The following is a 55,284-nucleotide window of genomic DNA, read 5'->3' on the forward strand; positions in this document are numbered from 1 at the left end:
ATGCTCACGCTATCACCTCGGATTGGCTGGTGGCGATGTTGGAACGGCAGCCGCAGGGACGGCCCCAGGCTGTTTTAAATCGTCCAGTGACTCATTCTGACTTTCGGCGTTTTCGTGCAGGATGGCCTGCTCCGCCTGCTGGTTCAGCACTAAAAGACTGATACGACGGTTGATGGCGTCATCCGGCCCGCGGTCGGAGACCCGCATGGTTGCTGCCATGCCGACTACGCGCAGTACCTTGCCATCATCAAGCCCACCTGCCACCAGCTCGCGACGCGAGGCGTTGGCACGATCGGCAGAAAGCTCCCAGTTGCTGTATCCCTTCTCCCCACTGGCGTACGGGAAGTCATCCGTGTGGCCCGACAGGCTGATTCGGTTAGGAATGCCGTTCAGCACCGGCGCAATGGCGCGTAAAATATCGCGCATGTACGGCTCAACTTCCGCACTCCCGGTTTTAAACATCGGGCGGTTCTGGCTGTCGATAATCTGAATACGCAGCCCTTCCTGGACCAGATCGATTTTCAGGTGCGGCCGCAGCGCGCGTAGTTTAGGATCTGCTTCAATCAGCTGGTCGAGATCGCCACGCAGTTTTTTCAGACGCGCCTGCTCCATCTTGCGTTTCAGCTCGTCGATGTTCGGCTCTTTTTTCACCTCACCCTTCTGCTGGGTGTAATCATCGCCGCCGCCAGGGATCGGGCTTTCGCTGTTAGAGATACGCGGCCCACCGGTCACCGCCGTCGCCAGCGGGGTACGGAAATATTCGGCAATCTGGATAAGCTCCTTCGGGCTGGAGATGGAGATCAGCCACATCACCAGAAAGAACGCCATCATTGCGGTCATAAAGTCGGCGTACGCGATTTTCCAGGAGCCGTGGGAACCGTGCCCGCCGCCCTTGTGCTTGCGTTTTTTAACGATGACGATCGGATGGGACTGGTTTTTCATGCGTCCTCAGTTGTCGTCTGTTGGTTTGGGTTTTTCACCGCGCGCACGTGTTCTTCAAGCTCGATAAACGACGGACGCTCGCTGGAGTAAAGCGTTTTACGGCCAAATTCAACCGCGATCGGTGGCGCGTAACCGTTGAGGTTAGAGAGCAGCGTGATCTTCACGCACTGCATCATTTTGGTGGTTTCCGCGCTTTTCTGGCGCAGCACGCTTGCCAGCGGAGAGATAAAACCATAAGCCAGCAAAATACCGAGGAAGGTGCCCACCATCGCATGGGCAATCAGCGCGCCCAGTTCAGCCGCCGGACGGTCCGCCGAGGCCAGGGCGTGTACCACCCCCATGACCGCCGCCACGATACCAAACGCCGGAAGGGAGTCGCCCACCAGCGCCAGGCTGTTGGCCGGCACTTCAGATTCGCTTTCGTGGGTTTCGATCTCTTCGTCCATCAGCGCTTCAATTTCGAAGGTATTCATATTGCCGCTGATGATGAGACGCAGGTAATCGACGATGAAATCCAGCATCATGGCGTCCGCCAGAATGCGCGGATAGCTGGCAAAAATTTCGCTCTCTTTCGGGTTTTCGATATCCCGTTCAAGCGAGAACATCCCCTGCTGACGCGACTTCGCCATCAGGCGATAGAGCAGCGCCAGCAGATCCATATACATGCTTTTGGTGTATTTTGAGCGACGGAACAGCAATGGAATTGCTTTCAACGTGCCCTTGATCGATTTACCGTTGTTGCCAACGATAAAAGCCCCTACCCCTGCGCCGCCGATGATAATAAGTTCAGCCGGTTGATAGAGTGCTCCAAGGTGCCCGCCGGTCATCATGTAACCGCCGAAAACTGTACCGAGAACTACCAGGTAACCTAATAAGATAAGCACGACATCATCCTTCCGCTAGTGACTATGGCAAGGACGTCCAGCTCGCAGCGTTTACCGTTTGCGGGGTAAAAAAAAGCAGCGGTAATGACTTACCGCTGCTGGAATCTTGCCCACACGTTCGGGTTAAACAGCTTGTTCGATCTGTTCATCCAGCAGTTGTGGAATAATATCGGCAGCATCCCGGGAAAGTTTACGTCTTTTTACTGCGCGGGACGGCGGCTGACATAAACTACAGGCGAAGCTGCCTGCAGGCTGATGAGCATGGGTAATAAAATTGCCGTCGCAGCAATTGCAGCGCGACAGTTCAAGCATTCCGCTCTCAACAAAACGCACCAGCGTCCATGCGCGGGTCAGCGCCAGCAGAGGGCCTTCTTCCTGCTGTGGGCATTGTTCAAGGTAAAGTTTGTACGCTTTGATCACGGCGTCTACGCCGCTACACAAACCGGTTTTGAGAAGATACTGCCAGGCATTACAGAACATGGAAGCGTGGATGTTCTGCTCCCAGGTCATAAACCAGTCCGTAGAAAACGGCAGCATGCCTTTCGGCGGGGGACTACCGCGTAACTCTTTATACAGTTTGATGAGGCGACCACGGCTCAGCTGAGTCTCGCTTTCCAGCATTTGTAAACGAGCACCCAGCGTAATCAGCTCCATGGCCAGCTGTATGTCACGCGCTTCCTGAACAATGCTTTTTTCGCTCATTGCTAGGCCCTTTTCTTACGGGCTGCGTCATCAGGCTGACTGATGTCGCTAAGCAAGCGAGTGGAGAGCAGGATACCGGTATGGATCTGTTGCAGATCGTCCACGCGGGATTCCTGCGTCAGACGCGTTATCGTCTGCGGATTATCAAAACGGAACTGGCACACCAGTTGATTCGTTTCCGCCAGTTTTACCATCTGCGGGAGGGTTAATCCACCCAGCATGGTTGCCATTTCTTCGTTAATACCCAGACGAAACATCGCGGACGCTTTGTCCTGACTAATTAAACGCTGCGCGAGCAGTAAATATGACAAATTGATGTCATAGATATGTTTTAGCAACTCGGATGTATGCATTGTTCCCATCCCGAATAACCAACTATTATTTTTATGCGGAAAGACCGCACCCCGTGATGTCGCCGGGAAATCACCCGGTATAAAAAAGAAAAGGCTAAATGCATAGTTGAATCTAGGTTTGTATTCATCCAAACGCGCAAGGGATGCAACGCGGTTACATCTCTTACAGGTTTTATCATTTCTTACAAATAACTAAGATTTTTCCTAATTCGACGCAAACTCTACTCGCCAGATTTGACACATACAATGCAGCCACCCTCAAATTTAAAAAAAATGTGATCCACGTCACACAATTTAAGTGAATGTTACCCATAAATCCATCAGTATGACTTCTAATTTGCTTATTTTTTAAGCAATCGGCACTGTTTTGTATTCTTAATCGACGAATACTCATGCATAAGCTTGAGAATAAGTGGCACGCAATGTGCTTTTACCCGTGCGTGCAGAATCAGCAATCGTTTACATCGCGTATGCGTCAGGGACACATTTTGATTACTTCGATAAAACATAGAGTTATGCATTTCTGGCAAAAAAATTGTTTCATTGCGTGATCATTCGAAATGCGTTTATAACTTGTTAGAACGATTTAATAGTGAAAGCGAGGATTTGTGTGACTTACGTTAAGTTGTTAATTTTTTTCATTTAGGCGCATTTATCAGTTATTCTTCTTATAAGAATAATTAATGAATAATTATGATAAGCTTCACACTAATGTCGTATTCAAGTCTTGCGAAACCAGGAAATTCGCGGTAATGGTGATGAAACGCTGTCTGTTAGACATCTAAGGAGTGCGCCATGAGTTACTCCCATCTTCTTGTTTCTGTTGCCGTTTCCCCCGAAAGCCACCAGCTTGTCGCCCGGGCCGTTTCCATCGCCCGGCCGCATAATGCGCGCATCAGCCTCATTACCCTCGCGGCCGAGCCCGAGATGTACAATCAACTGGCGGCCCCGATGCTGGAAGATATTCGTGAGGTTTTGCAGGAGGAAACGCAGCAGTTTCTGCGAGAGCTTGTCGAAAAAGCAGAGTACCCCATTGATGAAACCGTTATTGCGACGGGGGAACTGAATGCCCATATTCTTAATATGTGCCGCAAGCAGAATATTGATTTAGTGATTTGCGGGAACCATAACCACAGCTTTATATCAAGGGCTACCTGCGCGGCAAAATCTATTATCGCCTCAAGCCAGGTTGACGTGCTGTTAGTCCCGCTTGGGGGGGCTTAACCCCCCCAGAGGAATATCAGGCGAGTTTAGGGAAGGTCGCGATCTTTTTTTGCAGATCGCCTTCGTGACTTTGCGGGGCTATTTCGCGTAGATCCTGAATAAAACGCGCCTGCCAGTGATTTATATCGTTATTCCGGATCGTCTCCATCATTTCGGCATGGCGGGAAATTCGCTCCGTCAGCGGCATGGTCAGCGCGCGGTTGAGGGCATTTGCCACATCATCCCGATCGTAAGGGTTAACGAGCAGCGCTGAGGTCAGTTCGTTCGCTGCCCCTGCAAACTGGGAAAGCACCAGCACGCCCGGATCCGCCGGGTCCTGAGCCGCCACGTACTCTTTTGCCACCAGGTTCATCCCGTCACGCAGCGGCGTAACCAGGCCAACGTCGGCGTAGCGGAAGACCTTCATCAGGATCTTACGGTCAAAATGCTGATTCAGATAAAAGAGCGGCGTCCAGCCCAGTTGGCCGTAGCGCCCGTTGATGCGCCCTGCTTCGGTCTCCAGCTGATGACGAATATCCTGATAGGCCTGCACTTCCCCGCGCGACGTTGGCGCGATCTGGGTATAGCGGATTTTACCGTGGTGCTGAGGATATTTATCCAGCAGCGTTTCATACGCCAGGAAGCGTTCCGGCAACCCTTTGGAATAATCCAGACGCTCTACCGAGAAGATATTCTTCACGTGCTTGAGTTCATTCTTAAGCTGGGCCAGCTTCGGCGGCAGCGGGCCCGAGGCCTGTTCCGCAATTTCGTCGGGTTCAATACCAATCGGATAGACCTCGGTGTGGAAGGTTTTTCCCCACGCCGTATGGGTTTTGCCGCCGTTGGTTACCAGGCGCGTTTTGCCTGACACGGAGTCCAGGAACGCGAGACGGTCATTTTCGGTCTGGAAGCCCAGCAGGTCATAATCACACAGCGCCTCCAGGAGTTCTTCATGCGGCGGCAGCGCGGTGAAAATTTCCGGCGTCGGGAACGGAATGTGCAGGAAGAAGCCAATTCGGTTATTGACTCCCCTTTTACGCAGCTCTCTGGCGAAGGGGAGCAGATGATAATCGTGGATCCATAAAATATCGTCTTCCTCTATTAAAGGCAGCAGTTTATCCGCCAGCAGCGCGTTCACCCGCGAGTAGCCCTCGAAGGATTCACGCTGGAATTTCACCAGGTCAAGACGATAGTGAAACGCAGGCCACAGGACCGCGTTGGAGAACTGCGAGTAATACTCGTCATAGTCTTTCTCTTTGAGCGCAAATGATGCCCACGTAATGTTCCCGCGCGTCACCTTTTTAAGCGGTTTCTCTTGTTCATTGATTTCACCGCTCCAGCCAAACCACAGCCCGCCAGCAGCTTTTAAGGCACCTAATACCCCTACCGCCAGGCCACCTGCACTGGCTTTTTTATCATCAGGCGGTGCAATTCGGTTAGAGACGACGACTAAGCGACCCATAATGGTTTCCCCCTTTGTTTTGCGCTATTTGTTGTTGTTGCTGGTTAGCGATATCAGAAATCCACTGCCAGACGGCCTCGACATTCGCCAGACGCCATTCAGCGACAGTGTCACCAGGCCCTACCTTGACGGCGATCCCTCCGGCCTGTTTCACCACGCGAAAACCGGCCTCATCGGTCAGGTCATCGCCAAAAAATACCGGTGTACGTCCCTTAAATGGCGGTTCCGCCATAAACGCCGCAATAGCGGCCCCCTTATTGATGCCCTCAGGTTTTATCTCAACGACGCACTTCCCCGGCTGCAGCGCGAGCTGCGGATGTGCATCGGCCACGCTGCGGGCAATCGCAAAAATCGCCGCTTCGTGATGCGGAGCCTGCCGATAATGCAAGGCGAACGCCATGCCTTTCGCTTCCAGTTCCGTGCCCGGGAGCGACGCCAGCGCCGAGGAGAGTTCAGTATGTAACGCCTGAATTAAGGTATCGGGGAGTGATACAACATGCAGTTGATCATGGATATCGCGGCGCTCCGCTCCGTGTACACCGGCCAGCGGAAAGTGGTAAGGACTGGCGAGCACATCCAGCTCGGCCATTGAGCGCCCTGAAATCAATGCCAATGCGCCCTCGTTCAGTCGAGAGAGCTGCTGCAAATTCTCTAGCACCGTATCCGGTACGACCACGTCGTCAGGATGCGGCTGGATCCCGGCGAGCGTCCCGTCGAGGTCAAAAAAGAAAGCATATTTTCCGGGCAGTACAGGCGGTGCGGTTAACAAGTCAGCCACCCTAATCCTCCTTACGGTTTACGAGAGGTAAACGCCTTTACCTCTTTCATAGCCATGTAAGTATAGACAGTGTGATGGGCCTCGCCATTTGACAACCGCCCCGCCAGCAAAACTGGCGAGGCGGTTCAGGGGTCAACTATGGTTATTAGTTGAGCAATAAAAAGTCAGCGCTGGGGTTACACGGTACGCTTCGCTTTTTGCTTGTAACGGTCGAAAATCACGGCTGCCAGCAGGATCAGGCCGCGCACGACGTACTGAGAGAACGGCGAAATATTCAACAGGTTCATGGCATTTTCCACCGTGCCCAAAATCAGGATACCGGCCACCACATATGAGATTTTTCCGATGCCTCCCTTGAGGGAAACGCCCCCTAAAACGCACGCCGAGATGACGATCAGCTCATAACCGATAGAAGTCATTGGCTGGCCGCTGGTCATACGCGACGCCAGAATAATCCCCGCCGCGGCGGAGACCAGCCCGGAGAGCACGAAGATAATAATCTTGGTGCGTACAACCGGCACCCCTGCCAGACGAGCCGCTTCTTCATTGCCGCCGATCGCCAGCGTATTACGGCCAAAGGTGGTGCGGTTCAGCAGGAAGCCGAACAGGATCAGGCAGGCCACGGTGAGCCAGATAGGCGCAGGCAGGCCCAGCCAGTTGGCGTAGCCCAGCGTAAAGAAGCGCTCGTCTTCAATCCCTACCGCTTTACCGTCGGAGATGATATAGGCCAGACCGCGGACTATCTGCATCGTTGCAAGCGTGGTAATCAGGGCATTAATCTTCAGGCGTGCGATAACAAAACCGTTCACCAGACCGCTGATCATGCCGAGCAACAGACCGGCAAAAACGCCAATCCACAGGCTTTCCGTCATGTTGATCACCACCGCCGTGGTGACGCCCGCGCAGGCGATAACCGAGGCCACCGACAGGTCGAAATCACCGGAGGCCAGACAGAAGAGCATGCCGCAGGCCACCATGCCGGACATGGAAATCGCCAGTCCCAGCCCTTTCATATTAATGAAGGTGGCAAAATTAGGGACGAAGATTGCACAGGCGATGAAGAGTGCGGCAAAGACCACCAGCATGCCGTACTGATCCCAGATGCGTCCAAAACTAAAAGCCGACTTCGGCGCTCCGGATGTAGTAACAGAGGACATCATTAACTCCTTACTCAGGCGACAGCCTGGCTGACTTTAGGCATGGCGAGGTTCAACGCCTGTTGTTCATTCGCCTGTTCATGAAGTAATTCACCGGCGATTTCGCCTTCGCGCATCACTACAATGCGGTCAGCAACGCCAAGCACCTCAGGCAGATCGCTGGAGGCGAACAGCACCGCCACGCCGCGTTTTGCCAGTTCATATATCACGTTGTAAATCTCGTGTTTTGCGCCCACGTCGATACCGCGCGTCGGCTCGTCCAGCAGAATGACCTTCATGTCCTCCGACAGCCAGCGGCCTAAAATGGCCTTCTGCTGGTTTCCTCCTGACAGATTCATAATCAGCTGTTCCGGTCCCGGCGTTTTGATATTCAGCGAGCGAATATGATGGTCGGCGTTGCTCGACTCCCAGCCGTCGTTAATCAGGCAACCCGCGCGGATAAATTTACGCCGGGCGGAAATGTTGATGTTGTCGCGCACCGAATGCACCGGAATGATCCCCTCCGCCTTGCGGTCTTCCGGGCAGAGCATCATCCCGGCCCTGATTGCGTGGGCGGGTTTCTGGATATCCACCTGCTCGCCGTCAATGGAGACCTGCCCTGCGGTAATACGTGTACCGCCGAACAGCCCTTTCATCAGCTCGCTGCGCCCCGCCCCAACAAGGCCAAACAGACCGACGATCTCACCGCTGCGTACGGATAACGAAACCGGCGTTCGCACGCCCGGCGCTTTGACGTTGTCCAGACGCAGACGCTCGGGGCCGTACTCGCGCGGTTTCCAGTGATAGATATCGCCCAGATCGCGCCCGACCATCGCCTGAACAAGCTGATCATGGTTAACCTGCTGCATATCGGTAAAGGTGCGCACATAGCGCCCATCCTTAAATACGGTGATGGCATCGCTCAGGGCAAATATCTCCTCCATGCGGTGCGAGACGTACAAAATGGTGCGGCCTTCCTGCCGCAACTCGCGGATCACGCGGAACAGGTTTTCGATTTCACGCGCGGAAAGCGAACTGGTGGGTTCATCAAAGGCAATAACCCTGGCGTTACGCGCCAGCGCCTTGGCAATTTCAACCATCTGCCACTGGCCGATGGAGAGGTATTTCAGCGGGGTCTGGGGATCGACGTCCAGACCAAGATGCTTAAGCTGCAGCCCCGCTTCATAATTAAGTAGCGAACGATTCACCACGCCGCTTTTGTGCGGAAGCTGGCCTAAATAGATATTTTCGGCCACGGTCATCTCAGGGATGAGGTGCAGTTCCTGATAGATAATGGCGACACCGGCGTTGAGCGCCGCCGTGGTATCGGCAAAGGCCACCTCTTCACCGCGAATGGCCAGCGTGCCGGTTGTTGGCGCGTAGTTGCCGCTGAGGATTTTTAGCAGCGTGGATTTCCCCGCTCCGTTTTCCCCCATCAGGGCATGAACCTGGCCGGCATAGCAGTCGAAGCTGATATCGGTCAGCGCGTTAACACCGGGAAACGTTTTCCCGATGCCGCGAAAAGAGAGATACGGATTAGACTGTTGCATAACGACTCCGTGATTCCTGTAGTGTGTACGTCTGGCCCCTTACGGCGAGTAAGGGGCACAATCACAGCGTATTACTTACCGCCCAGTCCCTTTTTCGCCAGTTCCTCTTTGAAGTTGTCGCGGGTAATCAGCACCACGTCAGTCACTTCGGTAAATTTCGGCGGTTCAGCCCCTTTGGTTACCCAGTTGTAGAGCATTTCGCTGGATTTGTAGCCGTGAACGTCCGGGCTTGGCAGCAGAGAGCCGTAGAAGCCGGTGGCCTGAGCTTTGGACAGCTCGCTCACCGCATCCACGCCGTTGATGCCGATCCCGATAACGTCAGGCGCCTTGAAGCCCTGACCTTCCGTCGCGCGCACGCCGCCCAGCACGGTGTTGTCGTTCATGCCGACCACCAGCCAGTGCTTCACTTCCGGGTGCTGGACCAGCATAGAGTTCGCCGCGTCAAAGGCGCCCGGGATGTCGTTAGATTTGGTTGGCACTTTATAGATCTGTTTTTCAGGGAAGCCGGCCGCTTTCAGCGCGTCCATTGATCCGGTCGTACGACGACGCGCCGTGTCCAGCTCGTCTGCGGTGATGGCCATGACGGCGGTCTCTTTCACATCCCAGCCGCGTTTCTGCATCTCTTTATAAAGCTCCTGCCCCTGACGTTCACCAATTTTGGTCGCCGCCATCATGACCAGCGGAACGCTGTCCATCGGTTTGCCTTTGGCGTTAACGAACTGATCGTCAACCGCAATAACCTTCATGTCGTAACCGCGGGCTTTCGCCGCAATTGCCGATCCGAGTTTTGGATCCGGAGTGCAGATAACAAAGCCTTTCGCGCCGCTGGCCGCCAGGCTGTCGATGGCGTTCAGGGTTTTTTCACCGTCCGGCACGGCGATTTTAATCACTTCAAAACCTAAATCTTTTCCGGCTTTATCAGCGAATTTCCATTCGGTCTGGAACCAGGGTTCTTCCGGCTGTTTTACCAAAAAACCGAGTTTTAAATTCTCAGCGATAGCGGATTGTGACATAACGGCAGCCAGACCGATGGCCGCCAGCGCTTTAGTAAATTTGTGCATGGTAAACTCCAGCTTTAGCATTCTTTTCTGTAGGGAAGATTTGCGTGCTTCTTATTTAATCGGACTTAAAACAAGGCATTAGCGCTTACCTCGTCATAAGCGTTATTGCTGGTGATAGTTTTAGCGGGAAATTAATCATCCATAAGAGAGCCCCATCACACCGCAGAATTACAGTAATTGCGTACATAAATTCAGCGAAAAATGACATAAAAAAGGCAGAAATTGTCTGACAAATGAAAGCGGGGTAAGCAGAATTATCCATAAGATTAGCTAAGAAATCCCTGATGCCTTACGGCGGATGTCGCTGCGGCTCTCCCCTGACGAGGATTCATGCTTTTCATCAAAAAAACGAACGCGTCATGAAAAGGCGTTATTCCGTTAAAATTGACTTAGCGCAAATTCAGCAACGCATCATATATTTGAAATGAATAATCTGTATTTATTTTTCTTACAGAGCATTATTCCGGCTAAATGTTCACGAAAGTAAATCAGTATCCCTATAAAGACACTTAGCCTTTAATATCAACAACTTAATAAAATTTCATTTGGTGGCTATATATTTGTATTTTTGTACTATATTAAACTTTGTAATGTATGGTAAACACAGCATAATTAAGAGTTTTCTTAATCATAAGACAAAGGTATGCTTATTTATATCGAACACAGGAAGTGAATTTTCGATCGATTTTAGTCACTGCAAAAATTGCAATTCTGTTTTTCTTCGTATTTGCCTGGCTGTCAGGTTAAGCAGCGGACATCACGTCCCACAGTCTATAAGGATATGAGTATGGCTACCCAAACGATGATGCAAAAACTTAACGCGCAGATGAACCTTGAGTTCTACGCCTCGAACCTGCACCTTCACCTAAGTGCATGGTGTTCTGAAAAAAGTCTCACGGGCTCTGCCACGTTCTTTCGTTCACAGGCACAAAGCAACGTCACCCATATGATGCGCGTCTTTAACTTCCTGAAGGCCGCGGGGGCTAACCCGGTTGTTAAAGCCCTTGATGGGATCAACGAAAATTACTCTTCTCTGGAAGAACTGTTCCAGAAAACGCTGGAAGAGCATGAGCAGCGCTGTACGACGCTCAACAAGCTGGCCGATGAAGCCAGAGCACAGCATGACATCATCACTCTTAAATTTTTACGCGATATGGATAAAGAACAGCAGCAGGACGGTATGCTGCTGAAAACGCTGGCGGATGAGATCCACAATGCGCGCCAGGCCGGTTTACGCCCGGAGCAAGCCGACCGCCACCTGCTCGATCTTGTGACGGTGCAGCACCACTAAGCGTTTAACCTGCCTTGGCCCTGGTTCAGGGAGGCAGGTTCCTTCTTATCTCCCCAACCCTCTGCTTTTGCTGAAATTTAACAAATCAGATCTCGCTCTCAATGATTAACCTTACAAAATGTAATGATTTATTTAATTACATAATCATTGACGAGGGAAAAGCATGATCACCATTGAGTTTGTTGTCATTCTCCTCTGCCTGCTGACGGGAACACGTTTCGGCGGCATGGGGCTTGGGTTAATCAGCGGTATTGGCCTTTTTATTTTGTGTTTTGTCTTTGGGCTCCAGCCCGGCAAGCCTCCGGTTGACGTCATGTTAACCATTCTCGCGGTGATAGGCTGTGCCGCTACCCTGCAGACCGCGGGTGGCCTCAACGTCATGATGCAGTTTGCTGAACGCCTGCTGCGCAAACACCCGCAGCACATTACGCTTCTCGCCCCTTTTACCACCTGGATGCTGACCTTTCTGTGCGGCACCGGGCACGTGGTCTACACCATGTTCCCCATCATTGCGGATATCGCCCTGAAAAAAGGGATCCGCCCGGAACGCCCAATGGCGGTGGCATCGGTGGCATCCCAGATGGCGATCACCGCGTCTCCGGTTTCCGTCGCCGTTGTGTCGCTGGTCTCCATCCTGGCCGCACAGCATGGGATTGGGCACGCCTGGGGGATCCTGGAAATCCTCGCCGTATCGGTTCCCGCTTCGCTTTTCGGCGTCGCGATCGCGGCCCTGTGGAGTTTACGTCGGGGGAAAGATTTAGCTGATGACGGGGAGTTTCAGGAGAAACTGAAAGATCCCAAACAGCGCGAGTTTATCTATGGCGGCACGGAGACGTTAATGAACCAGCGTTTTCCGAAGCAGGCCTACTGGTCGACATGGATTTTCTTTGCCGGTATTGCGGTGGTAGTCCTGCTCGGGGCTTTCCCCGAACTGCGCCCGGCCTTCGAGCTGAAAGGTAAAATGACGGCCCTGTCGATGAACCTCGTCATTCAGATGATGATGCTCATTGCCGGTGCCGTGATGCTGATGGCCTGCAAGGTCAATGCCTCAGCCATCTCAAACGGTGCGGTATTCAAGGCCGGTATGGTGGCGATCTTCTCGGTGTTCGGGGTGGCGTGGATGAGCGATACCTTTTTCCAGGCGCATCTCGATGAGTTAAAGCTGGCGCTGGAAGGGGTGGTGAAAAGCCATCCGTGGACGTATGCCATCGTGCTTTTCCTGGTGTCGAAGCTGGTAAACAGCCAGGCGGCGGCCCTGACGGCCGTGGCGCCGATGGGATTGATGTTGGGCATCGATCCAAAAATGCTGATCGCCTTCTTCCCGGCGTCCTACGGCTATTTTGTTCTGCCGACCTACCCGAGTGATTTAGCCTGCATCGGCTTTGACCGCTCGGGAACAACCCGCATCGGCAAATTCATCATTAACCACAGCTTTATTCTGCCGGGGCTAATTGGCGTGAGCTGCGCCTGCGCGGCGAGCTACCTGCTGGTCCAGACCTTCTTTTAACGTTTTCAACGGGCGACACACGCGGTCGCCCGTTCGCGTTTTAATGAGACTCGCCCTGCGGCGTAAAGCGCAGTTCAATCAGCGCGATGGCTTTCTGGATCGCGCGAAGCGTCACCGGGTCGGCAGCCGCGGGATGGCTGGCAAAATCGATGTTTTTCAGCTGCGTGGACATCTTCTCGCGCACTTCAACCGGTGCAATAACGTCCAGAACATCAAGAATTTGCTTGATAACCAGCTGACAGGCGACAACGTCAGAGACCAGTTCCTGATCGGCGCTCAGGTTTTGTGACATGGGGGTTTCTCCTTATTCAAAGGCCGCCATAGTATCAAAACGTGGCCCGTGACATCTGCCCTTCATTGCCGCAGGACACAAAAAAACCCGCCGAAGCAGGTTTTTTTTATCAGAACATGGCGCCAGGCGGCACGTCTTTAAAAGTGCGGCAGTAATTGGCCCACATACTTTTCAGGATTTTGCGCAGTTTCATTGTGATGCTCCATTAACTTGTTATACAACTTTATAGTCAATGTGCCTATAATATGACCATCGTCACAAAAATCAATATTTTTGTGACGCATATCACAATTTAAACTGCACAGTGCGCATTAACCCACGATACTGCGAACAAAATCCTCGATCGCCTTATCCTGGCAATTTTCAAAGAAGCACTGCTGGAAACGCGGGCCGGAAACAGCGGTCTTCACAAGCTCAGGATCGATGGCGCGCAGCGAGTCAAGATAGTTATCTTTTACCACGGCCGCTTTTACCTGGTTCAGAATACCGGCATTACGCACCTGCGGCTCTTTACGCTCTGGAGGATAACCCTCCCCTTTTCGGCCGGTAAACGCCTTTTCAAAGATAAAGCGAACGTTTAGCTCCGCTCCCCAGCCAAACCCTTTGGCAAAAGGCAGAGAGAGCGCATTGCCGTTATTGATTTGCGCGAAGAGAAACGCGTCTGCGGGATCGATGCAGTAGCCGCATATCACGCCAGGGTGGATGTTTAACGACATCAGCGCCCCCTGCCCGGTGCCGCAGCCGGTGACCACAAAATCCACCGCTTTCGCATTCAGCAAAATGCTCGCCATAATGCCCAGGTGGATGTAGGTCAGGTGATGATCGTTTTCGTCGCTCATACCCACGTTGTAAACCGGAAACCCTTTTTCATCGGCTACCGTTTTCAGCTCTTTTAATATGACTGGGTTTTTAGCCGCCTGGCTGTTTTCCATCATCAGTGCAATTTTCATCGTGTCTCTCCAGAATGCGCTGCGGGCGCTCCCCGCCATGGATACCTGTTCTCGTTCATTCTGGCATCAAATAAACAGACTTTCAAAGTAAATGAAATGGAGTTTTAAAAACTAAATGCACGCTCACAATTTTGTGAAGGGGAGGATCTACGCCGTCCGTTGCAAAGAGTGAGGGTAGATCGTCCGGCTATTCCTGGCATTGCAGCGGGCATCTGCGGGTACGATAACGTATTTCCTTCCACTCAGAGCGAACCATGAAAAGAGCCATCGTAGTCGCTACAGTCCTGCTGCTCGCGGGATGCAGCGTTAAACGCCAGGCGGAAATCAGCAGCCTCGACGCGCCGAACGGCATTGTCCGCCTCGACTATGGCCAGGCCGTGCTGCAAAACGCCTGGTCCGATGAATATGTTAATAACGGTACCGCGGTAAAAGCCTGTCAGAACATGGGCTATGCCACCGCCTCTGCCTACGGGCAACCGGTCAAAACCTGTACCCTGACAAGCGGCTCTTTGTGCCTGAACGAGAGCGTTACTATCCAGTATAAGTGCATGGGGTATGCCGTTAACCCTAAGGCAAATAATCCCTGGTATTAATCAAAGCTGCCAGCGTTTGCTGGCGCTTTATTTAACTAAGAACAAAAATAATTCGCATTAATAAAAATAAATATCGCCAATGCGTTTTATTCCCATTCGTATTTTAAACGAACAAATATTTAATTTTACGTTTTGCAAATAATTAAATAACAAATTATAGTGTCGCTCATTATGAACCCGTAATAATAATCCGGAGCGCCACCATGCTGAAAACTGAAATGATCGACAAGCTCAATGCACAAATGAACCTTGAGCTCTATTCATCCCTTCTCTACCAGCAGATGAGCGCCTGGTGCAGCTATCACAGCTTTGAAGGTGCGGCCGCGTTTCTGCGTCGTCACGCCCAGGAAGAGATGACCCACATGCAGCGCCTGTTTGATTATCTGACCGATACGGGCAGTCTGCCGCGCATTGAGAACGTGGCATCGCCTTTTGCTGAATATAATTCTCTCGACGAACTGTTCCGCGCCACCTACGAGCACGAACAGCTGATCACCCAGAAAATTAACGAACTGGTTCATGCGGCAATGATCGGCCAGGATTATCCAACCTTTAATTTCCTGCAGTGGTACGTCGCGGAACAACACGAAGAAGAGAAGCTGTTTAAATCCGTGCTGGATAAATTATCCCTGGTGGGTAAATCCGGCGAAGGACTTTACTTTATTGATAAAGAACTGTCGACTCTCGATACGCAGAATTAATATCAGCGCGGTGCCGGGTTCCGGCGCCGCGTTAATTTACCTTTCCCCTGCATTAAAACACGCATTTTATTCCCCGTACGCCTTATTTACGTCACGGCTGACCGTCGCCCCACTCAGTATGGGCAGTAGCGCGGTACGTAAACCTTTCATTACACGCCTTGTAACGGTGGTTTGACGAACTACCGCTTTTGCCTTACTCTGCGCCGCAGATTTTGTTGCGGTTAAGCGTCGTTGTAGAGGAAAGCGTGAAGAACAGAACCCTGGGAAGTATTTTTATCGTCGCCGGAACGACGATTGGCGCAGGAATGCTGGCAATGCCTCTGGCTGCCGCGGGAGTGGGATTTGGGATGACCCTGCTGCTGCTTGGCACGCTCTGGGCATTAATGTGCTATACCGCACTGCTGCTGCTTGAGGTTTACCAGCATGTGCCCGCCGATACCGGGCTGGGTTCGCTGGCGGCGCGCTATCTGGGACGCTACGGCCAGTGGATCACCGGCTTTAGCATGATGTTCCTGATGTACGCCCTCACGGCCGCGTATATCAGCGGTGCCGGGGAGTTAATCGCCTCCAGCGTCAACGACTGGTTTGGCTCTGACATTACCCCTGCAACGGGGGCTATCTTCTTTGCGCTTATTGGCGGCGGCGTGGTCTGCGTGGGCACATCGCTGGTCGATCTCTTTAACCGTTTTCTCTTCAGCGCCAAAATTCTGTTTCTGGTTGTCATGCTGGCACTGCTGGCACCGCACGTGCACAAGGTGAACCTGCTGACGCTGCCGCTGGAGCAAGGGCTGGCGCTTTCCGCCATCCCGGTCATTTTCACCTCGTTTGGCTTCCACGGCAGCGTGCCGAGCATCGTCAGCTATATGAACGGCGATATCCGCAAGCTGCGTCGTGTGTTTGTTATCGGCAGCGCCATTCCGCTGATCGCCTACATTTTCTGGCAGCTGGTGACGCTGGGTAGCATTGACTCTTCAACCTTCGTCGGGCTGATGGCGCAGCACGCTGGCCTGAACGGTTTTCTGTTGTCTCTGCGCGAGGTGGTCACCTCGCCGCACGTGGAGCTGGCGGTTCACCTGTTTGCCGACCTGGCGCTCGCGACCTCGTTCCTGGGCGTAGCGCTCGGCCTGTTCGATTACCTGGCCGACCTGTTCCAGCGTCGCAATACTGCCGCCGGGCGGTTACAGACGGGAGCCATTACCTTCCTGCCGCCGCTGGCGTTTGCGCTGTTTTACCCTCGCGGGTTTGTGATGGCGCTGGGCTACGCGGGGGTGGCGCTCTCTGTCCTGGCCCTGCTGCTCCCTTCCCTGCTGGCGTGGAAAAGCCGTCAGCAGCATCCTCAGCAAGGATATCGCGTCGCGGGGGGAAAACCGCTGCTGTGCGTTGTGTTTGGCTGCGGGGTAATGATTATTCTGGTGCAGGTGTTGATTGCCGCCGGGATGCTGCCGGAAGTGGGTTAAAGATAAAAGGGGCTATCATCAGCCCCTTTTTTTATCAGTGCAGGCAGCAGCTCTTAAACTTCTTCCCGCTGCCGCAAGGACACGGATCGTTACGCCCCACTTTCGTGCCGTTCACGACAGGCTTCTTCGCTTCCGGCTGCTGCGGGTTCTCCACCCAGTAGTTGTATAAGCGCAGGGCCGCAGGCTGGATGCTCTCGATGCTGGCGATATACTCCTCTTCGGACAGTTCATCCAGCTTCTCGCTGTTCTCTTCCGTTCCGTGCAGGGCAATCACGTCGAGCTCGGCCTTCAGGGCTTCCGGCAAGGCTGACCAGTCCGTCAGCGCCACGCCACGCATATAGCCATAGCACCACTCTTCGACCACGGTGTAACTCTCACCGTCAACGTCGTTATAGCCGAACAGCGGCTCAAACTGATCCGGGTATTCACTCAGGCGCTCGGCAATGTCGTTCATATGCTTAAAGCAGAGATCGATAAAACGGTTCATCTCGCGATCGTTTTTCCAGCGGGGGATGTACTTCTCCCCGCCCCACACCGCCACCAGCCAGGCATCTGGCTCAACGACAACAGGGCCGGAAAGCACTGCAGTAAGCATGCCGTCCAGTTCGGACACGTCAATCACGGACGCATCGTCATTACCGTAAGACATTAATGTCTCTTCCAGCCACGCCATTTCGCTTTCATTTAATGGACCTTCCGTCATCGCGGACACTCCTGATAAAAAAGGAAAGGATCCTACCACAGATCGCACGCCTGCCCTGGCTGAAGTTTAGGTCTTTATTGCTGCAAAAGTGTGCAAATCGTGACCGTTGCACAACTTATGGGCTTTATTGTTAACGATGTGTGATCTCCGCTGTAAATTCTTCTCCTGGCGCAGGGCGGGATAACGCGGCGCTCTATACTCAAACATGTCATAACCCCGTCAAGGGGTTAACCATTCTGGCAACGTTTTTGCTTGCTGTTCTTCGCGCGACGCTGCGCATGGAAACCTCGCCGTATCACGCAGGATGCCGTTCGTTTAGTGCATTTTGTTCTTGCTCGTGTTTTTGGATTGGCTGCGCCCTGGGCGTTCAGGCTTACGCCGTGGTGCAAAAACCTCTTTGCTAAGGAACATAATAATGTCGCTGAAATTTATCAAAACGCCTGTTTCTCTTGTGCTGGCCGGTTGTCTGGTAACGGCATTTTCCGCCCGGGCAGATATCGTGATCGGTGTCGCCGGACCGTTCACGGGCCCTAATGCCACCTACGGCGATCAGTACTGGCACGGCGCAACGCAGGCCGCCGAAGACATTAACGCCGCAGGCGGTATTAACGGTGAGAAGATCAAACTGGTTCAGGGGGATGACGCCTGCGAGCCTAAGCAGGCGGTGGCAGTCGCCAACCGCTTAGTCGACCAGGATAAGGTCAACGCCGTGGTCGGCCATTTCTGCTCCTCTTCCACCATGCCCGCCTCCGAGGTGTATAGCGACGCTGGCATCATCGCGATTACTCCCGGCTCAACTAACCCGCAGATCACCGAACGCGGCATGAGCGACATGTTCCGCATGTGTGGCCGCGACGACCAGCAGGGTCAGGTCGCCAGCGACTTCATTATCGACAAGCTGAAAGCCAAACGCGTGGTCATCATTCACGATAAAGACACCTATGGACAGGGGCTGGCAGACGCCACCAAAGCGGCGCTGGCGAAGCGCGGGGTGAAGGATGTGATGTATGAAGGTTTATCCCGCGGTGAAAAAGACTTTAACGCGCTGGTGACGAAGATCGGCGCGCAAAAACCGGACGTGGTGTTCTTCGGCGGCTGTCACCCGGAAGCTGGCCCGCTGGTTCGCCAGATGCGTGAACAGGGGGTGCAGGCGAAATTCTTCTCCGGCGACTGCATTGTCAACGAAGAGATGGTGACGGCAGCGGGCGGCCCGCAATATACCAACGGCATTTACATGACCTTTGGTAAAGATCCGCGCCTGATCCCGGACGGTAAAGCGGTTATCGACAAATTCCGCGCCGGTAAATTCGAGCCGGAAGGTTATACCCTCTACTCCTATGCCTCCGTACAGGCCATTGCCGCAGCCTTCAAGGCCACCGGCGGCAAGGATTCCGCGAAAGCCAGCGAGTGGCTGAAAGCCAATTCCGTCGACACGGTGATGGGCAAAAAAGCCTGGGACAGCAAAGGCGACCTGAAAGTGTCTGACTACGTGGTTTACCAGTGGGACGACAAGGGAAAATATAAGGAAGTGCAGTAACGGGACGGAGTCACGCTCAACGTCGGCGGGCTTGCCCGTCGGCGCGTAATAAACATCAGGCTGCGCGCCTCGCGCAGCCTATAAAACGAGCGCGCTAAGATGAGTACATTCTTCCTGCAGCAGTTAGTCAATGGCTTAACGCTGGGCTCCGTCTACGGCCTGATCGCCATCGGCTACACCATGGTGTACGGCATTATCGGGATGATCAATTTCGCCCACGGCGAAGTGTATATGATTTCCGCCTATCTCTGCGCCATTGGTCTGGCGCTGCTCTCTTTCTTCGGGCTTGAGTCCTTCCCCCTGCTGATTCTGGGTACGCTGGTGTTCACCATCGCGGTAACTGGCGTGTACGGCTGGACTATCGAGCGTATCGCCTACAGGCCGCTGCGCAACTCCACGCGCCTGGCGCCGCTTATCTCCGCCATCGGGATGTCGCTTATCCTGCAAAACTACGCCCAGCTAAGCCAGGGCCCGCGCCAGCAAGGGGTGCCGACCATGCTCGACGGCGTGATTCGACTGCATCTTGGCGACGGGTTCGTGCAGATAACCTACACCAAAGTGTTTATTCTGCTCGCCTCGTTTGCCGGCATGCTGGTGCTTACGTGGATAATCAACCATACCCGGCTGGGGCGGATGTGCCGCGCGGTACAGCAGGATCGCAAAATGGCCTCTATTCTGGGGATCAACACCGACCGGATTATCTCCCTGGTCTTTGTTATCGGCGCGGCGATGGCCGGCCTGGCGGGCGTACTCATCACCATGAATTACGGCACCTTTGATTTCTACGTCGGGTTTGTGATTGGCATTAAGGCCTTTACGGCGGCGGTGCTCGGCGGTATCGGTTCCCTGCCCGGCGCCATGCTCGGTGGCCTAATCCTTGGCGTCGCAGAAGCCCAGTTCTCGGGCATGGTGAACTCGGACTATAAAGATGTCTTCTCGTTTGGCCTGCTGGTCATGATCCTGATTTTCCGGCCCCAGGGTCTGCTCGGGCGTCCGGTTGTGGCCAAAGTGTGAGGAAGAGAATGATGACATCGCACGGTTTTTCTCTCAAGCGCTGCGTTCTGGACGCGATTTTTTCCGGGCTGATTGCGCTGATTATCTTCGGCCCGATTGCTGGCGTGGTGCTGGACGGGTACAGCTTTAACTTTGCCGGACAACGGCTGGCCTGGATGGTCGGCATTGTAATGCTGGGGCGTTTTCTCTTGAGCGCTTTTTTGGGTACCGCCGCGGGCGCTCGTTTCCAGGCGCGCTTCGAAGCCGATAACGCGGGCGTCTATGTTAGGTCTCCGGACTACAAAAGCCGCATGCGCTGGATTATTCCTCTGGTGATTGCGCTTGCGGTTTGCTTCCCGTTTGTCGCCACCAAGTATGTGCTGACCGTCGCCATTCTCGGGCTGATCTACGTGCTTCTCGGTCTGGGGCTGAACATCGTCGTGGGGCTGGCCGGCCTGCTGGACCTGGGGTACGTCGCCTTCTACGCGATTGGCGCGTACGGTCTGGCGCTGGGGTATCAGTATCTGGGGTTAGGCTTCTGGAGCATGCTGCCGCTGGCGGCAATCATGGCCGCCGCCGCCGGTGCCCTGCTCGGCTTTCCGGTACTGCGCATGCACGGCGACTATCTGGCGATCGTCACCCTCGGGTTCGGGGAGATCATTCGCCTGATCCTGAACAACTGGCTGACCTTCACGGGGGGGCCAAACGGCGTGTCAGCCCCTCCCCCCACCTTTTTCGGTCTGGAATTTGGACGACGCGCGAAAGAAGGCGGCGTGCCTTTTCACGAGTTTTTCCACCTGACCTACAACCCGAACATGAAGTTTATTTTTATCTATACCGTACTGTTTCTGGTGGTGATGCTGGTGCTCTACATCAAGCACCGCCTGACGCGGATGCCGATTGGCCGGGCGTGGGAAGCCCTGCGAGAAGACGAAATTGCCTGCCGCTCGATGGGGTTGAATCACGTCCTGGTGAAGCTCTCCGCCTTTACGCTGGGCGCGTCGACCGCGGGGATTGCCGGGGTGTTCTTCGCAACCTATCAGGGGTTTGTGAATCCGACCTCTTTTACCTTCTTTGAATCCGCGCTGATCCTCGCCATCGTGGTGCTGGGCGGCATGGGCTCTACCCTTGGCGTGGTGCTGGCCGCCTTCGTGCTGACGGTAACGCCGGAGCTGCTGCGCAGTTTTGCGGAGTACCGCGTCCTGCTGTTTGGCATGCTGATGGTGGTGATGATGATCTGGCGTCCACGCGGCCTGATCCGCATTAACCGCAGCGGGTTTGCCGTGCGTAAGGGCGTGGCGCCATGAACGGGACGATATTGCGCGTGGAACATTTGATGATGCACTTCGGTGGGATTAAGGCGCTTAACGACGTTAATCTGGACGTGCAGCGCGGCTCCATTACCGCCCTTATCGGGCCAAACGGAGCGGGAAAAACAACCGTGTTTAACTGCCTGACGGGTTTCTATAAGGCTTCCGGCGGCAATATTTTATTTTCTACCCGCACTAAAACGACCAACGTTATTCAGGTCCTCGGACAAAAATTCCAGCCGGGCGACTGGATTAACCCCGCGCAGTTCGGGCAGCGCCTGTTCTACAAAATGTTTGGCGGAACGCACCTGGTGAACCGCGCCGGGCTGGCGCGCACCTTTCAGAACATCCGCCTTTTTCGCGAGATGTCTGTCGTGGAAAACCTGCTGGTCGCGCAGCATATGCGCGTTAACCGCAATCTGCTCGCCGGGATCTTAAACACGCCGGCATATCGGCAGGCGGGAGAGATGTCGTACGGGCAGCAGCGGCGTCTGGAGATCGCGCGGGCAATGTGTACCGGGCCCGAGATGATCTGTCTGGATGAGCCCGCCGCCGGGCTTAACCCGGTCGAAACGCATAAGCTGAGCAGCATTATTCGTTTCCTGCGCGATCGTCATGACATCACGGTCTTACTGATTGAACATGATATGGGGATGGTGATGGAGATTTCGGACGACATTATCGTGCTCGACCACGGCGATGTTATTGCCAGAGGGAAACCCGAACAGATTCAGCATGATGAAAAGGTGATTGCTGCCTACCTGGGTACGGACGAAAGCGAGGTGACCCTATGACCGAACCGCTGCTGGCATTTCGCGAGGTGGATGTGTTCTACGGCGCCATTCAGGCGCTGAAGCAGGTCTCCCTTGAGGTCAATGAAGGTGAGACCGTGGCGCTGATTGGCGCGAACGGCGCGGGTAAATCCACATTGCTGATGTCTATCTTTGGCCAGCCGCGCATCCGGAGCGGGCAGATTCTGTTCAATGGTGACGACATCAGCCATCAATCCACCCACTACGTCGCCTCCGGCGGCATTGCGCAGGCGCCTGAAGGCCGGCGTGTCTTCCCGGATATGACCGTCGAAGAGAACCTGCTGATGGGAACCATCCCCATCGGCAACCGGTTTGCGGCTGAAGATATGCAAACCATGTTCGACCTGTTCCCTCGCCTCAAGGAGAGGCGCAAGCAGCGCGCGATGACCATGTCAGGCGGGGAACAGCAGATGCTGGCGATCGCCCGGGCGCTGATGAGCCGTCCCAGGCTGCTGTTGCTGGATGAACCGAGCCTGGGCTTAGCGCCGATAGTTGTGAAACAGATCTTCCAGACGCTGCGCGAGCTGGCCCGCAACGGCATGACCATTTTTCTGGTGGAGCAGAATGCGCACCATGCGTTGAAGCTTTCCGACCGCGGATATGTGATGGTTAACGGGCAGATCCGGTTGAGCGGCAGCGGCGAGGAGCTGCTGGGAAATCAGGAGGTGAGGAAGGCGTATTTGGGTGGATATTAAAACGCCCGCGATAGCGGGCATAAAGATGCCGTATGGATTAACCAAACATTATTATCCAAACAGATAGTGGTTTAATTCCGATCACCCTTATTTACAAAAAACTGCAACTTCCAGGCGTAATGTTTCCCTTGTTAACCATTAAGTCTATAAGGGATTAAATTATGTGGAGTGCCCATAAAGCCGCAGTTTATGCCCGCCAGCATGCGGGCGAGCATAGCCAGAAAAGATGTACAGAATTTGTTTCAAAAGCCATTCGCGCTGGCGGTGATAAACTGCAGAACACAAATTATGCTAAGGATATGAAAAGCAATTTGATTTTGGCTGGCTTCCATCAGATTTACGGCGAGCCTGTTGAGGGTGACGTGGCAGTGATCCAGCCTACAGCCCATCACCCCTATGGCCATGCATGCATCTATGGCGGGAACGGCGTCTGGTACTCTGATTTTGTTCAGCGAACAATGTATCCGGGAAAAGAATACCGGGAAGTAAAGCCAGCGTATGCAATATACAGGCATGACTAACATGAAAAAAATAATTCTTGCTGCCCTGCTTCTGCCCACTCTCGTATCAGCTGCACAGAAGCTACCCCCTGAGGCATCCGCCGCCCTTCAGTTTAATAAGTGGTACATCTCGCAGATTCTTAGCGGGAAAGAGCCAATTAAAAACTATGAAGCGCTGAGCCGATACGTTACCCGCGAAACAATCAGCAAACTCAAAGCCATGGATAAGCTGGATCCGGATGAATATGACGTGCCTGACGTCGATATGTTCATAAAGGCCCAGGGATATGATGATGACTGGGGCATCGTCAGTGCGCGGGCATTAGATTACGATGCCGCATGCATGCAGGTGTATATATCATTCGGCAAAAAGCGGGATCACACCGTGATTGACTGCATGGTCAAAGAAAATGGCGCATGGAAAGTTCAGTCCGTGGCAAGCGTGAATATTTCTGACAACCTGAGCGCAGAATGATATCGGCGATATGACAGGGGTACTGATGCAATGCATCTTCGCGAATCCCTGTCGTATCGCCGACAAATACACCTTCGCTCTGGATAACTGAATAACTGAATAACTGAATAATAACAATGATGCAAGAAAGTGGATTTCAGGCACAAAAAAACCACCTTTCGGTGGTTTCACGACACTGCTTATTGCTTTGATTATTCTTTGTTTCCCATGGTACCCGGAGTGGGACTTGAACCCACACAGCGCGAACGCCGAGGGATTTTAAATCCCTTGTGTCTACCGATTCCACCATCCGGGCTCGGGAAGAAAGTGGAGGCGCGTTCCGGAGTCGAACCGGACTAGACGGATTTGCAATCCGCTACATAACCGCTTTGCTAACGCGCCGTAAAACTTTTCTAACTGACACCCGCAATTGCGCATGTCTTTAATCTGGAGCGGGAAACGAGACTCGAACTCGCGACCCCGACCTTGGCAAGGTCGTGCTCTACCAACTGAGCTATTCCCGCATGTTATCAAGTTAACTGCTAACCACTTGATTTCATTATCGTCCGGCTTGCTGTGCCGCCGTTCGATGCGTTGCATTCTACTGATATGACGTGATGAGTCAACGTTATTTTTTGCTTGTCTGGATTGTTTGCTGAAAATTACGGCGAAACGATCACTGATCAAGCAAATCCCCGCGCGCAGCGTTCAAATATTGCAGCATTGACCACAGCGTCAGCACTGCCGCCACCCACAGGAGGCCAATCCCCGCCCACTCAACCCAGGCGTTTGGACGCCAGAGCATCCACACCAGCGAGGCCATCTGCGCGGTGGTTTTCACTTTACCAATCCAGGATACCGCGACGCTGCTGCGTTTCCCCAGCTCCGCCATCCACTCACGCAGCGCAGAGATGATGATCTCACGGCCAATCATAGTTGCGGCGGGCAGTGTCACCCACCAGGTATGATAGTGCTCAGCCACCAGCACCATCGCGATCGCGACCATCACTTTATCCGCTACCGGATCGAGAAAGGCGCCGAAACGGGTGCTCTGGTTCCAGCGGCGCGCCAGATAGCCATCAAACCAGTCAGTTACCGCTGCAATAAGGAAGATCAATGCGCAGGCGAACGGTGCCCAGACGACCGGCAGGTAAAACGCCAGCACAAAGAACGGAATGAGTACAACACGAAAGAGAGTGAGCAACGTAGGGATATTATATTGCATAGTGACGGTAACTATTTGTTGTCAGTAAAATTTAGCTCTATGTTGCTACAGAGCCCTCAATGTTTCAACGAGTAGTAGATCTTTTCTGCCAGCCCTTGCGAAATACCCGGCACTTTTGCAATTTCCTCCATACTGGCGTTGAGTAATCCTTGCAATCCGCCCATATACTTCAGCAGCATCTGGCGGCGTTTTGGCCCAACGCCCTCAATAGTCTCAAGCGTGCTCGTGTTTTTGACCTTCGCCCGTTTTTTGCGGTGGCCGCTGATGGCATGGTCGTGCGACTCATCGCGAATATGCTGGATGACGTGCAGTGCCGGGGAGTCCGGCGGCAGGCTGAAGCCCTCACCTTCCGGCTCAAAAAACAGCGTTTCCAGACCGGCCTTACGATCGGCCCCTTTTGCCACGCCTAACAGCAGCGGATGGTTTTTGTCCCACTCAACGTCGAGCGACTCGAATACCGCTTTCGCCTGACCTAGCTGCCCTTTCCCACCGTCGATAAGAATCACGTCCGGGATCTTGCTCTCTTCAATCGCTTTACCGTAGCGACGGCGCAGCACCTGATTCATGGCAGCATAGTCGTCACCCGGAGTGATGCCGGTGATGTTATAGCGGCGATACTCGGCGCGCAGCGGGCCGTTGGCGTCAAATACCACGCAGGACGCCACCGTCTGCTCACCCATCGTATGGCTGATATCGAAACATTCCATTCGCTTCACTTCCGGCAACTTCAGGAGCGTCGCCAGCGCGGTTAAACGCTGGCTCACCGTCGATTGCTGGGACAGTTTAGTGGTGAGCGCCGTCGCCGCGTTGGTCCGCGCCAGCTTCAGATAGCGTGCACGGTCGCCGCGCGGTTTGGTTTGAACATTGACCCGACGCCCGGCCAGTTCGGAAAGCGAATCGGCCAGCAGGGTTTTATCATCGAGGCTAAAATCGAGCAGGATCTCCGAGGGCAGTGTACGCATCTGGCTGCCCTGAAGATAAAACTGGCCAACAAAGGTTTCCACCACTTCACCCAGCTCAGTGCCGCCAGGCACCTTCGGGAAATAGCTGCGGCTGCCGAGCACTTTGCCCTGGCGAATAAACAGCACATGCACGCAGGCCATGCCGGCGTCGAAGGCCACGCCAATAACGTCGAGATCGTCGCCGGTATTTGAGACAAACTGTTTCTCAGTGACTCTGCGCACCGCCTGGATCTGGTCGCGGATCCGCGCAGCCTCTTCAAACTCAAGCGCGGCGCTGGCTTTTTCCATTCTGCCGATCAGCTGGGTTAAAACCTGATCGTCTTTGCCAGCTAAGAACAGGCGTACGTATTCCACCTGCTGCGCATACTCGTCTTCACTGACCAGCCCGGCAACACAGGGGCCAAGGCAACGCCCAATCTGGTATTGTAAACACGGGCGCGAGCGGTTGCGGTAGACGCTGTTTTCACACTGGCGGATCGGGAAGATTTTTTGCAGCAGCGCCAGCGTCTCTCGCACGGCATAGCCATTCGGGAAGGGGCCGAAATATTCCCCTTTCGCGTGTTTTGCGCCGCGGTGCATCGCCAGGCGCGGATGGGTGTCACCACTCAGAAAGATAAACGGATAGGATTTGTCGTCCCGCAGCAGCACGTTATAGCGCGGCTGGTAGAGCTTAATATAGTTGTGCTCAAGCAGCAGCGCTTCCGTCTCGGTATGCGTCACGGTGACATCAATATTCTGAATGAGTGAGACCAGCGCTTCGGTCTTACGGGAGGCAAGGTTACTGCGGAAATAGCTGGAAAGACGCTTTTTAAGATCTTTGGCCTTCCCCACATAGATAACCGTACCGCCAGCGTCATACATCCGATAGACGCCTGGCTGGCTGGTTACGGTTTTCAGAAATGCTTTTGAATCGAATACATCACTCACTGACTTAACAACGTCTCCGCGTTACATAAACCGTGCCGGATGGCCAGATGAGTCAGTTCAACATCACCATGAATGTTCAGTTTACTGAACATACGATAACGATAGCTGTTGACCGTTTTCGGGCTGAGATTCAGCTGCTCTGAGATCTCATTCACTTTCTGACCCTTGGTGATCATCAGCATAATCTGCAATTCACGCTCAGACAAACTGGCAAACGGTGATTCCGTTTTCTCGGGTTCGATCTGGCTCAGCGCCATCTGCTGCGCAATGTCGGAGGCAATGTAACGCTGCCCGGCAAATACAGAACGGATAGCATTGACGACTTCCTGCGGTGCGGCGCCTTTGCTCAGGTAACCGGCTGCCCCCGCCTGCATCACCTTCGCGGGAAGCGGATTTTCAGTATGCACGGTCAGCATGATGACTTTTGTATCAACAAAGGTACGCGCGATTTTGCGTGTTGCCTCAAGGCCACCGATACCGGGCATATTCATATCCATCAGCACCACATCGGCCGAGTTTGTGCGGCACCATTTTACGGCATCTTCCCCACAGCACGCCTCACCGGCAACTTTAATACCTTTAATATCTTCAAGAATGCGTCGTATCCCTGCGCGCACCAGTTCGTGGTCATCAACAAGAAGGACGTTGATCAAAGGAAATGTCTCCAGAATAGGGATAACGCTACTGAGTGATAATTTGGCTTATATTAACGGTTTTCATCACAAGATTAAAACGTTAAAAAATCGGCTATTCGATTTTGCTCTCGTTTTTGGAAATTAGCCTGTACAGTCCATGGAAAGAGAGCCCTTGCCATCAGAGCTTTTGCGGCTATTTTTAAGCATCTGTATTCAAAAAGTTACAAAAAGCTTGCACGCTTTCCTCGCGGAAAAACTGTTCTCAATTTTTGTAACAATAATTAACGGCAAGTAAACCAGGCGCAAACAATTAATAGCCGTACCAGAGCATCAGTTTACCGGCTGGCTCTGTTTACGCAAATAAACACTGGCGTAAAAGTACGAAAAACAACCGCTGCATTTTTTGCTGCATCTTGTGGTATACTCCGCCGCCTTGACTTTCGTCGTCGCGCTTTAGCGCCGTTTAATAATGAGGAAAATAAATGAGCACACCTGAATTTGCCACTGCGGAGAATAACCAGGAACTGGCACAGGAAGTAAACTGCCTGAAAGCGCTGCTAACGCTGATGCTGCAGGCGATGGGCCAGGCTGATGCTGGTCGTGTGATCATTAAAATGGAAAAACAAATCGCGCAGATGGAAGACCAGGCGGAATCGGCCGTATTTGCTAACACCGTTAAGCAAATCAAACAAGCGTACCGCCAGTAACAAAAAACGGCTGGATGCAGTGCATTCAGCCGTCCACTCGTCTGTCACGCAGAACGTACTCTCTAATCAGATCAGTCCCGTAGCCGCCGCATAACAGGCAATCTGCGTCTTGTTTGGCGCGTTAAATTTTTTCTGCATATTCTTCTGATGGAAGTTAACCGTATTCTCTGAAATAGAGAGAATGATCGCTATTTCCGCCGACGTCTTCCCTTCCGCGGTCCATTTCAGAATTTCTCGTTCGCGTTTGCTGAATTTCATCTCAGGCGGCATAACCATCTTATCTTCAAAACGCAGCAGCGCGGTTAATGCCATTTGCACCAGCATCTGCAGCCGCAGCTCTATTTCCTCGCCGGCAAACGGTCCTTCCTGTGCGCGAGTACGGGAAACTGAGAGGAAGCCGAGCGCATGATTAGGCAGCATCAAACACTGAGTTATTCCCGAACGTAGACCGAAGTCCTGCGCCCTATGCCATAATTCCTGAGCATCCGCAAATAATTCGTCCGTCCAGGGTAAATGCCCCTGAATGAAATTCTCCGGCTTTAGCACCGGATCGATGGTGAAATAGTTCTCTGATTGATATTGCGCCAGCCACTGTTGCGGATAAGTGGCATGCACAGCAATTTTAGGCCGCGTAAACGGCACCGGATGGCGCACACAGAGTGAGTAATAATCGAATTCCAGCGCCTGAGTTTGTCGCTGAAGTTCATGATATACCTCGGCGGCACAGGTCAATTCCTGAAACCGCAGGGAGCAATCCCGTCGCCAGGTGAAAAAGTCTGAATCCTTCATACTTACTAAAAGAAGCCTCTGAAAAGATAATCATTATTATGGTGAATATAACCTAACACATAAAACTTATTTCTAACTACAAAATATCGGCACTAGCACAATTAACTGTGCTATGGATAAGGATTATTCTGTTCGAGTAGAATAAAAGAACACCATTTAAGGCGATGAGCGAGAATAATTTGCTCCAGAAGAACTTTCTGGAGCAAATGAGTACATAAATGCTACTGCATAAGGAATTTTTCCAGGAACTGACGGGTTCGCGGTTGCTGAGGGTTAGCAAATAAGCTTTTCGCCGGTCCCTGCTCCACAATCCGCCCCTGGTCCATAAAGATGGCTCTATCCGCCACGTCGCGCGCAAAGCTCATTTCATGGGTCACGATAACCATCGTGCGTTTTTCCTGCGCCAGCTGGCGGATGGTGTTCAGCACCTCACCCACCAGTTCTGGATCGAGCGCGGAGGTCGGTTCATCAAACAGGATCACGTCAGGGCGCATCGCCAGCGCGCGCGCGATGGCCACGCGCTGCTGCTGCCCGCCCGACAGGCGGCGCGGATAGCTGGTCTCTTTCCCTGCCAGCCCGACTTTGGAGAGCAACTCGCGGGCGCGTGCCGTCGCTTCCTCTTTGGGCTCACCTTTTACAATGACCGGTCCTTCAATAATATTTTCCAGCACCGTGCGGTGCGGGAATAGATTGAAGCTCTGGAACACAAAGCCAACATGCTGACGCAGGCGGCGAATCAACCCTTTCTGCTGGCTGATGGATTTACCGGCATCAATCGTTATCTCCCCAACCCGAATGGTGCCCCCTTCCGGCTGCTCAAGCAGGTTGATACTACGCAGCAGCGTGGTTTTCCCCGACCCGCTCGGGCCAATAATCGCCACGACTTCGCCCTGCTCAACTTCCAGGTCGATGCCGTGGAGCACCGTTTGCCCGTGGAATTTTTTCACCAGGTTTTTGACGTCAATTGCACTCATTTTGGATCACGCTCCTGGCGGTTAAGCTGGTTTTCAAAGTAGTTTTGCAGAGCAGACAACACCGTCGCCATCACCCAGTAGATCAGCGAGGCGGCCAGATACATGGTGAAAACTTCAAGGGTGCGCGAGGTAATGAGCTGCGCCTGACGGAACAGCTCCGGCACCTGGATGGTTGCCGCCAGAGAGGTATCTTTCACCAGGCTAATGAAGCTGTTGCTCAGCGGCGGAAGCGCTACCCGCGCCGCCTGCGGCAGAATGGCGCGTCGCAGCGTCTGCCACGGCGTCATCCCGATACTGGCCGCCGCTTCCCACTGGCCTTTATCAATCGACGAGATCGCCGCGCGCAGGGTTTCGGAGGTATAGGCCGCCGTGTTAAGCGACAGGCCAATCATCGCCGCCGGGATGGGATCCAGCTCGATGCCGAACTGCGGTAAACCGTAGTAGATCATAAAGAGCTGAGCGATAAGCGGCGTACCGCGAAACACGGAAATATAAAAGCGCGCCAGCCAGCGTACCGGCAGGATGGGCGACATGCGCATTAAGGCCAGTACAAAGCCCAGCACAAGACCGAAGAACATCCCGCCGATACTGAGCTGTAGCGTGAATACCGCACCTTTCAGCAGGAATGGCAGGGAATCAATAACCAGTTGAATACTTTCTTGCATTATTATTTTTCGACCTGATTTTTAGACATGAGGATGATAAGCAAACAGCGCGGGCGCCCCGCCGGTGTGCACAAATAAAATCGGCCCTTCATCCTTAAAGCGTTTCTGCGCAATGCCATCGATAAGCCCGGCCATCGCTTTACCCGTATAGACCGGATCGAGCAGTATACCTTCAAGGCGCGCCAGCAGCTTAACGGCTTCCATCCCCTCTTCATTGGGCGTACCGTAGCCCGGCGCAAAATAGTCATCCCAGAGCAGGATCTCGGCCCTGGCCTTCAGCTCCAGCTGCTCTGCCACCGCCTGTTGCAGCGCCACTACTTTTGGCTTCTGGTCCGCGACGCTGCGGGAAACCGTCACGCCAATCAGCTCGACATCCGGCAGCAGCTGTTCCAGCCCCACCGCCAGCCCGGCATGCGTGCCCGCGCTTCCGGAGGCGACAACGACCGACGAGAGGCTAACGGCGCCCTCGCACTGCTGGGCGATTTCCAGCGCGCTTTCCACATAGCCCAGCGCGCCCAGCGCGTTCGAACCGCCGACGGGAATAACGTAGGGGCGGAAACCCTGCGCTTCCAGACGCGTGGCCAGATCGTCGAGCTGTGCGGTCGGGTCGGTCAACGCATCCACCATCTCCACCTGCACGTTGAACAGGTCTAAAAGCAGGCGGTTACCGTTGGTGAGATAGTTTTCCGCCCGCGTGCCAATCGGGTTTTCCAGCAGAGCCACGCAGTGAAGCCCGAGTTTTGCCGCCACGGCGGCCGTCTGACGAACATGGTTGGACTGAATGGCCCCGGCAGTAATAAGCGTATCCGCGCCTTCGCGCAGCGCGTCAGCCGCCAGAAACTCCAGCTTGCGCAGCTTATTGCCCCCCATCGCCATCGGCGTCACGTCATCGCGCTTAATAAAAATATCGCGTCCCAGATAATCAGAAAATCGCGGCAGGTACTCCAGCGGCGTCGGCGCACCGATAAACTCCAGACGGGGAAAGCGCGTTAAATTCTGTAGTGACATGGACTCTCCGGTAACTCAGACAAAATGTGATATTTTTCATTATGCACGCAGACGCGTAAGAAATAAAAAAGGCGCTTTTAAAAGCGCCTTTTTTCCAGGTCACCGACTTATTTGGTGACGTCGGCCCCGAACCACTTCTCAGACAGCGCCTTCAGACTGCCGTCTTTCTGCATGTCAGCAATCGCGGAATCAATGGCTTTCACCAGATCCTCGTTGCCTTTACGGACGGCCACGCCGGATTCCTGACGAGAGAACGCATCACCCGCTACTGCCAGGGTATTGTTGGTTTTCTTCACCAGATCCAAAGCGGCCAGACGGTCAACCAGAATGGCGTCGATACGGCCTACGCGCAGGTCCTGATATTTCGTCGGGTCATCATCATAGGTGCGGATGTCCACGCCCTGAACGTTCTGGCGCAGCCACTCTTCGTAGTTAGTTCCCAGACCGACGCCGACTTTTTTGCCTTTCAGATCGGCAGCGGATTTAATGGAGCCTTCGTTACCTTTCTTCACCAGCGCCTGAATACCGGACACGGTGTACGGCGTGGAGAAGTCATACTTCTTCTTACGCTCGTCAGAAATGGTCACCTGGTTAATCACCACGTCAATACGTTTTGAATCCAGCGAGGCCAGCATACCGTCCCATTTGGTCGGTTTCAGGGAGGCTTTAACGCCGAGGTGCTTCGCCAGTTCTTCTGCAAATTCCACTTCAAAACCGGTCAGCTTGCCGTCATCACCCTGGAAGCTGAACGGAGGATAGGTTCCTTCCAGCCCGACCAGCAGCGTACCGCGCTCTTTTACTTTATTTAGCAGGTTTTCTGCAGCGAACGTTTTCACGCTCATGCCCGCTACCAGCGCGACGGCCATAACACCCATCAGCGCCTGACGACCCAGAAGTGCAAATTTCATAAATACCCCGATATAGTGGAATTTTTACGTAGTGTAGAGAAATCGCCTGCAACGTCAAAGGCGACTGCGCTACATCTTATTCTTTTTTAATATATATCAGAAGTTGTTCCGGCGAGCGCTTTCTGCTTCACGGAACCCGGCATTTGTACCTTATATTGCGCATACTTGCGCAGCGCAATACGGTAGTTGTTGGTGCTGGTTGCAGGCAGCCACGGCTCCAGGTTCTCGTCCAGATAACCGGTTTTCAGCAGATCGCGGGAAATGTTGTTAACGGTCAGATGTTGACCGAGGCGGCGCAGGCGAACCACATATTCGCGAACGGTGCCGTGGCTCATCTCCGTTTGTTCAAACAGGAACTGCTTGAAGCCGATGATATCGAAGAAGTCGCTTTGCTCTTTGCAGTGGAGATCGCCACAGAAACGGCAAAGCGCCACCCACTCTTTTTGCTCTTCGAGCCACGCGGCTTCATCCATTAACGTGTCGAGGCGAGAGATAGCGATTTTATTCACGATCTCGCCGCGGCGAACCAGCGTGATACGATCGAGTAATTTGTTACAGTGGGCGCAATGCGTCTGGCTGTGTTTAAAGTCTTTCAGGTAGCGGCTTAGAGGCCGTCTTTTAGATTGCTGCACCGTCATGATAACTCCTGGTTGTCAATACGTTGTGCGGCATTTTTCGGGTGATTGAATCACCTATAACTTACCCAGCTTGGTTCGTAAGCGTTTAATGGCCTGGCTGTGCAGCTGGCTAACCCGCGACTCCCCCACTTCCAGGACCGCGCCAATCTCTTTGAGATTAAGCTCTTCCTGGTAATAAAGGGTCAACACCAGCTGTTCGCGCTCGGGCAGAGCTTCAATCGCTTCCATTACGCGCTGGCGTAAATTCCCTTCCATTAAATGGTGTAACGGGTTTTCCTGCTGGTGCTCGTCCGTCACCAGCTCGATGCTATCGCCATGCTCTTCGCGCCACTCGTCATAGGAGAAGAGTTGGCTATTATTGGTATCGAGCAACATCTGACGATACTCTTCAACAGCAATGCCAAGACGTTCCGCCACTTCGGTTTCCGTTGCGTTGCGTCCCAGTTCCTGTTCCAGCTGTCCCATCGCATGCGCCACTTCGCGCGCGTTGCGGCGAACGCTGCGCGGCACCCAGTCGCGGCTGCGCAGCTCGTCCAGCATCGCACCACGAATACGCTGAACTGCGTAAGTCGTAAATGCCGTTCCTTGCAGAGCGTCGTATCGGTCAACTGCATTCAATAACCCGATACCGCCCGCCTGTAGCAGATCGTCAAGTTCCACGCTCGCCGGCAAACGCACCTGGAGGCGCAATGCTTCGTGACGCACCAGCGGGACATAACGCTGCCACAGCGAGTGTTTATCCATTACACCTTCAGCGGTATAGAGTGAATTCACGATAAACAGCCCTGCGTTAGTTGAGTTATCGGCATGATTATCCGATTCTGCAGGGCGTTCAATTGGATGAAAAAGGGGGATAAAGTGAGGTTATTCTGAGGTTGCCCGCAGCAGGGGCAACTTTTCTGGCTAAATTAACAGTTGTAACAATGAAAGATCGTCGCCCAATTTGACGCTATCTATATGTTGATGAAAGAGCTTTCCGGCTTCCTGATTATGCTGGCTCAGGGAGTGGAAGCTGTAAATAACGTCAATAATATTGTCTTGTTCAATTTTCCCCGCCGCGATGGCCTGACCGGCAAGCAGCGATTTGAGAAAATAGAACTCCGCAACGATTAAATAAAGATTATTCAACATGCTGCGGCCATTGCTCTGCGGGAAGCCCTGCTCCCAGAGCTTGTATTTAAAAAAGTTCTTAAACAGGTGATCGTTTGCCGCGATGTAACCGCCCGCCACATCGCGCCAGACGGACTCAATGTTTTCCATGACCTTTTCTGCCGAAACGGTGTCATCGACAGATTCAAACTGTTTATAAAGCTGATCAAAATAACGGTTTAATACGGCGCCACCGCGGGCCGTCGCTTTCTTCGTAAAGTAGCTTTGGATGAGCGAGATTAACGCGAATTTCAGGCTGTAGTTCTGATTAAACCCGCCTAACTCCATCTTGATTTTACCGCTCACCAGCTCGTTCACCAGCGAATAATAAACCGTTTCGAGCGTGCTGATATTCTCTTCCAGGTTTTCGAGCTTTTCAGCCACCATGAGGAATTTCACCACGGCATAAACTTGTTCTTCAACGCTCACCGCCTCAACGCTGAAGAGGTTCTGGCAGAAGAGATTGATGACCTTAATCTTCAAATCCATCGCTGGCGCATTATTCACGTCCTGCTGAACGCTGATGGATTCCATCATCGACATCGATGCCCGATCGTTCAACAGCAGTCGAGTGACTTCCGGACACGAGAGATTAAGTGATTTTTCAATTTCATTTTTATAGACCCGGTTTGTCCGCGGGAACGTCGAACAGGTCGGGCTTAAGGCCTGAGCGCCCATGGCGCTATGAATAGAACAGAGCTTTTCCGTATCCATAAACGGGCAGTTTTTACTTTCCGTATGGAAAATCACTTCGCCCCAGTTGCCGTACTGTTTTTTTGTGACTTTTATCGCCTTCTTTGCCGTGTGACGAATGGCGGCATTTTTACTGTTCAGATAGCGGTTAACGGAGGATTTATCAAACGCGATGGTCCAGCCCTGACAACAATGTTCACGGCATTCCCCACCGACACAGGAAAAATCTGCGACAAGTTTAGGCTGGGTAATAACGATCTGTTTCACGGGCGGATCCTCAAAATTCAGAGACAAAAAAACCCCGCCGAAGCGGGGTTTGATGCGTAAAATTAACGCAGCAGAGACAGAACGGTCTGTGGAACCTGGTTTGCCTGGGACAGAACAGAAGTACCAGCCTGCTGCAGGATCTGCGCGCGGGACATGTTGGAAACTTCAGTTGCGTAGTCAGCGTCCTGGATACGGGACTGAGCAGCAGACAGGTTGTTAGAGGTGTTGTTCAGGTTGTTGATTGCAGAAGTGAAGCGGTTCTGCACAGCACCCAGACCGGAACGAGCGGTATCAACTTTAGCGATAGCTTTGTCAATGGTGTCCAGATCGGTCGCAGTCATTGCTTTCAGGTCGATAGCGTTCACGCCAAGAGTCGTGGTGTCAGCTTTAGCACCGCTCAGGTCCAGATCGATGGTGTCGCCGTCGTTCACGCCAACCTGAATTTTAACCACGCCAGCAGTACCTGCAGAACCGTCCAGCAGTTTGATGCCGTTGAAGTCAGTTTTGCTGGCAACACGGTTGATTTCAGCCAGACGAGCGGTAACTTCATCCTGCAGAGAAGCCAGGTCAGACGTGCTGTTGGTGCCGTTGCTTGCCTGAACAGCCAGTTCACGAACGCGCTGCAGGTTGTTGTTGATTTCGTTCAGGGAACCTTCAGCAGTCTGCGCCATGGAGATACCGTCGTTGGCGTTACGTGCTGCCTGAGTCATGCCTTTAATCTGAGCGGTCATGCGGTTTGCAATCGCCTGGCCAGCGGCATCATCTTTCGCGCTGTTGATACGCAGACCTGAAGACAGACGCTCAATAGCAGTGCCCAGAGAAGACTGAGATTTGTTCAGGTTGTTCTGAGTAGTCAGGGACAACAGGTTAGTATTGATAACTGCCATAATTTTCTTTCCTTCAAAAATTGGGTTTTAGGTCCGGTGCCTAACACTCACAGCGTCTCTCACCGTCAACAAGGTTATCGACGGGTCCCGAAAAGACTTTAGAATCAATTTCGAAAAAATTATAACTCTATGATTATTAATGGTTTTATTTTTAAAAAATCAATTAAGGTTAATCATAAGGTTATTATTTACGGCTTTTTATTACGCGGAATATGCCAAAAAAGGCACACACTTATCTGTGTTATTGACGCACTAAAAATCGTCCCAAAGTGCAATCGTTTCATTTAACGCGCCAGGACATGCCTATTCTTTGGATTATTTTTTTCTCACCATCGTAAACTTTTACTATTCGAGGCCGATAAGAGTCCTGAACTACTTTCGTATTTAAGGAAAATATGCATGGCTACTATCAGTAACCTCGGGATAGGTTCTGCAGGACTCGGGGAATTATATAATCAGTTGGATGCAGCAGAACGAACCAAGCTGACGACGATTACTACCCAGCAATCAACGTATAACGCACAGTTAAGCGCGTACGGCAAGCTGCAGAGTGCCATGACCTCGCTGCAGACTGCGACCGCTGCGCTGGGTAAAGCGACCACATGGAACTCAACCGCAGTAAGCAGCACCAACACGGCCTTTACGGCAACCACGACCGCAGACGCATCCGTCGGCTCTTATGTGGTTAATGTCAACCAGGTGGCAAAAGCACAGGCGCTCACGACGGGCTCCTATGCCACCAACACGGAGCTGCTGGGCGATACGACCGGCACGACGCGTAAAATTACGATTACCCAGCCGGGGACTAAAACGCCTTTAGAGGTGAACCTGGCCGATGGCGATACGTCGCTTGCCGGGATCGCGAGCGCGATTAATAAAGCGAACGGCAACGTCACCGCCAGCGTAATCAAGGCGAAAGACGGCGATTACCGCCTGATGCTCTCCTCGAAAACCACCGGTACGGATGGCGAGATGACCATCAGCGTCACCGGGGACGACAAGCTGCAAAGCGTAATCGGCTACGACTCAACCGCCAAAACCGGCGCGCTGGCGGTAAATACCGCGGCCCAGAACGCGATTGTCGTTGTGAACGACATCAAGATTGAGCGTCAATCGAACACCATTTCCGATGCGCTGCCGGGGATGACCTTCACCGTGAAGGCAGAAAGTAAAGCGGATGAAATGCTGGAAGTGACGCGCGCCACGGATGCAAACCAAAAAGCCGTAACGGACTGGGTAACCGCGTATAACTCGCTGCAGTCCACCATTAACAGCCTCACCAAATATGTGCCGGTCGACGCAGGTTCTGGCAGCCAGTCCACCAGCAACGGCGCGCTGGTGGGTGATGCAAACGTGCGCGGGATCCAGTCTCAGCTGCGCGGTCTGCTGACCGAAGTTCAGGCTGGCTCCGTTCAGATCATGGCTCAGCTGGGGATTACCCAGGATCCGGTGAAAGGTGCAGACGGTACGGTCGGTAACCTCAAAGTGGATTCCGATAAGCTGAAAAAAGCGCTGACCGACAACCCGACCGCCGTACAGCAGTACTTTATCGGTGACGGAAAGAAAACCGGTCTGGCGACTCAGATGAACAACACGCTGACCACCATGCTCAGCACCAGCACCGGCAGCGCGGGCGTGATCCAGAACGCGAAAGACGGTATCAACAAAACGCTGAAAACCTTGGGCGAACGTTACGACTCTATGGAAGCCACTATTGATGCCACCATGGCGCGTTACAAAGCGCAGTTCACCAGCCTGGACGTATTAGTCACCAAAATGACCAGTACGGCCAACTATCTGACCCAACAGTTCTCACAAAAATAGTCGTAGCCTTCAGGAGTGGATATGTATAAGACCTCTGGTGTTCAATCCTATCAGCAGATAGGAGTAGAAAGCGCAGTTATGAATGCCAGTCCACACCAGCTGATTGTCATGTTGTTCGACGGGGCGCATAGCGCCCTCGTCCGCGCGCGTTTGTTCATGGAAGCCGGACAAATTCGTGAAAAAGGCGAAGCGTTATCGAAAGCCATTAACATCATCGACAACGGTTTAAAAGCAGGACTGAACATGGAGGTTGAGAGCGAGCTGTCCAGTAATCTTGCCTCCTTGTACGAATATATGGTTCGACGTTTATTACTGGCGAACGTCAGTAATGACGTAGACGCAATTGTTGAAGTCGAGGGTTTATTAAACAACATTGCGGATGCGTGGAAGCAAATCGGCCCCAATGCGTCCTCTATTTCAGGATAATTTTGATGAATAATCCCAGCGCAGCGCTTAGCCACTGGCAGGCGTTACATGCTCAGAGCATTGCTATGCTAAATCTCGCACATTCTGGTCAATGGGATGCGCTTATTGAGCAGGAAATGCATTACGTTCAACTGGTGGAAAGGATTTCGCAAACGCCCATCATGTCATGCCCCCCGGCTCAGGTTGAGCAAGCGCGTGCGCTGCTGGAGATGATCCTCGACAATGAGAATACGTTAAAGGCGCTGCTGAAAGTGCGGATGGACGAACTGCGTAATCTCATCGATCAGACCGGCAAACAGCAATCCATCACCTCTACCTATGGAAAGCTGTCAGGGAATATTCTTTATCCAGAAAGTGTTACCCGCGACACACAATTATGATTTCTTCATCCATACTCCAGAAGTCTGCCATATGGCTTCTGGAGCACGGACGATGAAAAACCCCACCCTGTTACAATGCTTTCACTGGTATTACCCCGCTGGCGGTGAATTGTGGCGAGAAGTCACGGCGTTAGCCCCCAATCTTAATGAAATCGGCATCAACATGATCTGGCTGCCGCCCGCGTATAAAGGGGCTTCCGGCGGGTATTCGGTTGGCTATGACTCTTACGATCTGTTTGACCTCGGCGAGTTTGACCAGAAAGGCAGTATCGCCACGAAATATGGTGACAAAGCGCAGCTGCTGGAAGCCATTGACGCCCTCAAAAGCAACGAGATTGCCGTCCTGCTGGACGTGGTGGTGAATCACAAAATGGGGGCTGATGAGAAAGAGCCTGTCCGCGTGCAGCGCGTGAACGAACAGGACCGTACACAAATTGATGATGAAATCATCGAGTGTGAGGCCTGGACTCGCTACACCTTCCCCGCCCGCGCCGGGCAATACTCGCAGTTTATCTGGGATTACAAATGCTTTAGCGGCGTCGACCATATTGAAAACCCGGATGAAGACGGGATCTTTAAAATCGTCAACGACTACACCGGCGAAGGCTGGAATGACCAGGTCGATGATGAGATGGGTAACTTCGATTACCTGATGGGCGAAAACATCGACTTTCGCAATCACGCCGTCACCGAGGAGATCAAATACTGGGCCCGCTGGGTCATGGAACAGACGCGCTGCGACGGTTTTCGTCTGGACGCCGTCAAGCATATTCCCGCCTGGTTTTACAAAGAGTGGATTGAGCACGTTCAGGAAGTGGCCGAACAGCCGTTGTTTATCGTGGCGGAATACTGGTCTCACGAGGTGGATAAACTTCAGGCCTATATTGACCAGGTCGACGGTAAAACCATGCTGTTTGATGCCCCCCTGCAGATGAAATTCCACGAAGCGTCGCGCCAGGGACGAGATTACGACATGAGCCAGATCTTTACCGGCACGCTGGTGGAGGCCGACCCGTTCCATGCGGTGACCCTCGTCGCGAACCATGACACGCAGCCTCTGCAGGCGCTGGAAGCCCCGGTCGAGGCCTGGTTTAAACCGCTGGCGTACGCGCTGATCCTGCTGCGGGAAAACGGCGTGCCGAGCGTCTTCTATCCGGATCTGTTCGGCGCAAGCTATGACGATACGGGAGGGGACGGTGAAACGTACCATATTGATATGCCGGTGATTGAGCAGCTTCACGAGCTTATCCTCGCCCGCCAGCGCTTTGCCCACGGCGTGCAGACGCTCTTTTTTGACCATCCAAACTGCATCGCCTTCATCCGCAGCGGCACGGAAGACGATCCCGGCTGCGTGGTGGTGATGTCGAACGGCGACGACGGCGAGAAGGTAATTTGCCTGGGGGAAAACTACGGCAACAAAACGTGGCGTGATTTTCTCGGCAATCGTGAAGAAACGGTCACCACGGCGGCGGATGGCGAAGGCACCTTTACCTGTAAAGGGGGAAGCGTCAGCGTGTGGGTGATTGAGGATGCGTTGTAAAAACAATGCCGGGTGGCGCTGACGCTTACCCGGCACAAAAACGGCTACGGTAGTTTACTCTCCAGCGGGTTTTTGCTCAGGTAGTCAGCACACTCCACCGTCGGGCGGGCAACCTTTTGCAGCTCCATCCCGTCATACTCAAGCGTAGCGCCGTCGCGATCCAGCGGATAGATATCCAGCTTACGGGTCACGTTGTAATAGCTGTCTGAGCGCAGCATGACCTTACCCGGTACGGCAATCACGCGCTGCCACTGGCGGCAGTCCAGCGTATCACCCTCTTCCGTCACCACCAGCGTGGCAATTGCTTCAGGGCTGACCAGACTGCTCTGAGGCCCTTTCGACTGCCAGTATCCCGCCAGGTTCGCGGGGACGGGATGCTTGATCACGTCATTATAGTTATCGACCTGAACGCACCCGGTCAGTGCCAGCAGCGCGCCAGCAATTGCTATTTTTTTCATCATCTTTCCTGCATTCGAAGAAAAAAATATTGTGGCATTAAAGCGCAGAGGCTGCCAGCGAAGTTCGACAGGTCTTAGACCGGTATATAAATGTTATGAGCGAACATTTTTCATAATCAACAAAGGTCTGGTCGACCTTCATGATCGTCGAGTGCGTGCTGTCCATTGGAATGAGCTGGACTGGTTGGGCGCAGCTCACGACCACGAAAGCAGATGAGCGGTGAGCTGTACTGCCGCAACGAAGACGGTGTGTATGTCTGCAGTGCGTGGCATGATCATTTGTAAAATCAACTGTATAAATATGCTGCGTGGTTAAACATGAGGGTCGATCAAGTGAATGCCAGATGCTACAATTCGGACTTTTCTGAATTTACTGATTTCTCAAATGTTCAAGTTATTCGCCAGATACACATCAATAGGTGTAATAAACACGCTAATTCATTGGGTCGTCTTTGCTGTATGCATATACGCATTCCACACAGGACAGGCGCTTGGCAACTTTGCCGGATTCGTTGTCGCTGTGTCGTTCAGCTTCTTCGCCAATGCAAAATTCACTTTTAAATCTTCCACAACAACCATCCGCTACATGCTTTACGTAGGTTTTATGGGCACATTGAGTGCCGCTTTTGGCTGGTGTGCAGACAAATCAGGCATAGCTCCTGTCATCACATTAATCGTGTTCTCCGCCATCAGTTTGGTGTGCGGGTTTGTATATTCAAAGTTCGTTGTATTCAGGGATGCTAAATGAAAATTTCACTGGTTGTTCCAGTTTTTAATGAAGAGGATGCAATTCCGATTTTCTACAAAGCCGTGCGGGAGTTTGAAGAGCTTAAGCAACATGAAGTCGAGATAGTGTTCATTAATGACGGCAGCAAAGATTGTACAGAATCAATTATTAACGCACTTGCCCTTGCCGATCCGCTTGTAGTTCCGCTGTCCTTCACTCGCAACTTTGGTAAAGAACCTGCGCTGTTCGCAGGTCTGGATCACGCTAGCGGAGAAGCTATTATTCCGATTGATGTTGACCTGCAGGACCCTATTGAAGTCATTCCACACCTGATAGAGAAGTGGCAGGCCGGAGCAGATATGGTGCTTGCCAAACGCTCCGATCGCTCTACAGATGGCCGTCTGAAGCGCAAGACCGCCGAGTGGTTTTATAAGCTACATAACAAAATCAGCAATCCGCAAATCGAAGAAAATGTTGGAGACTTCCGCCTGATGTCCCGCGAGGTCGTGGAAAATATTCAGCTCATGCCAGAGCGCAACTTGTTCATGAAGGGCGTGCTGAGTTGGGTTGGCGGGCGTACTGATGTCGTGGAGTATGCACGCGCTGAGCGCGTTGCCGGCAGCACTAAATTTAACGGCTGGAAACTGTGGAATCTTGCACTTGAGGGAATAACAAGTTTCTCTACCTTCCCGTTAAGGGTTTGGATGTATATAGGCTTCATAATTGCATCTATTTCATTCTTATACGGCGCATGGATGACTTTGCAAACATTAATTATAGGCAATCCGATAAAAGGGTACACATCCCTATTGGTATCCATCCTGTTTATCGGCGGCGTTCAATTAATCGGCATTGGTGTTTTAGGTGAATATATAGGGCGCATCTATATCGAAACCAAAAAAAGACCACGCTATTGTTTAAAACGGAATAAAGAAAAATGATTTCCAAAAATAATCTGTTAGTTCTAATTATTATTTTTTTACTTATGTTGGTGCCATATTTACACACACCAGTATTGTCAGATGATTATTATTATTATTTTCATGCCAGCCTTCAAGAGCAAATCGGTCATTATTTAGTCTGGAGTGGAAGGCTAATTACTAACATATTTAGCTCATATATGCTCAAATATGTCAATCATGATATCTATCAGTCTTTGACAGCTGCTGCGCTAGTTGCCAGCGTTTATCTTATTGCAGCGATACCATCTGCGTTATTTGATGGCAAGCCAAAACCTAGCGCTATTTCGATAGTAATTATCTTTTTAGCTCTTTGGATATCAAATCCAGCGCTTGGTGAAACTTTCTTCTGGTTTGTTGGCGCATCGAACTATCTATGGCCTATATTTTACATATCTTTATTTTTCGTTATTCTCGCTCGACAAAGAAAACCACATACATTACTTAGTTATTCTGGGGGGATATTAGTTGGTTTTTTGGCAGGTTGTTCAAACGAAAACACGTGCATTGTCGCAACGATACTGACAGTTTTATATTCTATTTGTTTTAACCGCTTTAAACTGTCGGCACCCTATTTGATTGGGATTATCTTGGGTTCTGCGGTGCTTTTATTCAGTCCAGGCTCTGCCATCAGATCGTCTTATTTTAAAGATTGGCACTCATTAACATTAATAGAAAAACTTGATCTACATTTATTTGAAAGACTTCCTGCAGCGCTGGATAGCTTATGGCCAATATTTCTAATCATCATTTTCATTGCACTTTCATTTGGACTACTCAAAATAGAATCAAGGGGTTCATTAATTTGTGCACTAGCATTTTTCATTGGTGGGATGTTGTGTGACCTTGCATTTGTTGCTTCACCATACATGCCTGAAAGATCTGGTATTGGTGCCTTATTTATGTTTTTAATAACCCTTTCTTTTTTAATTTACTCTGCTAATTTTTCAAATGAAAAAATATATAAAAACTCGATATTTAGTATTTTCATTGTGTTCGCTATGACTTACTTTGTACCCTCTTACGGCCTGATTTCCTATTCTAGTATAAGAGCGTCAAAGCAAGATGCAATACGCATGGCGATGTTAACACAGCAAATCAACGAAGGAAAAAAAGAGATCGTAATACCTGACTTTTACCTTAACCGACTTTTAAAAAAATCAGATGGTTTCCCTACTTTCAAGAACTCATATATGTTTAATTATTTTAAAGTAGATAAAATCATTGAAGAGCCAATTAATTTCGATTACTCAATCATTGACTTACTTCCCAAGAGAGACGTCAATGCAAAATTAAATGAAGGCATAACATTGAAATCGATTTATTTTTACACTGATAAATTATCAGGTAAAAATAAGCTTATATATCGTATCTCGGGTGACATAAATGTTTATTTGATGAATAACACCGCCATTTTTTCTCATGTTACTTTAAAAAATAATGATAACATAAACATGGATACTATAATTAAGGCAATTAAAGTAGGGAGTGATTGGTATACTTATAGTGATGCAGGAAAGTTAGATTTATCAGAAATAAGTAAAATCAATATCGGAATGTACACTACTGATCCAGTAAAAATACTATCTAGTAATTATTTAGAATTTAAATAATCACTTTGCAGTTTTGCTGGTATATCGGAAATGGCGTTATCCAAAACGCCATTCTTTTGAAGTATTATGTAAAAAACATCCCTATTTATATAAAGGATATCAATATGGTCAAAAGTATTCATTACTTAAGGGGAATTGCGGCTTTATTCGTGGTGCTGTTCCATTTAAGAGGCTATGTTAACAACACTTACATACAGTCAAATCTTGGGGATTTACTGTTTGTTAATGGAGCTTTTGGTGTAGATTTATTCTTTGTAATTAGTGGGTTTATAATCTGTTTTGCAACTCAAAAAAAGGAATATTTATATCCACTTAAGTTTTTTATTAGAAGATTTTTTAGAATCTACCCACTTTTGATCTTGGCGGTGTCAATTTACTTTATATTTTTGACAATCAAAAAGGGCTCAACCGGCTTAGACGCATGGTTTATATGGTCAATCGCACCTCTCCAAATCGATTATCACGCTGGGGCTCCTTTCTTTGGATACAATGTACTCGCAATAGCATGGACATTAACTTACGAGATTTCTTTTTATATTATTTTTCTTGCAGCCATGATTATATCCCACAAATATAGGGCTATATTATGCTCATCCATAATCTTGACAATGGTTTTATTTTCACAATTAATGAGCGCCACTCCAACACTCAATGGCGTAAATACAAACTATATCGAAAATGACTTTATTACTCTTATTTCATCACCTATATACATTGACTTTGTATATGGTATGGTATCATATTTGATATATAAAAATATTTTACCTGCGCTATCGAGATACAGGGGAACAGTTTTAAACATTTTGCTAATTTCAACCATAATTGTTACTACAGCATTAATATTTTCAACACAACACAACGATCACGGCCCTTTAGGCTGGGGGGCTATGGCATTTATCATTGTCGTCTCAACGACTTTAATGGAAGCAAGTTTCACGACAGCAAAACACAAGCCTCTAATTATGCTCGGGAATATTTCATTTTCTCTTTACATGTGGCATTTCATTTTTATAGAAATAACTAACACATATTTCCCAAGCATTTCAATGAATGGTTTTTATACCTTAGCCATTATGACAACCTGCTCAATTGCAATCGCATGGATTTCATTCAATCTCATTGAGATTCCATCAATTAACCTTTCAAAGAAAATCATATCATGGATAGACAGAAACAACCCAGAGCGTGTTGTTTCATAGCTAAACAGTGCCCAATGTGCGTCATTCTAAAAAATGATAGCGTTAACCAGATAAAATAATCCGCTCTAATGGATCTAATTATCGCCGCGATACATAGAACGCCATCATTTCCATAGAATATCAACTCACTTATGCGTTTCCGAATGAATTTTCGTCCATTTATTATCCGATCAGCCCCATACTTGGGGCTCAGCACACACGTGCCAGTGAAATTATTTTCAGTTCCATCACATTCGAATGATTGTAATTTTGAAAGCGGTATTGAAGTCTTGAGACGTGACGATGACGCATCGGGGAGGTGTGCAATTGCTGCTTTTAATCGTACCCAGTAATTGGGTATAGCCCTTCAATCGGGAACAATGATTACCCGTGCCTGCCATCATTACGCAGTCGGGTCTTTCAACCAGTCGCAAGAGGCAGCAATGCGGCGCGCAAATGGTTTACCGGGTGTAGGGATCCTGGATGGCTAAAAATAACCAGGACCAGGTCCTCATTCTCAAACAGAAATCGAGAGCGTTTGCCCCATACATTCCCCACGCTGTAGGATCGGATGATTAATAATTATAAATAGCATCAGGTTAGATAACCTACACCTGCATCCCCATCACTTCCTGATAAGCCGACACCAGCTTGTTACGCACCTGGATCCCCATCTGGATAGAAACCGAGGCTTTTTGCAAATCGGTCATCACATCATTGAGCGCCACGCCCGGCTCGCCGAGGGTGAACTTCTCCGCCTGGGTACGCGCAGCGGTCTGGGTATCGCTGATACGGTCAAGAGCGGCATGCAGTTGCCCCGCAAAGCTGATGGTCGGCTGCTGTTCTGCCACATTCTGATTACGGGCCGTCATCGCCGTTGCCTGCAACTGACTGATGACCCCTTCAATGCCCTGTATAGCCATGACTCTCCCCTGGATGGTTTTTTACGCGGTCAAGACTAACAGCTTGTCAATAAGATAATGGCGGTAAATAGCGTGAAAAAACCAGGTTATTTGACGCATAGAAAATCCGGAATCGTCAAATAATGGCAGGGCCATCAATATGGAACTTTTGTCGTGTTTGCCGACCCGGGAGTCAGTTTTGTTTCTCTACACGAATAACGTAAACCACCAGGATTTAAGAGGTGCGCAATGAGTGCAACAGCATCGACAGCGCCACAAAATAAATCACTCGAGTGGATGAACCGCCTTCGCGCGAATCCTAAAATCCCGTTGATCGTGGCAGGCGCTGCCGCAATTGCGATCCTTGTAGCGATGGTTTTATGGGCGAAAAGCCCCGATTACCGCACGCTCTACAGCAACCTTTCCGATCAGGATGGCGGCGCCATCGTCACCCAGCTTACCCAGATGAACATCCCGTATCGCTTTGCCGATAATGGCGGTGCGCTTGAGGTACCGGCGGATAAAGTGCACGAGCTTCGTCTGCGCCTGGCACAGCAGGGCCTGCCAAAGGGCGGCGCTGTCGGCTTTGAGCTGCTGGACCAGGAAAAATTCGGCATCAGCCAGTTCAGCGAGCAGGTGAACTACCAGCGTGCGCTGGAAGGCGAGCTGGCCCGCACCATTGAAACGTTAGGCCCGGTGAAGAGTGCCCGCGTGCACCTGGCAATGCCTAAACCCTCTTTATTTGTTCGGGAACAGAAATCCCCTTCAGCTTCCGTTACCGTGAACCTCGAGCCCGGCCGCGCGCTGGACGAAGGGCAAATCAGCGCGGTAACGCATCTCGTCTCCAGCGCCGTCGCCGGCCTGCCGCCGGGTAACGTGACGCTGGTGGATCAAAGCGGACACCTGCTGACGCAATCCAATACCGCCGGGCGTGACCTGAACGACGCGCAGCTGAAATACGCCGCCGACGTTGAAAGCCGTCTCCAGCGCCGCATCGAAGCGATCCTCGGCCCGGTGGTGGGCAACAGCAACGTGCACGCCCAGGTGACCGCGCAGATTGACTTCTCTAATAAAGAACAAACCGAAGAGCAATACAGCCCGAACGGCGATGCGGCTCAGGCGGTCATGCGTTCACGCCAGATCAACTCCAGCGAACAGATCGGCGGGGCCTACCCTGGCGGCGTGCCGGGCGCGCTCTCTAACCAGCCAGCACCGGCAAACGCGGCGCCGATTTCCACGCCGCCGGCCAACCAGCAGAACGGTCAGCAAAATAATCAGCAGACCACCTCAACGACCAATAACGCCGGTCCGCGCTCCAGCAGCCGTAACGAAACCACGAACTATGAAGTGGACAGAACGATCCGCCACACTAAGCTGAACGTGGGCGATATTCAGCGTCTTTCCGTTGCGGTGGTGGTGAACTACAAAACCCTGCCGGACGGCAAACCGTTGCCGTTAACCGCCGAGCAGATGAAGCAGATTGAGAACCTGACCCGCGAAGCGATGGGCTACTCCGAGAAGCGCGGCGATACCCTCAACGTGGTGAACTCTCCGTTTAACTCGGTTGAAGAGACCGGCGGTGAACTGCCGTTCTGGCAACAGCAGGCGTTTATCGACCAGCTGATGTCCGCAGGCCGCTGGCTGCTGGTGCTGATTGTCGCGTGGCTGCTGTGGCGTAAGGGCGTTCGTCCTCAGCTTCAGCGTCGTGCGGAAGCCGAAAAAGCGGCGCGCGAGCAGATGAATACGCGTCAGGAAACGGAAGAAGCGGTTGAAGTTCGCCTCAGTAAAGATGAACAGATGCAGCAGCGTCGTGCTAACCAGCGCATGGGCGCTGAGGTGATGAGCCAGCGCATTCGCGAAATGTCAGATAACGATCCGCGCGTCGTGGCGCTGGTCATCCGCCAGTGGATGGGTAACGAACATGAGTAATACGCTTACGGGCACCGATAAAAGCGTCATCCTGCTGATGACCATTGGCGAAGATCGCGCGGCAGAGGTATTTAAACACCTCTCCCAGCGAGAAGTGCAAATTCTCAGTGCGGCGATGGCCAACGTGCGTCAAATCTCCAACAAACAGCTGACCGAAGTGCTGTCAGAGTTTGAACAGGAAGCCGAACAGTTTGCCGCGCTGAACGTCAACGCCAACGACTACCTGCGCTCCGTGCTGGTCAAGGCGCTGGGCGAAGAGCGTGCCGCCAGCCTGCTGGAAGACATTCTGGAAACCCGCGATACCGCCAGCGGTATCGAAACGCTCAACTTTATGGAGCCGCAGAGTGCCGCCGACCTGATTCGCGACGAGCACCCGCAGATTATCGCCACCATTCTGGTTCACCTCAAACGTGGCCAGGCGGCGGATATTCTGGCCCTGTTCGAAGAGCGCCTGCGTCACGACGTGATGCTGCGTATCGCGACCTTCGGCGGCGTTCAGCCGGCCGCGCTGGCGGAGCTGACCGAAGTGCTAAACAACCTGCTCGACGGCCAGAACCTCAAGCGCAGCAAAATGGGCGGCGTGAGAACGGCGGCGGAAATTATCAACCTGATGAAAACGCAGCAGGAAGAAGCCGTCATTTCGGCGGTTCGCGAATTCGACGGCGAGCTGGCGCAGAAAATCATCGACGAGATGTTCCTGTTCGAAAACCTCGTCGAAGTGGACGACCGCAGCATCCAGCGCCTGCTCCAGGAAGTGGATTCCGAGTCGCTGCTTATCGCCCTCAAAGGCGCCGAACAGCCGCTACGCGAGAAGTTCCTGCGCAACATGTCCCAGCGTGCGGCCGATATCCTGCGCGACGACCTTGCCAACCGCGGCCCGGTGCGTCTGTCTCAGGTGGAAAACGAACAGAAAGCCATCCTGCTTATCGTTCGTCGTCTGGCGGAAACCGGCGAGATGGTGATTGGCAGCGGAGACGACACCTATGTCTAATGAGCTGTCGTGGAAGCGCTGGACGCCGGACGATCTGGCCCCTCCCCTTGCCGAATTCACGCCTGCGGTGGTCTCGCCCGCAGAACCCGACGCGGACGTTGAACAGCCCGAGCTGAGCGAAGAGGAGCAGCAAGCGCAGATGCTGGCCCAGCTGCAAATGCAGGCGCACGAGCAGGGCTATAACGCCGGTCTGAACGAAGGCCGCCAGAAGGGGCACGATCTGGGGTACCAGGAAGGCCTGGCGAAAGGGTTAGAGCACGGCATCGATCAGGCGCGCCAGCAGCAGGCGCCGATCCATGCCCGCATGCAGCAGCTGGTCAGCGAGTTCCAGCACACGCTGGACGCGCTGGACAGCGTGATTGCCTCGCGTCTGATGCAGATGGCGCTGGAGGCGGCGCGTCAGGTTATCGGCCAGACGCCCGTGGTGGATAACACCGCGCTGATTAAACAAATTCAGGGTCTGCTTCAGCAGGAACCGCTGTTCAGCGGCAAACCGCAGCTGCGCGTCCACCCGGACGATCTGCAGCGTGTTGAAGAGAGCCTGGGCGCAACGCTTAGCCTGCACGGCTGGCGTCTGCGCGGCGACCCATCCTTACACCACGGCGGATGCAAAGTCTCTGCCGATGAAGGCGACCTGGATGCCAGCGTCGCCACCCGCTGGCAGGAACTGTGTCGCCTGGCGGCACCGGGAGTCGTCTGATGACCGCACGCCTTACCCGCTGGCTCACCACGCTCGACAACTTTGAGACGAAGATGGCGCAACTGCCATCTGTTCGTCGTTATGGGCGACTGACGCGCGCCACCGGTCTGGTACTGGAGGCCACCGGCCTGCAGCTTCCCCTGGGTGCGACCTGCGTCATTGAGCGTCAGGATGGGCAGGAAACGCGTGAAGTGGAAAGCGAAGTGGTCGGGTTTAACGGCCAGCGCCTGTTCCTGATGCCGCTTGAAGAGGTGGAAGGCATACTGCCCGGCGCGCGCGTTTACGCCAAAAACATCAGCGGCGACGGGCTGCAAAGCGGGAAACAGCTGCCGCTTGGCCCTGCCCTGCTCGGCCGCGTGCTGGACGGCAGCGGGAAGCCGCTGGATGGCCTGCCCGCGCCGGACACCACCGAAACCGGCGCGCTGATTACCCAGCCGTTCAACCCCCTGCAGCGTACCCCTATTGAGCACGTGCTGGATACCGGCGTGCGTCCGATTAACGCCCTGCTCACCGTAGGGCGCGGACAGCGCATGGGCCTGTTCGCCGGTTCCGGCGTCGGGAAATCCGTCCTGCTCGGCATGATGGCGCGCTATACCCAGGCCGACGTGATCGTCGTGGGGCTGATCGGCGAGCGTGGTCGCGAAGTAAAAGACTTTATTGAAAATATTCTGGGTGCGGAAGGCCGCGCCCGCTCGGTGGTGATCGCCGCGCCGGCGGACGTGTCGCCGCTGCTGCGTATGCAGGGTGCCGCCTACGCCACCCGTATCGCCGAAGATTTTCGTGACCGCGGCAAGCACGTGCTGCTGATCATGGACTCCCTCACCCGCTACGCGATGGCGCAGCGTGAAATTGCGCTGGCCATCGGCGAGCCGCCGGCCACCAAAGGCTATCCGCCTTCGGTCTTCGCCAAACTTCCGGCGCTGGTAGAGCGTGCGGGGAACGGCATCAGCGGCGGCGGCTCCATCACCGCGTTCTATACGGTGCTGACCGAGGGCGACGACCAGCAGGACCCGATTGCCGACTCCGCGCGCGCGATCCTGGACGGCCATATCGTGCTGTCGCGCCGCCTGGCCGAAGCCGGGCACTACCCGGCAATTGATATTGAAGCGTCCATCAGCCGTGCGATGACGGCATTGATTACCGAGAAGCACTACGCCCGCGTGCGTAACTTCAAACAACTGCTTTCCAGCTTCCAGCGCAACCGCGATCTGGTCAGCGTGGGGGCGTATGCCAAAGGCAGCGACCCGATGCTCGACAAGGCGATTAGCCTGTGGCCGCAGCTGGAGGCGTTTTTACAACAGGGCATTTTTGAGCGTGCCGACTGGGAAGATTCAATCCAGGCGCTGGAGCTAATTTTCCCGCAGGTGTAACACAGGTGGAGGGCGAAGGTCATGGCGCAAAACAGCGCGTTATCAACGCTGAAAGATCTGGCTGAAAAAGAAGTTGATGATGCCGCATTGCAGCTTGGCGCAATGCGACGCGGGTGCCAGCAGGCTGAAGAACAGTTGAAGATGTTAATCGACTATCAGCATGAATATCGCACCAACCTCAATACCGATATGACGCAGGGCATTGGCAGCCAGCGCTGGATTAACTATCAGCAGTTTATCCAGACGCTTGAGAAGGCGATAGAGCAGCACCGCCAGCAGCTAAACCAGTGGACCCAAAAAGTCGATACCGCGCTGAATTTCTGGCGCGAGAAAAAACAGCGGCTGCAGGCCTGGCAGACCTTACAGGACCGGCAGATTGCAGCCTCGACCCTGGCGGAAAACCGCCTGGATCAGAAGAAAATGGATGAGTTTGCCCAGCGCGCATCAATGAGGAAACCGGAATGATCACACTGCAACAACTGCTGATGAGCGACAGCGACCCGTCAGGCGGGATGCAAACAGGGAAAGGCACCGAGGGTGCACAGGACTTCCTCTCCCTGCTGGCGGGCGCCCTGACGGATGCAACGGGCAAGGGCAACGATGCGCCGCTCACCCTGGCGGATCTGAAAGCCGCCGGCAGCAAGCTGTCGAAGGTCGCGCAGGAGGCCAAAGGCGATACCGCTCTGCAGGCCAAAATTGCCGACCTGCTCTCGCGTCAGCCTGCGTTGAATGGCGTTGAAACGTCGGAGTCCGCGCCGCTTGAAACGTTGGTCTCCGGGCTGGTACCGCTGTCAAAGGGCGACGCGCTTAAGACGCTCACCGCGGCCAACGGTAAAGATGACGCTAAAACCGAGCTGAGCGAAGAAGAGCTGGCGGGGCTAAGCGCGCTGATGGCGATGCTGCCGCACCAGCAGACGACCGCCTCTCGTGCGGCAGGCATCGACGGCGTTCACGCCACCTCGGCGCTGAGTTCAGCAACGCTTTCGCAAAACGGTGCGGGACAGCCGCCGTCCCTGAACGCGCCTGCGGGAAGCCATGATAAAGCGCAGCTTTCTGCGTCCTATCAGAGCCAGGCGAAGAACAACGTTCCGGATCTCGCCGCCAACGCGCCAGCCACACCGGTCGTGGCCGCAGCCGCTGAGAAACAGGACTTCGCCAGCGCCTCTTCGTCATCTTCGCCGACCGCTACCCTGGCGCCGATTATCTCCAGCCATGCGGCCAGCCAGCCTGCCGCTACCGTTGCCACCGCCCCGGTGCTAAGCCAGCCTCTGGGCACACATGAATGGCAGCAGTCCCTGAGCCAGCACATCACCCTGTTCACTAAGCAGGGCCAGCAGACGGCGGAGCTGCGCCTGCACCCGGAGGATCTGGGCCAGGTGCAAATCTCGCTGAAGCTGGACGATAATCAGGCACAGCTGCAGATGGTCTCTGCGCACAGCCACGTACGCGCGGCGCTGGAAGCCGCGCTGCCGGTCCTGCGGACCTCGCTGGCGGAGAACGGCATTCAGCTTTCTCAAAGCAGCGTCAGCAGCGAGAGCTTTGCCGGGCAACAACAGTCTTCATCCCAGCAGCACCATGCTTCACGCCCGGGCCAGCACGGCGGTTTTAATGAAGAGAGCGATGAGCTCCTGCCGACCCCAGCCGCCCTGCAATCCGCGGCGCGCGGTAACGGTGCCGTAGACATCTTCGCCTAAACGCCAGAGGTAGCGTGATTATCCCCGTCTTTTCCACGCTTTGACGACGGCAGGACACGGGATAATCACCTTATTAAGCTGTACCGAAACAGGAAGCTCGTATCAGATGACAGACTCCGCTATCACCAAAAAAAGCAAGCGTTCCATCTGGATCCCGCTGCTGGTGTTGATCACGCTCGCCGCCTGCGCTACCGCGGGCTATAGTTACTGGCGTATGCAGCAGGAACCTTCAACCGCTGCGGCCAAAGCCGAACCTGCCCCACCGCCGGCGCCGGTCTTTTTCCCTCTGGACACCTTCACCGTTAACCTCGGTGATGCGGATCGCGTGCTGTATGTCGGTATTACGCTGCGCCTGAAGGACGAAGCAACCCGCGCGCGCCTGAACGATTATCTGCCGGAAGTGCGTAGCCGCCTTCTCCTGCTGTTTTCTCGTCAGGACGCCTCCGCGCTGGCTACCGACGTGGGTAAGCAAAAGCTGGTCGACGCCATCAAGCAGACGCTGGCCACCCCGCTGGTAAACGGTCAACCTAAGCAGGAAGTCACTGACGTTCTGTACACAGCCTTTATTCTGCGGTAACGACATGGGCGACAGTATTCTTTCTCAGGCAGAAATCGACGCGCTGCTTAACGGCGACAGCGATAAGAGTGACGACCCGCAACCGGGTCTCACTGGCGACGATAATATTCGTCCTTACGATCCCAATACCCAGCGTCGCGTGGTACGTGAACGTCTGCAGGCGCTGGAGATCATTAACGAACGTTTTGCACGTCAGTTCCGTATGGGGCTGTTTAACCTGCTGCGTCGTAGCCCGGATATCACGGTCGGTGCGATCCGCATCCAGCCGTATCATGAGTTTGCCCGCAACCTGCCGGTGCCAACCAACCTTAACCTGATTCATCTGAAGCCGCTGCGCGGCACCGGTCTGGTGGTGTTTTCCCCAAGCCTGGTGTTCATCGCGGTGGATAACCTGTTCGGCGGCGACGGGCGTTTTCCGACCAAAGTGGAAGGTCGTGAATTTACCCACACCGAGCAGCGCGTCATTAACCGCATGCTGAAGCTGGCGCTGGAATCCTACAGCGACGCGTGGAAAGCGATTAACCCGCTGGAAGTGGAGTACGTCCGTTCTGAGATGCAGGTGAAATTTACCAATATCACCACCTCCCCGAACGATATCGTCGTCAATACGCCGTTCCACGTGGAGATCGGTAACCTGACCGGTGAGTTCAATATCTGCCTGCCGTTCAGCATGATTGAACCGCTGCGCGAGCTGCTGGTTAACCCGCCGCTGGAGAACTCACGCAACGAAGATCAGAACTGGCGTGAAAACCTGGTGCGCCAGGTGCAGCACTCGCAGCTGGAGCTGGTGGCGAACTTTGCCGACATTTCGATGCGGTTATCCCAGATCCTGAAATTACAACCCGGCGACGTTTTGCCGATAGACAAACCCGACCGCATTATTGCCCACGTAGATGGTGTCCCCGTACTTACAAGCCAGTACGGCACGATTAACGGTCAGTATGCGTTACGCGTTGAGCACTTGATCAACCCGATTTTGAATTCGCTGAATGAGGAACAGCCCAAATGAGTGACATGAACAATCCGTCCGATGAAAACAGCGGAGCACTGGACGATCTGTGGGCTGACGCGTTAAACGAGCAAAAAACGACTCCGACAAAAAGCGCGGCGGACGCGGTATTCCAGCAGTTAGGCGGCGGCGACGTCAGCGGCACGCTGCAGGACATCGACCTGATTATGGACATCCCGGTTAAGCTGACCGTTGAACTGGGACGCACCCGGATGACCATTAAAGAGCTTCTGCGCCTCACGCAGGGTTCCGTTGTGGCCCTTGACGGCCTGGCCGGCGAGCCGCTGGATATTCTGATCAACGGTTATCTGATTGCCCAGGGTGAAGTGGTGGTAGTTGCCGATAAATACGGCGTGCGCATCACCGACATCATCACCCCGTCTGAACGCATGCGTCGTCTGAGCCGTTAAGCATGAAAACCCAGGCAACAATATCACAGCCTTCCGCCGTTCCCGGCTCCCCGCTGCTCCAGGTGAGCGGGGCGCTGTTCGGTATTATTGCCTTTATTCTTATCGCCGCCTGGCTGGCAAAGCGTTTTGGCCTGGCGGGTAAAACTGCCGGCACCCGCGGCCTGAAGGTCAGCGCCAGCACGACGCTTGGGCCGCGCGAACGCGTGGTCATCGTCGATGTGGAAGATGCGCGTCTGGTTCTGGGCGTAACCGGCTCAAACATTAACGTATTACATAAACTGCCGCCCGCCCCGGTCA

General features: G+C 52.9%; 60 protein-coding genes, 3 tRNA genes and 1 pseudogene (2 of these 64 running past the window's edge). 33 read left to right on the forward strand and 31 right to left on the reverse strand.

Annotated elements, in window-relative coordinates; all coding sequences use genetic code 11:
• From cheA to flhD, 5 genes are all read right to left on the reverse strand, one after another.
• Positions 1–8, reverse strand: partial view of a chemotaxis protein CheA gene (gene cheA / locus DG357_RS14220; protein WP_028013652.1) — the 5' end (the start) only. 2,029 nt of this gene lie to the left of the window's left edge; only the first 8 of its 2,037 coding nucleotides appear in the window; the start codon lies at positions 6–8; its stop codon lies off the left edge, out of view.
• A 4-nt stretch (positions 9–12) separates the two neighbouring features.
• On the reverse strand, positions 13–942 hold the full coding sequence (gene motB, locus DG357_RS14225; protein ID WP_028013653.1) for a flagellar motor protein MotB: 930 nt from the start codon (positions 940–942) through the stop codon (positions 13–15).
• Complete coding sequence (gene motA, locus DG357_RS14230) at positions 939–1,826, reverse strand: flagellar motor stator protein MotA (protein ID WP_008500417.1); 888 nt, start codon at positions 1,824–1,826, stop codon at positions 939–941. Before motA ends, motB begins: the two co-directional genes overlap by 4 nt.
• Positions 1,827–1,949: 123 nt before the next feature.
• A complete protein-coding gene (gene flhC, locus DG357_RS14235; RefSeq protein ID WP_013096051.1) occupies positions 1,950–2,528 on the reverse strand; it encodes a flagellar transcriptional regulator FlhC in 579 nt (192 codons plus the stop codon).
• A 2-nt stretch (positions 2,529–2,530) separates the two neighbouring features.
• Positions 2,531–2,881, reverse strand: a complete 351-nt coding sequence (flhD, locus tag DG357_RS14240; protein WP_028013654.1) for a flagellar transcriptional regulator FlhD — start codon at positions 2,879–2,881, stop codon at positions 2,531–2,533.
• 795 nt (positions 2,882–3,676) lie between these two features.
• Between flhD and uspC the strand changes: the two genes are divergently transcribed.
• A complete protein-coding gene (uspC, locus tag DG357_RS14245; RefSeq protein WP_063437716.1) occupies positions 3,677–4,105 on the forward strand; it encodes a universal stress protein UspC in 429 nt (142 codons plus the stop codon).
• 16 nt (positions 4,106–4,121) lie between these two features.
• Here the strand turns inward: uspC and otsA are convergent, their stop codons facing one another.
• From otsA to araF, 5 genes are all read right to left on the reverse strand, one after another.
• Entirely contained in the window at positions 4,122–5,546 is a 1,425-nt protein-coding gene (gene otsA, locus DG357_RS14250; RefSeq protein ID WP_028013656.1) for an alpha,alpha-trehalose-phosphate synthase, read from the reverse strand.
• The gene (gene otsB, locus DG357_RS14255; protein ID WP_028013657.1) at positions 5,521–6,324 is read right to left on the reverse strand and encodes a trehalose-phosphatase; all 804 of its coding nucleotides are present in this window, start codon (positions 6,322–6,324) and stop codon (positions 5,521–5,523) included. The genes otsA and otsB overlap by 26 nt, the downstream gene beginning before the upstream one ends.
• A 176-nt stretch (positions 6,325–6,500) precedes the next feature.
• On the reverse strand, positions 6,501–7,481 hold the full coding sequence (gene araH / locus DG357_RS14260) for an arabinose ABC transporter permease AraH (protein ID WP_088205069.1): 981 nt from the start codon (positions 7,479–7,481) through the stop codon (positions 6,501–6,503).
• Between the two features lie 14 nt (positions 7,482–7,495).
• Entirely contained in the window at positions 7,496–9,010 is a 1,515-nt protein-coding gene (araG, locus tag DG357_RS14265) for an L-arabinose ABC transporter ATP-binding protein AraG (RefSeq protein ID WP_028013659.1), read from the reverse strand.
• Positions 9,011–9,081: 71 nt separating this feature from the next.
• Positions 9,082–10,071 carry an arabinose ABC transporter substrate-binding protein AraF gene (gene araF / locus DG357_RS14270; protein WP_008500409.1) on the reverse strand — a complete coding sequence of 330 codons (990 nt, stop codon included), beginning with the start codon at positions 10,069–10,071 and terminating at the stop codon, positions 9,082–9,084.
• 787 nt (positions 10,072–10,858) lie between these two features.
• Between araF and DG357_RS14280 the strand changes: the two genes are divergently transcribed.
• On the forward strand, positions 10,859–11,362 hold the full coding sequence (locus DG357_RS14280; RefSeq protein WP_028013660.1) for a non-heme ferritin-like protein: 504 nt from the start codon (positions 10,859–10,861) through the stop codon (positions 11,360–11,362).
• A gap of 163 nt (positions 11,363–11,525) precedes the next feature.
• On the forward strand, positions 11,526–12,869 hold the full coding sequence (locus tag DG357_RS14285) for an anaerobic C4-dicarboxylate transporter (protein ID WP_028013661.1): 1,344 nt from the start codon (positions 11,526–11,528) through the stop codon (positions 12,867–12,869).
• Positions 12,870–12,909: 40 nt separating this feature from the next.
• Here the strand turns inward: DG357_RS14285 and DG357_RS14290 are convergent, their stop codons facing one another.
• From DG357_RS14290 to DG357_RS14300, 3 genes are all read right to left on the reverse strand, one after another.
• Positions 12,910–13,161, reverse strand: coding sequence for a DUF2766 family protein (locus tag DG357_RS14290; RefSeq protein WP_008500405.1), 252 nt, complete (start codon positions 13,159–13,161; stop codon positions 12,910–12,912).
• A 109-nt stretch (positions 13,162–13,270) separates the two neighbouring features.
• On the reverse strand, positions 13,271–13,354 hold the full coding sequence (azuC, locus tag DG357_RS14295) for a stress response protein AzuC (RefSeq protein ID WP_014884364.1): 84 nt from the start codon (positions 13,352–13,354) through the stop codon (positions 13,271–13,273).
• 118 nt (positions 13,355–13,472) lie between these two features.
• Complete coding sequence (locus tag DG357_RS14300; RefSeq protein WP_028013662.1) at positions 13,473–14,111, reverse strand: RpiB/LacA/LacB family sugar-phosphate isomerase; 639 nt, start codon at positions 14,109–14,111, stop codon at positions 13,473–13,475.
• 254 nt (positions 14,112–14,365) lie between these two features.
• Between DG357_RS14300 and yecR the strand changes: the two genes are divergently transcribed.
• The 3 genes from yecR to tyrP all read left to right on the forward strand — a co-directional run bounded on the left by yecR (position 14,366) and on the right by tyrP (position 16,862).
• Positions 14,366–14,704 (forward strand): YecR family lipoprotein, encoded by a 339-nt coding sequence (gene yecR / locus DG357_RS14305; RefSeq protein WP_069733035.1) that lies wholly within the window; start codon positions 14,366–14,368, stop codon positions 14,702–14,704.
• 203 nt (positions 14,705–14,907) lie between these two features.
• Entirely contained in the window at positions 14,908–15,405 is a 498-nt protein-coding gene (gene ftnA, locus DG357_RS14310) for a non-heme ferritin (protein WP_028013664.1), read from the forward strand.
• A 245-nt stretch (positions 15,406–15,650) separates the two neighbouring features.
• Positions 15,651–16,862: a tyrosine transporter TyrP gene (gene tyrP, locus DG357_RS14315; RefSeq protein WP_088205070.1), complete on the forward strand. Its 1,212-nt coding sequence runs from the start codon at positions 15,651–15,653 to the stop codon at positions 16,860–16,862.
• A 34-nt stretch (positions 16,863–16,896) separates the two neighbouring features.
• Here the strand turns inward: tyrP and DG357_RS14320 are convergent, their stop codons facing one another.
• Positions 16,897–17,565, reverse strand: a complete 669-nt coding sequence (locus tag DG357_RS14320) for a YecA/YgfB family protein (protein WP_088205071.1) — start codon at positions 17,563–17,565, stop codon at positions 16,897–16,899.
• Positions 17,566–17,980: 415 nt separating this feature from the next.
• On the opposite strand from DG357_RS14320, the gene DG357_RS14325 reads away from it, so the two are divergent.
• From DG357_RS14325 to DG357_RS14355, 7 genes are all read left to right on the forward strand, one after another.
• Complete coding sequence (locus tag DG357_RS14325) at positions 17,981–19,102, forward strand: branched-chain amino acid ABC transporter substrate-binding protein (RefSeq protein WP_028013667.1); 1,122 nt, start codon at positions 17,981–17,983, stop codon at positions 19,100–19,102.
• Positions 19,103–19,201: 99 nt separating this feature from the next.
• The gene (locus DG357_RS14330; RefSeq protein WP_028013668.1) at positions 19,202–20,116 is read left to right on the forward strand and encodes an ABC transporter permease subunit; all 915 of its coding nucleotides are present in this window, start codon (positions 19,202–19,204) and stop codon (positions 20,114–20,116) included.
• A gap of 11 nt (positions 20,117–20,127) precedes the next feature.
• Positions 20,128–21,402 (forward strand): high-affinity branched-chain amino acid ABC transporter permease LivM, encoded by a 1,275-nt coding sequence (livM, locus tag DG357_RS14335; protein WP_088205072.1) that lies wholly within the window; start codon positions 20,128–20,130, stop codon positions 21,400–21,402.
• Positions 21,399–22,199 (forward strand): ABC transporter ATP-binding protein, encoded by an 801-nt coding sequence (locus tag DG357_RS14340; protein ID WP_088205073.1) that lies wholly within the window; start codon positions 21,399–21,401, stop codon positions 22,197–22,199. Before livM ends, DG357_RS14340 begins: the two co-directional genes overlap by 4 nt.
• Complete coding sequence (locus DG357_RS14345; RefSeq protein ID WP_088205074.1) at positions 22,196–22,912, forward strand: ABC transporter ATP-binding protein; 717 nt, start codon at positions 22,196–22,198, stop codon at positions 22,910–22,912. Before DG357_RS14340 ends, DG357_RS14345 begins: the two co-directional genes overlap by 4 nt.
• 161 nt (positions 22,913–23,073) lie before the next feature.
• On the forward strand, positions 23,074–23,433 hold the full coding sequence (locus tag DG357_RS14350; protein WP_088205075.1) for a CHAP domain-containing protein: 360 nt from the start codon (positions 23,074–23,076) through the stop codon (positions 23,431–23,433).
• Between the two features lies 1 nt (position 23,434).
• Entirely contained in the window at positions 23,435–23,887 is a 453-nt protein-coding gene (locus tag DG357_RS14355; protein WP_028013673.1) for a DUF3828 domain-containing protein, read from the forward strand.
• A gap of 208 nt (positions 23,888–24,095) precedes the next feature.
• On the opposite strand, the gene DG357_RS14360 is transcribed toward DG357_RS14355, so the two are convergent.
• The 6 genes from DG357_RS14360 to uvrY all read right to left on the reverse strand — a co-directional run bounded on the left by DG357_RS14360 (position 24,096) and on the right by uvrY (position 27,633).
• Positions 24,096–24,182: transfer RNA gene (locus DG357_RS14360), tRNA-Leu, on the reverse strand.
• A gap of 12 nt (positions 24,183–24,194) precedes the next feature.
• A tRNA-Cys gene (locus DG357_RS14365) sits at positions 24,195–24,268 on the reverse strand.
• A gap of 46 nt (positions 24,269–24,314) precedes the next feature.
• Positions 24,315–24,390: transfer RNA gene (locus DG357_RS14370), tRNA-Gly, on the reverse strand.
• Between the two features lie 152 nt (positions 24,391–24,542).
• Positions 24,543–25,091 (reverse strand): CDP-diacylglycerol--glycerol-3-phosphate 3-phosphatidyltransferase, encoded by a 549-nt coding sequence (pgsA, locus tag DG357_RS14375; RefSeq protein WP_041909393.1) that lies wholly within the window; start codon positions 25,089–25,091, stop codon positions 24,543–24,545.
• A gap of 56 nt (positions 25,092–25,147) precedes the next feature.
• A complete protein-coding gene (gene uvrC / locus DG357_RS14380; protein WP_069733040.1) occupies positions 25,148–26,980 on the reverse strand; it encodes an excinuclease ABC subunit UvrC in 1,833 nt (610 codons plus the stop codon).
• Positions 26,977–27,633: a UvrY/SirA/GacA family response regulator transcription factor gene (uvrY, locus tag DG357_RS14385; RefSeq protein WP_013096026.1), complete on the reverse strand. Its 657-nt coding sequence runs from the start codon at positions 27,631–27,633 to the stop codon at positions 26,977–26,979. Before uvrY ends, uvrC begins: the two co-directional genes overlap by 4 nt.
• 370 nt (positions 27,634–28,003) lie before the next feature.
• On the opposite strand from uvrY, the pseudogene DG357_RS23380 reads away from it, so the two are divergent.
• Both DG357_RS23380 and DG357_RS14390 read left to right on the forward strand, forming a co-directional pair.
• A pseudogene (locus DG357_RS23380) lies at positions 28,004–28,072 on the forward strand (hypothetical protein); the annotation flags it as partial.
• Between the two features lie 25 nt (positions 28,073–28,097).
• Positions 28,098–28,322: a DUF2594 family protein gene (locus DG357_RS14390; RefSeq protein WP_014832453.1), complete on the forward strand. Its 225-nt coding sequence runs from the start codon at positions 28,098–28,100 to the stop codon at positions 28,320–28,322.
• A 66-nt stretch (positions 28,323–28,388) separates the two neighbouring features.
• Here DG357_RS14390 and sdiA read toward each other — a convergent pair whose 3' ends face one another.
• The 9 genes from sdiA to DG357_RS14435 form a co-directional block, all read right to left on the reverse strand.
• Positions 28,389–29,111: a transcriptional regulator SdiA gene (gene sdiA, locus DG357_RS14395; RefSeq protein ID WP_028013675.1), complete on the reverse strand. Its 723-nt coding sequence runs from the start codon at positions 29,109–29,111 to the stop codon at positions 28,389–28,391.
• A 221-nt stretch (positions 29,112–29,332) separates the two neighbouring features.
• Entirely contained in the window at positions 29,333–30,085 is a 753-nt protein-coding gene (tcyN, locus tag DG357_RS14400) for an L-cystine ABC transporter ATP-binding protein TcyN (RefSeq protein WP_088205076.1), read from the reverse strand.
• Entirely contained in the window at positions 30,082–30,750 is a 669-nt protein-coding gene (gene tcyL, locus DG357_RS14405) for a cystine ABC transporter permease (protein WP_028013677.1), read from the reverse strand. The genes tcyN and tcyL overlap by 4 nt, the downstream gene beginning before the upstream one ends.
• 21 nt (positions 30,751–30,771) lie before the next feature.
• On the reverse strand, positions 30,772–31,758 hold the full coding sequence (dcyD, locus tag DG357_RS14410) for a D-cysteine desulfhydrase (RefSeq protein ID WP_048956501.1): 987 nt from the start codon (positions 31,756–31,758) through the stop codon (positions 30,772–30,774).
• A gap of 107 nt (positions 31,759–31,865) precedes the next feature.
• Positions 31,866–32,666, reverse strand: a complete 801-nt coding sequence (gene tcyJ / locus DG357_RS14415) for a cystine ABC transporter substrate-binding protein (RefSeq protein WP_028013679.1) — start codon at positions 32,664–32,666, stop codon at positions 31,866–31,868.
• A gap of 86 nt (positions 32,667–32,752) precedes the next feature.
• Complete coding sequence (fliZ, locus tag DG357_RS14420; RefSeq protein WP_061097767.1) at positions 32,753–33,304, reverse strand: flagella biosynthesis regulatory protein FliZ; 552 nt, start codon at positions 33,302–33,304, stop codon at positions 32,753–32,755.
• Positions 33,305–33,358: 54 nt separating this feature from the next.
• Entirely contained in the window at positions 33,359–34,078 is a 720-nt protein-coding gene (locus DG357_RS14425) for an RNA polymerase sigma factor FliA (RefSeq protein WP_014170714.1), read from the reverse strand.
• 129 nt (positions 34,079–34,207) lie between these two features.
• A complete protein-coding gene (fliB, locus tag DG357_RS14430; protein WP_088205077.1) occupies positions 34,208–35,413 on the reverse strand; it encodes a flagellin lysine-N-methylase in 1,206 nt (401 codons plus the stop codon).
• 62 nt (positions 35,414–35,475) lie between these two features.
• Complete coding sequence (locus tag DG357_RS14435; RefSeq protein WP_047362882.1) at positions 35,476–36,300, reverse strand: flagellin N-terminal helical domain-containing protein; 825 nt, start codon at positions 36,298–36,300, stop codon at positions 35,476–35,478.
• A 399-nt stretch (positions 36,301–36,699) separates the two neighbouring features.
• On the opposite strand from DG357_RS14435, the gene fliD reads away from it, so the two are divergent.
• From fliD to amyA, 4 genes are read left to right on the forward strand one after another with little or no spacing between them, the layout of a single operon-like run.
• On the forward strand, positions 36,700–38,124 hold the full coding sequence (gene fliD / locus DG357_RS14440; protein WP_048961150.1) for a flagellar filament capping protein FliD: 1,425 nt from the start codon (positions 36,700–36,702) through the stop codon (positions 38,122–38,124).
• Between the two features lie 21 nt (positions 38,125–38,145).
• Entirely contained in the window at positions 38,146–38,550 is a 405-nt protein-coding gene (fliS, locus tag DG357_RS14445) for a flagellar export chaperone FliS (RefSeq protein ID WP_045260346.1), read from the forward strand.
• A gap of 5 nt (positions 38,551–38,555) precedes the next feature.
• Positions 38,556–38,930: a flagella biosynthesis regulatory protein FliT gene (gene fliT / locus DG357_RS14450; protein ID WP_045260347.1), complete on the forward strand. Its 375-nt coding sequence runs from the start codon at positions 38,556–38,558 to the stop codon at positions 38,928–38,930.
• A gap of 52 nt (positions 38,931–38,982) precedes the next feature.
• Entirely contained in the window at positions 38,983–40,470 is a 1,488-nt protein-coding gene (amyA, locus tag DG357_RS14455) for an alpha-amylase (RefSeq protein WP_088205078.1), read from the forward strand.
• Positions 40,471–40,514: 44 nt separating this feature from the next.
• Here the strand turns inward: amyA and yedD are convergent, their stop codons facing one another.
• Positions 40,515–40,928 (reverse strand): lipoprotein YedD, encoded by a 414-nt coding sequence (gene yedD, locus DG357_RS14460; protein ID WP_028013694.1) that lies wholly within the window; start codon positions 40,926–40,928, stop codon positions 40,515–40,517.
• A gap of 385 nt (positions 40,929–41,313) precedes the next feature.
• On the opposite strand from yedD, the gene DG357_RS14465 reads away from it, so the two are divergent.
• The 4 genes from DG357_RS14465 to DG357_RS14480 all read left to right on the forward strand — a co-directional run bounded on the left by DG357_RS14465 (position 41,314) and on the right by DG357_RS14480 (position 45,426).
• Positions 41,314–41,676, forward strand: coding sequence for a GtrA family protein (locus DG357_RS14465; RefSeq protein WP_028013695.1), 363 nt, complete (start codon positions 41,314–41,316; stop codon positions 41,674–41,676).
• On the forward strand, positions 41,673–42,596 hold the full coding sequence (locus tag DG357_RS14470; RefSeq protein ID WP_088205079.1) for a glycosyltransferase family 2 protein: 924 nt from the start codon (positions 41,673–41,675) through the stop codon (positions 42,594–42,596). Before DG357_RS14465 ends, DG357_RS14470 begins: the two co-directional genes overlap by 4 nt.
• Positions 42,593–44,227 (forward strand): DUF6056 family protein, encoded by a 1,635-nt coding sequence (locus DG357_RS14475; protein WP_088205080.1) that lies wholly within the window; start codon positions 42,593–42,595, stop codon positions 44,225–44,227. Before DG357_RS14470 ends, DG357_RS14475 begins: the two co-directional genes overlap by 4 nt.
• A 104-nt stretch (positions 44,228–44,331) precedes the next feature.
• A complete protein-coding gene (locus tag DG357_RS14480) occupies positions 44,332–45,426 on the forward strand; it encodes an acyltransferase family protein (RefSeq protein WP_088205081.1) in 1,095 nt (364 codons plus the stop codon).
• Positions 45,427–46,013: 587 nt separating this feature from the next.
• Here the strand turns inward: DG357_RS14480 and fliE are convergent.
• Entirely contained in the window at positions 46,014–46,328 is a 315-nt protein-coding gene (gene fliE, locus DG357_RS14485; protein WP_028013699.1) for a flagellar hook-basal body complex protein FliE, read from the reverse strand.
• 228 nt (positions 46,329–46,556) lie between these two features.
• Between fliE and fliF the strand changes: the two genes are divergently transcribed.
• The 10 genes from fliF to fliO form a co-directional block, all read left to right on the forward strand.
• Positions 46,557–48,236: a flagellar basal-body MS-ring/collar protein FliF gene (fliF, locus tag DG357_RS14490; protein WP_028013700.1), complete on the forward strand. Its 1,680-nt coding sequence runs from the start codon at positions 46,557–46,559 to the stop codon at positions 48,234–48,236.
• Positions 48,229–49,227, forward strand: coding sequence for a flagellar motor switch protein FliG (gene fliG, locus DG357_RS14495; protein ID WP_014832476.1), 999 nt, complete (start codon positions 48,229–48,231; stop codon positions 49,225–49,227). Before fliF ends, fliG begins: the two co-directional genes overlap by 8 nt.
• Positions 49,220–49,927: a flagellar assembly protein FliH gene (gene fliH, locus DG357_RS14500; protein ID WP_045260350.1), complete on the forward strand. Its 708-nt coding sequence runs from the start codon at positions 49,220–49,222 to the stop codon at positions 49,925–49,927. The genes fliG and fliH overlap by 8 nt, the downstream gene beginning before the upstream one ends.
• Positions 49,927–51,297 (forward strand): flagellar protein export ATPase FliI, encoded by a 1,371-nt coding sequence (fliI, locus tag DG357_RS14505; RefSeq protein WP_023330814.1) that lies wholly within the window; start codon positions 49,927–49,929, stop codon positions 51,295–51,297. Before fliH ends, fliI begins: the two co-directional genes overlap by 1 nt.
• 21 nt (positions 51,298–51,318) lie before the next feature.
• The gene (gene fliJ / locus DG357_RS14510) at positions 51,319–51,762 is read left to right on the forward strand and encodes a flagellar export protein FliJ (protein WP_006811155.1); all 444 of its coding nucleotides are present in this window, start codon (positions 51,319–51,321) and stop codon (positions 51,760–51,762) included.
• Positions 51,759–52,991, forward strand: coding sequence for a flagellar hook length control protein FliK (fliK, locus tag DG357_RS14515; protein ID WP_088205082.1), 1,233 nt, complete (start codon positions 51,759–51,761; stop codon positions 52,989–52,991). Before fliJ ends, fliK begins: the two co-directional genes overlap by 4 nt.
• Positions 52,992–53,097: 106 nt before the next feature.
• On the forward strand, positions 53,098–53,568 hold the full coding sequence (gene fliL / locus DG357_RS14520; RefSeq protein WP_021241388.1) for a flagellar basal body-associated protein FliL: 471 nt from the start codon (positions 53,098–53,100) through the stop codon (positions 53,566–53,568).
• A gap of 4 nt (positions 53,569–53,572) precedes the next feature.
• The gene (gene fliM / locus DG357_RS14525; RefSeq protein ID WP_028013703.1) at positions 53,573–54,577 is read left to right on the forward strand and encodes a flagellar motor switch protein FliM; all 1,005 of its coding nucleotides are present in this window, start codon (positions 53,573–53,575) and stop codon (positions 54,575–54,577) included.
• Entirely contained in the window at positions 54,574–54,987 is a 414-nt protein-coding gene (gene fliN, locus DG357_RS14530) for a flagellar motor switch protein FliN (protein WP_003859592.1), read from the forward strand. Before fliM ends, fliN begins: the two co-directional genes overlap by 4 nt.
• A 2-nt stretch (positions 54,988–54,989) precedes the next feature.
• On the forward strand, positions 54,990–55,284 hold the 5' portion of the coding sequence (fliO, locus tag DG357_RS14535; RefSeq protein WP_045260352.1) for a flagellar biosynthetic protein FliO. 80 nt of this gene lie beyond the right edge of the window; the window shows 295 of its 375 coding nt (coding positions 1–295); it begins with the start codon at positions 54,990–54,992; its stop codon lies off the right edge, out of view.

It is taken from the genome of Enterobacter bugandensis (genome assembly GCF_900324475.1).
GTDB lineage: Bacteria > Pseudomonadota > Gammaproteobacteria > Enterobacterales > Enterobacteriaceae > Enterobacter > Enterobacter bugandensis.

Excerpts from the sequence above, each read along its gene's own strand:
- livM (WP_088205072.1), top strand. The coding sequence starts at position 20,128 with ATGACATCGCACGGTTTTTCTCTCAAGCGCTGCGTTCTGGACGCGATT.
- araH (WP_088205069.1), bottom strand. The coding sequence starts at position 7,481 with ATGTCCTCTGTTACTACATCCGGAGCGCCGAAGTCGGCTTTTAGTTTT.
- flhD (WP_028013654.1), bottom strand. The coding sequence starts at position 2,881 with ATGCATACATCCGAGTTGCTAAAACATATCTATGACATCAATTTGTCA.
- DG357_RS14475 (WP_088205080.1), top strand. The coding sequence starts at position 42,593 with ATGATTTCCAAAAATAATCTGTTAGTTCTAATTATTATTTTTTTACTT.
- DG357_RS14390 (WP_014832453.1), top strand. The coding sequence starts at position 28,098 with ATGAGCACACCTGAATTTGCCACTGCGGAGAATAACCAGGAACTGGCA.
- DG357_RS14470 (WP_088205079.1), top strand. The coding sequence starts at position 41,673 with ATGAAAATTTCACTGGTTGTTCCAGTTTTTAATGAAGAGGATGCAATT.
- dcyD (WP_048956501.1), bottom strand. The coding sequence starts at position 31,758 with ATGTCACTACAGAATTTAACGCGCTTTCCCCGTCTGGAGTTTATCGGT.
- DG357_RS14435 (WP_047362882.1), bottom strand. The coding sequence starts at position 36,300 with ATGGCAGTTATCAATACTAACCTGTTGTCCCTGACTACTCAGAACAAC.
- pgsA (WP_041909393.1), bottom strand. The coding sequence starts at position 25,091 with ATGCAATATAATATCCCTACGTTGCTCACTCTCTTTCGTGTTGTACTC.
- DG357_RS14325 (WP_028013667.1), top strand. The coding sequence starts at position 17,981 with ATGTCGCTGAAATTTATCAAAACGCCTGTTTCTCTTGTGCTGGCCGGT.
- motB (WP_028013653.1), bottom strand. The coding sequence starts at position 942 with ATGAAAAACCAGTCCCATCCGATCGTCATCGTTAAAAAACGCAAGCAC.
- DG357_RS14280 (WP_028013660.1), top strand. The coding sequence starts at position 10,859 with ATGGCTACCCAAACGATGATGCAAAAACTTAACGCGCAGATGAACCTT.
- fliD (WP_048961150.1), top strand. The coding sequence starts at position 36,700 with ATGGCTACTATCAGTAACCTCGGGATAGGTTCTGCAGGACTCGGGGAA.
- DG357_RS14285 (WP_028013661.1), top strand. The coding sequence starts at position 11,526 with ATGATCACCATTGAGTTTGTTGTCATTCTCCTCTGCCTGCTGACGGGA.
- fliL (WP_021241388.1), top strand. The coding sequence starts at position 53,098 with ATGACAGACTCCGCTATCACCAAAAAAAGCAAGCGTTCCATCTGGATC.
- DG357_RS14330 (WP_028013668.1), top strand. The coding sequence starts at position 19,202 with ATGAGTACATTCTTCCTGCAGCAGTTAGTCAATGGCTTAACGCTGGGC.
- fliK (WP_088205082.1), top strand. The coding sequence starts at position 51,759 with ATGATCACACTGCAACAACTGCTGATGAGCGACAGCGACCCGTCAGGC.
- yecR (WP_069733035.1), top strand. The coding sequence starts at position 14,366 with ATGAAAAGAGCCATCGTAGTCGCTACAGTCCTGCTGCTCGCGGGATGC.
- fliI (WP_023330814.1), top strand. The coding sequence starts at position 49,927 with ATGACCGCACGCCTTACCCGCTGGCTCACCACGCTCGACAACTTTGAG.
- fliT (WP_045260347.1), top strand. The coding sequence starts at position 38,556 with ATGAATAATCCCAGCGCAGCGCTTAGCCACTGGCAGGCGTTACATGCT.
- fliF (WP_028013700.1), top strand. The coding sequence starts at position 46,557 with ATGAGTGCAACAGCATCGACAGCGCCACAAAATAAATCACTCGAGTGG.
- tcyJ (WP_028013679.1), bottom strand. The coding sequence starts at position 32,666 with ATGAAATTTGCACTTCTGGGTCGTCAGGCGCTGATGGGTGTTATGGCC.
- fliJ (WP_006811155.1), top strand. The coding sequence starts at position 51,319 with ATGGCGCAAAACAGCGCGTTATCAACGCTGAAAGATCTGGCTGAAAAA.
- araF (WP_008500409.1), bottom strand. The coding sequence starts at position 10,071 with ATGCACAAATTTACTAAAGCGCTGGCGGCCATCGGTCTGGCTGCCGTT.
- DG357_RS14480 (WP_088205081.1), top strand. The coding sequence starts at position 44,332 with ATGGTCAAAAGTATTCATTACTTAAGGGGAATTGCGGCTTTATTCGTG.
- yedD (WP_028013694.1), bottom strand. The coding sequence starts at position 40,928 with ATGAAAAAAATAGCAATTGCTGGCGCGCTGCTGGCACTGACCGGGTGC.
- DG357_RS14465 (WP_028013695.1), top strand. The coding sequence starts at position 41,314 with ATGTTCAAGTTATTCGCCAGATACACATCAATAGGTGTAATAAACACG.
- ftnA (WP_028013664.1), top strand. The coding sequence starts at position 14,908 with ATGCTGAAAACTGAAATGATCGACAAGCTCAATGCACAAATGAACCTT.
- fliH (WP_045260350.1), top strand. The coding sequence starts at position 49,220 with ATGTCTAATGAGCTGTCGTGGAAGCGCTGGACGCCGGACGATCTGGCC.
- uspC (WP_063437716.1), top strand. The coding sequence starts at position 3,677 with ATGAGTTACTCCCATCTTCTTGTTTCTGTTGCCGTTTCCCCCGAAAGC.
- fliS (WP_045260346.1), top strand. The coding sequence starts at position 38,146 with ATGTATAAGACCTCTGGTGTTCAATCCTATCAGCAGATAGGAGTAGAA.
- fliE (WP_028013699.1), bottom strand. The coding sequence starts at position 46,328 with ATGGCTATACAGGGCATTGAAGGGGTCATCAGTCAGTTGCAGGCAACG.
- DG357_RS14350 (WP_088205075.1), top strand. The coding sequence starts at position 23,074 with ATGTGGAGTGCCCATAAAGCCGCAGTTTATGCCCGCCAGCATGCGGGC.
- araG (WP_028013659.1), bottom strand. The coding sequence starts at position 9,010 with ATGCAACAGTCTAATCCGTATCTCTCTTTTCGCGGCATCGGGAAAACG.
- DG357_RS14290 (WP_008500405.1), bottom strand. The coding sequence starts at position 13,161 with ATGTCACAAAACCTGAGCGCCGATCAGGAACTGGTCTCTGACGTTGTC.
- DG357_RS14345 (WP_088205074.1), top strand. The coding sequence starts at position 22,196 with ATGACCGAACCGCTGCTGGCATTTCGCGAGGTGGATGTGTTCTACGGC.
- tcyL (WP_028013677.1), bottom strand. The coding sequence starts at position 30,750 with ATGCAAGAAAGTATTCAACTGGTTATTGATTCCCTGCCATTCCTGCTG.
- fliM (WP_028013703.1), top strand. The coding sequence starts at position 53,573 with ATGGGCGACAGTATTCTTTCTCAGGCAGAAATCGACGCGCTGCTTAAC.
- fliG (WP_014832476.1), top strand. The coding sequence starts at position 48,229 with ATGAGTAATACGCTTACGGGCACCGATAAAAGCGTCATCCTGCTGATG.
- amyA (WP_088205078.1), top strand. The coding sequence starts at position 38,983 with ATGAAAAACCCCACCCTGTTACAATGCTTTCACTGGTATTACCCCGCT.
- fliZ (WP_061097767.1), bottom strand. The coding sequence starts at position 33,304 with ATGACGGTGCAGCAATCTAAAAGACGGCCTCTAAGCCGCTACCTGAAA.
- DG357_RS14340 (WP_088205073.1), top strand. The coding sequence starts at position 21,399 with ATGAACGGGACGATATTGCGCGTGGAACATTTGATGATGCACTTCGGT.
- sdiA (WP_028013675.1), bottom strand. The coding sequence starts at position 29,111 with ATGAAGGATTCAGACTTTTTCACCTGGCGACGGGATTGCTCCCTGCGG.
- DG357_RS14300 (WP_028013662.1), bottom strand. The coding sequence starts at position 14,111 with ATGAAAATTGCACTGATGATGGAAAACAGCCAGGCGGCTAAAAACCCA.
- tcyN (WP_088205076.1), bottom strand. The coding sequence starts at position 30,085 with ATGAGTGCAATTGACGTCAAAAACCTGGTGAAAAAATTCCACGGGCAA.
- fliN (WP_003859592.1), top strand. The coding sequence starts at position 54,574 with ATGAGTGACATGAACAATCCGTCCGATGAAAACAGCGGAGCACTGGAC.
- azuC (WP_014884364.1), bottom strand. The coding sequence starts at position 13,354 with ATGAAACTGCGCAAAATCCTGAAAAGTATGTGGGCCAATTACTGCCGC.
- DG357_RS14355 (WP_028013673.1), top strand. The coding sequence starts at position 23,435 with ATGAAAAAAATAATTCTTGCTGCCCTGCTTCTGCCCACTCTCGTATCA.
- DG357_RS14320 (WP_088205071.1), bottom strand. The coding sequence starts at position 17,565 with ATGACGGAAGGTCCATTAAATGAAAGCGAAATGGCGTGGCTGGAAGAG.
- otsA (WP_028013656.1), bottom strand. The coding sequence starts at position 5,546 with ATGGGTCGCTTAGTCGTCGTCTCTAACCGAATTGCACCGCCTGATGAT.
- flhC (WP_013096051.1), bottom strand. The coding sequence starts at position 2,528 with ATGAGCGAAAAAAGCATTGTTCAGGAAGCGCGTGACATACAGCTGGCC.